Consider the following 57,671-nt stretch of genomic DNA (forward strand, 5'->3'; position numbering starts at 1 on the left):
TGTCTTTGCCCGGCCAGCCGCCTATATCACTCACTGAGGTACGCGCATCAGGCGCGCCAGGAGTGCATCATGAGTGTCAGGGATGGCTTCGTCGGCACCATCGGCAATACGCCGCTGATCCGGCTGGCGAGCCTGAGCGCGGAAACCGGCTGCGAGATCCTCGGCAAGGCCGAATTCCTCAATCCGGGCGGTTCGGTCAAGGACCGTGCCGCGCTCTATATCATCCGCGACGCCGAACACCGCGGCGTGCTAAGGCCGGGCGGCACCGTCATCGAAGGCACGGCGGGCAATACCGGCATTGGCCTGGCCCATATCTGCGCCGCGCGCGGCTACCGCTGCGTGGTCGTGATCCCCGATACCCAGTCGCCGGAGAAGATGGAGCGGCTGCGGCTGCTCGGCGCCGAGGTCCGGCCCGTGCCGGCCAAGCCCTATGCGGATCCCGACAACTACCAGAAGATTGCCGGACGCCTGGCCGCGCAGACCGAGAATGCCATCTGGGCCAACCAGTTCGACAATCTGGCCAACCGGCAGGCCCACTACGAAACCACCGGTCCGGAGATCTGGCAGGCCACCGCCGGCCACCTTCACGCCTTCGTCTGCGCCACCGGCACCGGTGGCACGCTGGCCGGCGTGGCGCGCTACCTGAAAGAGCGCAGCCCGCACGTGCGCACCGTACTGGCAGACCCCCACGGCAGTGGGCTCTACCACTTCGTCAAGCACCACCAGATCAAGGTCGAGGGCAATTCGATCACCGAAGGCATCGGCTCCAGCCGCGTCACGGCCAACCTTGAGGGCACGCCCATCGACGATGCAATACAGGTCGACGACCGGACCTGCGTCGAGATGGTCTACCGGCTGCTGCACGAGGAGGGTTTGTTCGTCGGCGGCTCGTCCGGCATCAACGTCGGGGCGGCCGTAGCGCTGGCGCGCGAGATGGGGCCCGGCCACACCATCGTGACGCTGCTGTGCGACCGCGGCGACCTGTACCTCGGCCGGCTGTTCAACGCCGACTGGCTGGCCGAGAAGGGGCTGGCGCCGCCCGAGCGCGGCCAGCCCGACGAAGAATGCTGACGTCCCGCCTTGGGGCGCGCCGGCGTTCGCAGGGGTGGTCAGGTGGCTTCAGGCGTCCTCGGGCGCCGTCTCACGCATGTCGTCCGGCCCGCGCGCCGCAGGCGCGGACAGCGTCGATGGCTGCGGCCCGCCTTCGCCTGCCTGGGCGTCCGCCGCCTTCAGCCGGCGCCACAAGGTGGTCGGACTGATGCCGAGCAGGTGGCAGGCCTGAGCGCGGTTGCCCCCACAGCTTGCCAACACCTGGCGGATATGCTCCGCCTGGCTCGCGCGCGACACGCCGGCCAGCGACTGCGGCGCGGCCGGCTCGTCGGCAGGCGATAAGGCAATCTGCGCCGGGCTTCCGACCATTCGCGCGGCAGGCGCGAATCCGGTAGCGCGCTGCCCGCCCGGCTGCCCATCCTGTGCGAACAGTTCGGGGGCCGCACCCTCCAGTTCGTGCAGCAGCTCGGCAGGCCCCATCCGGCGCCCGCCGACCAGCACGGCAATCCGCTCCGTCACGTTCTCCAGCTCGCGGATATTGCCCGGCCAGGCGTAGCTGGCCAGGCGCGCGCGCACGGGCGCCGGCAAGGCAAGCGGCTGGTCCACGCCCAGGCGCTCCTGCGCGCGCCGGTACAGCATTTCTGCCAGATCCGACAGGTCGCCGGCGCGCCCGCGCAGCGGCGGCATCTCGATGCGCAGGATGTTGAGGCGATAGTACAGGTCCTGCCGGAAGCCGCCTGCGCGGACCAGCGCCGCCAGGTCGCGGTGGGTGGCCGCGATGACACGCACATTGACGGGCACCGGCTCCAGTCCGCCGATCGGCAGCACCTGCTTTTCCTGGAGCACGCGCAGCAGGCGCGTCTGCAACGCGGGCGGCATATCGCCGACCTCGTCGAGGAAGAGCGTGCCGTTGTGGGCCGATTCGAACAGGCCGGCTTTGCCGCCACGCCTGGCGCCGGTGAAGGCGCCTTCCTCGTAGCCGAACAGTTCGCTCTCCAGCAGGGTCTCCGGAAAGGCTGCGCAATTGACCGCGACGAAGGGAAAGGCCCGGCGCGGGCTGGCATCGTGCATGCCTTGGGCCAGCACCTCCTTGCCGGTACCGCTCTCGCCGCCGATCAGCACGGTGGAGTCGACGCAAGCATAGCGGCGCGCCAGCTCACGCAGGTTCTGCATGACCGGCGAGGCGCCGGCCAGGTCATCCAGGCTGTAGCGCACACCGGCCGGCCGCGTGCGGTTGCGCGAGCGCAAGTTGCGGTCGACACGGTGGATCGCGTTCGCATCCTGGATGGTCAGCACCGCGCCGGCCACGCCGGCCTCGCCGGAAATCGGGATGCGATTGACCACCACCATCTTGTCGCCGAGCTTGTGGATCGCCTCCAGCTCCTTTTCTCCGCTGTGCATCACGCCGTCCAGCGACAGGCCCGGCGCCAGCAGTTGCAGCTTGCGGCCCACCGCGCTGGCCGCGGGCGTGCCGAGAAAACGCTCCATCGCCGGGTTGAAGGCCTGGACGCGACCCTCGACATCGACCGCAGCCACGCCCTCGTTCAGGTGCGCCAGGATGGTGTTGACGTAGTCGCGCCGCGCCGCCTCGATGCGGCGCAGCCGCGCGGCCTCGATGGCATCTTCCAGCGCCGCGCGCACCGACACCCCCGAATACAGGAACACGCCGACCAGCCCGTGCTTGTCGGCCAGGTCGGTGACCAGCCCGGGCCCGACCACCACCTTCACCCCCTCCTGGCGCAGCGCCTTGACGCGCGCCGTGGCGTCATCCTCGGTCAGGTAGGTGTAGGCCGGGATCGACAGCGAAAAAGCGCGCACGAACTCGTCCACCTCGGCATAGGTGGAAGCGTGCGTCACCAGCGCCACCTTCGGCGAGATGCGGCGGGCCGTGGCCAGCGCACTCATCACATCGAAGCCCGTCACCTTCACCAGCACGACGGGAACATCGACGTGCTGGCGCAGGTAGGCGCCGTTGGAGCCACCCGCCACCACCGCGTCGAGCCGGCCTTCACGGGCCTCCCGTGCGATGGCGCTGGCGGCGGCCTCGTAGCCCTTGCCCACGATGCGGAATTCGGCACGGCCGGCATAGGCGGGGATGAGGTCGGCGAAGGCGCGCGAGAGTCGGCTGATGCCGATGGCCCAGATGCGCGGGCGGGCGGTCGAGGGAGGAATACTGCTCATGGTGTGACGAAAGGCGTTACGAAGGGCGTGCCGAAGGGCTGCGACTTTCCCGCATTGTGCACCGCCCTCCCCGGCATTTCAATATTGAAATCCATATTTCCATCCTTGAAATGCAATGACGGGTATCGGCGGCTGCCGGATGCCCTGCCCGGTGCCCGCGCCAAGCCCGCCAGCCCAGTCCCGGCAAGGGCTGGCAGGCGACACCCCGGCACGGCGGGCAAGGCTGGCACAGGCCTTGCGCTACCGGGATGTTTTGTCCCACTAGGCTACAGTCCCATGACCTTCACCGCTTCCGAACTGGCCCGCTCCGCCGGCGCCCGCTTCCGCCAGGCCCTGGCGGACGAACAGCCGCTGCAGATCGTCGGCACCATCAACGCGAACCATGCGCTGCTGGCCAAGCGCGCAGGCTATCGCGCCATCTACCTGTCGGGCGGCGGCGTGGCCGCGGGTTCGCTGGGTTTGCCCGACCTCGGCATCTCCGGCCTGGACGACGTGCTGACCGACGTGCGCCGCATCACCGACGTGTGCGACACGCCGCTGCTGGTCGACGTGGACACCGGCTTCGGCTCGTCGGCCTTCAACGTGGCCCGCACCACCCGCTCGCTGATCAAGGCCGGCGCTGGCGCCATGCACATCGAAGACCAGGTCGGCGCCAAGCGCTGCGGCCACCGCCCGAACAAGGAAATCGTCAGCCAGGGCGAGATGGTCGACCGCATCAAGGCGGCGGTCGATGCCCGCACCGACCCGAACTTCGTCATCATGGCACGTACCGACGCGCTCGCCGTCGAGGGCCTGGACAAGGCCATCGAGCGCGCGGTCGCCTGCGTGGAAGCCGGCGCCGACGCCATCTTCCCCGAAGCCATGACTGAGCTCAGCATGTACCGCAAGTTCGTCGACGCGGTGAAGGTGCCGGTGCTGGCCAACCTGACCGAGTTCGGCGCCACGCCGCTGTTCACCACGGAAGACCTGCGCGGCGTCGGCATCGCCATGGCGCTCTACCCGCTGTCGGCCTTCCGTGCCATGAACAAGGCGGCCGAGAATGTGTTCCTGGCGATCCGCCGCGACGGCACCCAGAAGAACGTGGTCGATACCATGCAGACGCGCGCCGAACTGTATGAGAGCATCGGCTACCATGCCTTCGAGCAGAAGCTCGACGCGCTGTTCGCACAAGGCAAGTCCAAATAAGCTTTCCGCACCCTAATACCGCACCCCATTGCCGGGCCCGCGTGGCGGGCCCGATTCCCGCACCAGGAAAACAAGGAGACCCAATATGTCCGAAGCGCAACCGCAAGTCGCTCCGAAGCCCAAGAAATCCGTGGCCCTGTCCGGCGTGACCGCCGGCAACACCGCGCTGTGCACGGTCGGCCGCAGCGGCAACGACCTGCACTACCGCGGCTACGACATCCTCGACATCGCCGACGCCTGCGAATTCGAGGAGATCGCCCACCTGCTGGTGCACGGCAAGCTGCCCACCGTGGCCGAGCTGCGCGCCTACAAGGCCAAGCTCAAGGCCCTGCGCGGCCTGCCCGCCAACGTCAAGGCCGCCCTGGAGTGGGTGCCCGCCAGCGCCCACCCGATGGACGTGATGCGCACCGGCGTGTCGGTGCTGGGCACCGTGCTGCCCGAGAAGGATGACCACAACACCCCCGACGCGCGCGACATCGCCGACCGCCTGATGGCCTGCCTCGGCTCGATGCTGCTGTACTGGTACCACTACAGCCACAACGGACGGCGCATCGAGGTCGAGACCGACGACGAGTCCATCGGCGCGCACTTCCTGCACCTGCTGCACGGCGAGAAGCCGTCGGCGCTGTGGGAGCGTGCCATGCACACCTCGCTGATCCTGTACGCGGAGCACGAGTTCAACGCCTCGACCTTCGCCGGCCGCGTCATCGCCGGCACCGGCTCGGACATGTACTCGTCCATCTGCGGCGCCATCGGCGCGCTGCGCGGCCCCAAGCACGGCGGCGCCAACGAGGTGGCCTTCGAGATCCAGAAGCGCTACGACACCCCCGATGAGGCCCAGGCCGACATCACGCGCCGCGTCGAGAACAAGGAAGTGGTGATCGGCTTCGGCCACCCCGTGTACACCATCAGCGACCCGCGCAACAAGGTGATCAAGGAAGTGGCACGCAATCTGTCCAAGGACGCCGGCTCGATGAAGATGTTCGACATCGCCGAGCGCCTGGAAACGGTGATGGCGGACATCAAGAAGATGTTCCCCAACCTGGACTGGTTCAGCGCGGTCAGCTACCACATGATGGGCGTGCCCACTGCCATGTTCACCCCGCTGTTCGTCATCGCGCGCACCTCGGGCTGGGCCGCGCACATCATCGAGCAGCGCATCGACAACAAGATCATCCGCCCCAGCGCCAACTACACCGGGCCGGATAATCTGAAATTCGTGCCGATCGAGAAGCGCTGACCGGCCGCGGGGCCGGCCGGCACAAGCCCCGCCGGCCCCATTTTCCGGGCTTTGCACTCTATTCTCCCCACGCCATGAACACAGCAAACCGCAAACCTCTGCCGGGCACCAAGCTGGACTACTTCGACGCGCGCGCCGCGGTCGAGGCAATCCAGCCGGGTGCCTACGACAAACTGCCCTACACGTCGCGCGTGCTGGCCGAGAACCTCGTGCGCCGCTGCGACCCGGCCACGCTGACCGACTCGCTCAAGCAACTGATCGAGCGCAAGCGCGACCTTGACTTCCCCTGGTTCCCCGCCCGCGTGGTCTGCCATGACATCCTCGGCCAGACCGCGCTGGTCGACCTGGCCGGCCTGCGCGATGCCATCGCCGACCAGGGCGGCGACCCCGCCAAGGTCAACCCGGTAGTACCGGTGCAACTCATCGTCGACCACTCGCTGGCCGTCGAGTGCGGCGGCTTCGATCCCGATGCCTTCGCCAAGAACCGCGCCATCGAAGACCGGCGCAACGAAGACCGCTTCGACTTCATCAACTGGACCAAGCTGGCCTTCAAGAACGTCGACGTGATCCCGCCGGGCAACGGCATCATGCACCAGATCAATCTGGAGAAGATGTCGCCGGTGATCCAGGCGAACAACGGCGTGGCCTACCCCGACACCTGCGTCGGCACCGACAGCCATACGCCGCACGTCGACGCGCTGGGCGTGATCGCCATCGGCGTGGGCGGCCTGGAGGCCGAGAACGTCATGCTGGGCCGCGCCTCGTGGATGCGCCTGCCCGACATCGTCGGCGTCGAGTTGACCGGCCGCCGCCAGCCCGGCATCACCGCCACCGACGTCGTGCTGGCCCTGACCGAATTCCTGCGCAAGGAAAAGGTGGTCGGCGCCTACCTCGAATTCCGCGGCGAAGGCGCATCCAGCCTGACCCTGGGCGACCGCGCCACCATCTCCAACATGGCGCCCGAGTACGGTGCCACCGCGGCGATGTTCTTCATCGACGGCCAGACCCTCGACTACCTGCGCCTGACCGGCCGCGACGAGGAACAGGTCAAGCTGGTCGAGACCTATGCCAAGACCGCCGGCCTGTGGGCCGACACGCTGAAGCACGCCGAGTACGAGCGCGTGCTGACGTTCGACCTGTCGACCGTGGTGCGCAATATGGCCGGCCCGTCGAACCCGCACAAGCGCCTGCCGACCTCCGACCTGGCCGCACGCGGCATCGCCGGCAAGTGGGAGGAAGTCCCTGGCAAGATGCCCGATGGCGCTGTGATCATCGCCGCCATCACGAGACTGCACCAACACCAGCAACCCGCGCAACGTGATCGCCGCCGCCCTGCTGGCGCGCAACGCCAATGCGCGCGGCCTGGCGCGCAAGCCCTGGGTCAAGAGCTCGCTGGCGCCCGGCTCGAAGGCGGTGGAGCTCTATCTGGAAGAGGCCAATCTGCTGCCCGATCTGGAACAGCTCGGCTTCGGCATCGTCGCCTTCGCCTGCACCACCTGCAACGGCATGTCGGGCGCGCTGGATCCGAAGATCCAGCAGGAAATCATCGACCGCGACCTGTACGCCACCGCGGTGCTCTCGGGCAACCGCAACTTCGACGGCCGCATCCACCCCTACGCCAAGCAGGCCTTCCTGGCCTCGCCGCCGCTGGTGGTGGCCTACGCCATCGCCGGCACCATCCGCTTCGACATCGAGCAGGACGTGCTGGGCACGGACAAGGACGGCAAGCCGGTCTACCTGAAGGACATCTGGCCGAGCGACGAGGAAATCGACGCCATCGTGGCCAAGAGCGTGAAGCCCGAGCAGTTCCGCAAGGTCTACGACCCGATGTTCAGCTTCGCCGTCGACAACAGCGCGCAGACCAGCCCGCTGTACGACTGGCGTCCGCAGAGCACCTACATCCGCCGTCCGCCCTACTGGGAAGGCGCGCTGGCCGGCGAGCGCACGCTGCGCGGCCTGCGTCCGCTGGCGGTGCTGGGCGACAACATCACCACCGACCACCTGTCGCCGTCCAACGCCATCCTGCTGAACAGCGCGGCCGGCGAGTACCTCGCCAAGATGGGCCTGCCGGAGGAGGACTTCAACTCCTACGCGACCCACCGCGGCGACCACCTCACCGCGCAGCGCGCGACCTTCGCCAACCCGACCCTGATCAACGAGATGGCGGTGGTCGACGGCCAGGTGAAGAAGGGTTCGCTGGCGAGAGTCGAGCCGGAAGGCAAGGTGGTGCGCATGTGGGAAGCGATCGAGACCTATATGGACCGCAAGCAGCCGCTGATCATCATCGCCGGTGCGGACTACGGCCAGGGCTCCTCGCGCGACTGGGCCGCCAAGGGCGTGCGCCTGGCCGGCGTGGAAGCCATCGTGGCCGAAGGCTTCGAGCGCATCCACCGTACCAACCTGATCGGCATGGGCGTGCTGCCGCTGGAGTTCAAGCCGGGCGTGAACCGCCTGTCGCTTGGCATCGACGGCACCGAGGCCTACGACGTGATCGGCGAGCGCCAGCCGCGCGCGGACCTGACCCTGGTCATCCACCGCAAGAACGGCGAGCGCGTGGAAGTGCCGGTGACCTGCCGCCTGGACAGCGACGAAGAAGTCTCGATCTACGAAGCCGGCGGCGTGCTGCAGCGCTTCGCGCAGGACTTCCTCGAGTCGTCGAAGGCCGCGGCATAACAGCGCTTAAGGGCATCGCCGACGTAAAGGCGTAAGCTATCCGGGCGGTGCGGCAACGCACCGCCCGTTTTTCCAGGACATTCAATCCATGGCCCACGTACCCCAGATCAAGATTCCCGCCACCTACATCCGTGGCGGCACCAGCAAGGGCGTGTTCTTCCGCCTGCAGGACCTGCCCGAGGTAGCACGGGTGCCCGGCGCGGCGCGCGACAAGCTGCTGATGCGCGTGATCGGCAGCCCCGACCCCTACGGCAAGCAGATCGACGGCATGGGCGCCGCCACCTCGAGCACCAGCAAGACGGTGATCGTCTCCAAGAGCACCCGGCCCGATCATGACGTCGACTATCTGTTCGGCCAGGTCTCGATCGACCAGCCCTTCGTCGACTGGAGCGGCAACTGCGGCAACCTGTCGGCCGCGGTCGGCCCCTTCGCCATCAGCGCCGGCCTGGTCGACCCCGCCCGCGTCCCGCGCAACGGCGTGGCCACCGTGCGCATCTGGCAGGCCAATATCGGCAAGACCATCATCGGCCACGTGCCCATCACCGATGGCGCCGTGCAGGAAACCGGTGATTTCGAGCTGGACGGCGTGACCTTCCCCGCCGCCGAAGTGCAGCTCGAATTCATGGACCCGGCCGCCGAGGAAGAAGGCGCCGGCGGCGCCATGTTCCCCACCGGCAACCTGGTCGATGACCTCGAAGTGCCTGGCGTGGGCACGTTCAAGGCCACCATGATCAACGCCGGCATCCCGACCATCTTCGTCGATGCGGAGGCCATCGGCTACAAGGGCACGGAACTGCAGGACGACATCAACGGCGACGCCAAGGCGCTGGCGATGTTCGAGACCATCCGCGCCTACGGCGCGGTGCGCATGGGCCTGATCAAGGACATCAGCGAAGCGGCCAAGCGGCAGCACACGCCCAAGGTTGCCTTCGTCGCCAAGCCGGCCGACTACACCGCCTCCAGCGGCAAGCGCGTCGGCGCCGGCGATGTTGACCTGCTGGTGCGCGCGCTGTCGATGGGCAAGCTGCACCACGCCATGATGGGCACGGCGGCCGTCGCCATCGGCACCGCGGCGGCCATCCCCGGCACGCTGGTCAACCTGGCCGCCGGCGGCGGCGAACGCAACGCGGTGCGCTTCGGCCATCCGTCGGGCACGCTGCGCGTCGGCGCGGAAGCCAAGCAGGTCGACGGCGAGTGGACCGTCACCAAGGCCATCATGAGCCGCAGCGCGCGGGTGCTGATGGAAGGCTGGGTGCGCGTGCCGGGCGACGCCTTCTGAGCGGGCTTCGGCCAATCTGCCCTTCCCCCTCCTGCCGCACAGGCATGACAGCGCGGCCCGGCACAGACCGGGCCGCGCTGCTTTCCGGCCTCAGGCGCCGCCGGGCGCCTTGATGACGAAGCCGCGCTCGCGGTCGCCGTCGAAGCCGGCTGCCAGGTAGAGCCGATGCGCCGGCTCACGCTGGGCGCCCGACAGCAACATCACCTTGCAGCAGCCGGCAGCCCAGGCCAGCGCCAGCGCATGGCGCAGTATCGCCAACCCGACGCCCCGGCCGCGCCAGGCGGCAGCGGTCACCACGTGTTCGAGCAGGCCGATCGGCCGGCCACGCAAGGGCAGGCTGGGAATCACGGCCAGCATGCAGGTAGCGGCCAGCCGACACTCGCTCTCGGCCACCACCAGCCGGATCGACGCATCGCCCAGCACACGCGCCAGTGCCTGCGCCGCCGGCTCGCCATCGAAGGCCGGATCGTCCGGCCGCAGCTCGCGATAGAGCGCCAACAAGTCCTCGAGATCAGCCGGCCGCGCCAGCCGGAAATGCGTTTCCGTCATGGTCACTCCTCCTCGGAATTGGCAAGCAGTCTGCCGCCTCGGCTCATGTTGGGCGGCGCGGGACCGCATCGGCGATCCGGGAAAACCCGAGAGATGGCGGAATCGACGCAGTCGGTATGGCCCCCTATAGGTTCAGCCTCCGCCGATCTGCTGCCTGTAAGGCAAGCGCCGAAGATCCTGTGGAACTACTGATCGATCGTACGGATGCCCGATCAGCGCTGCGCCTGAGCGACGGGCAGGCACGGCGCCCGTCCGGCAGGAGGTGGGTGCGCTCAGCCTGCCTGCCTCCCGCCGCCGCATGCTCGAGTCCCGCCGGCCAGGCAGGACCTCCCCCCTCATTCCTGAAGACGATGCGTAGCCTGCTCGGTTCACAAAAAACTTGGCCGTTAATTGCGTTTATACCCGCGACGGATGGCAGCCGCTCGGGACATGGGAAGTTCGAAAAAAGGTGACAGTCCGGACAGGCTATGCTTGTGTTGAAGTACGGTCGCGTTATGCCTGCGCGCCAGCCTTAAGAGTCAAACTCTTCACAGCCTTTGCCGCATTTCGGCTCTGGGCCCGGGGCAAGCGCCCGGCCCCCGGCCGGACTTGATTCACCGACTAGCATCGAAGCGGTATGCGCCAGTCCCCTGCCGTTTCCGTACCGCTCCCATGGAGGAGGACTTGCCATGAGCGAAACAACTCAGCTCGCGGGACCGGATCTCACTCAGGGCGTCCCGTTATCCGAGCTCAGCGACGGCGCGATGCTCCTCGGTCATGCCGAGGGCGAGGCCGCGATCCTCGTGCGCCGTGGAAGCGCGCTCTACGCGATCGGCGCGATCTGCAGCCATTACGGTGCCTCGCTCGCCGAGGGGCTTATCGTCGACGAAAGCGTACGCTGCCCGTGGCATCACGCCTGTTTTGACCTGCGCACAGGTGAAGCCCTGCGCGCGCCAGCGCTCAACGATGTGCCGTGCTGGCGCGTCGAGCAGCGCGACGGGAAAGCCTATGTGTGCGAGAAGCGCACGATCCCGAAGCGGCAATCGACGCTGCTCCCGGCACAACCGGCTTCGATCATCATTGTCGGCGGCGGTGCGGCCGGCAACGCGGCGGCGGAAACGCTGCGCCGCGAAGGCTACTCCGGCCCGCTCACGCTGGTGAGCGCGGACGACGCCCTACCTTGCGATCGGCCGAACCTGTCCAAGGGTTACCTCGCGGGCACCGCACCGTACGAGTGGGTTCCGCTGCGCCCGATGGAGTTCTACGAGTCGCACGACATCGACCTGAGGCTGCGCACCCGTGTTGCGGCAATCGACACGGGCAGCCGCGAAGTCAGTCTCGGCGATGGCAGCCGCTTGGGCTACGACGCGCTCCTTCTGGCGACCGGAGCCGAGCCCGTGCGGCTACAGATTCCCGGCAGCGATCTTGCTCACGTTCACTACCTGCGCACACTCGCGGACTGCAATGCGATTATCGACAAGGTACGCGCGCCCTGCCGCGCCGTCGTGATCGGATCGAGTTTCATCGGCCTTGAAGTGGCCGCATCACTGCGCCAGCGTAACGTGGCAGTAGACGTGGTCGCGCGCGATTCGGTCCCCATGGAGCATACCCTTGGACCGGAGGTGGGTGGCTTCCTGCGTGCGCTGCACGAAGCGCACGGCGTCAACTTCCATTTCGGCACCGAAGCAAGCACGATCTCGGCCGCCGCCGTCACTCTGAAAAGCGGCGAAATCTTGCCAGCGGATTTGGTCATCGCAGGCATCGGCGTGCGGCCGACTGTGGCGCTCGCGCGCCAGGCCGGCATCGCCGGAGACGGTGGGATCGACGTGAACGAATACCTCGAAACCAGCGTGCCGGGCGTGTTCGCCGCAGGCGACATCGCACGCTGGCCCGATCCCTATACCGGCGAGCGACTGCGCGTCGAGCACTGGGTGGTCGCCGAGCGTCAGGGCCAAACTGCTGCGCGCAACATGCTGGGACGGCGCGAGCGCTTTGACGCCGTTCCCTTCTTCTGGACCGAGCAGTACGACTTCGGACTCACATACGTCGGCTATTCCGTACGCTGGGACAAGGTTGTGGTGAACGGCAAGTTGAGTCTCGACGAGCGCGATTGCACCATCACCTACAGCTGTGAGGGCAGAAAGGTCGCCGTTGCACTGATTCACCGCGACCTCCAGGGGCTGCGCGAAGAAGGCGAGTTTGAGAAGGAGACCCTGCGAAATGAGCGGCGAGGCGGTTGATTTCCCAGGACGCTCCCGCGGCTGGTGCTAGAACAACACGCTGCTCATCAGCGCCTTGCCGACCAGCACATCGACGCCGCCGTCAGGGTCCTGGGCGAACACGGATACGTCGGTGGCTACCTGCTTGCGTCCGCGCCGGACCACCTCCGCCACCGCCAGCAGCGCCGTGCCGCGGGCCGGCGCCAGGTACTGCACCGTCAGCGAACTGGTCGCCCCACCCTGGAGCGCTTGCGCATCGGCCCCGGAACCCGCCGCTGCCGCACCGGCGATGTCGATCAGGGTGGCGATCACGCCGCCATGCACGGTATCGCCGTGGGTCACGTTCTCCGCACGGAAAGGCAGCAGCAGTTCCACGCGGTCCACCGCCAGCCGGCGCAGTTGCACACCCAGCGCGCGCGCCACGGGCGAGCCCAGCAGCACCACTTCCACCATGCAGACGATGCGCGGATCGACGTGCGTGTCATTCTGCGCCGCACGGTGCGCGGCGGCTGAGGCAAGCGGTTCGACTTGATTCAGGGTCATGGAGGTCTCCCAGGCTGGCCGCAATGGACATGCGATCAGACTATGCCCTGCCCCGCGCCGGCTCAATTACGCGCCAGGTAGTCAAGTCTAAGCGGCCGCCCTCGGCGGCGCGGCGTCTTTGGCTTCCGCGCGAGATCGTTGCTGCCCGGCGCCCGCTGGCACGACCTCGCCTTTCCCGCGTCGCGCATGTTGCCGCGCAATCCCGGCGCATACCGGCCGCCCTCCCGCCCGGCCAAGGGCCGCTGTGCCGAGGGGCGCAGCCGGGGGGTCGTATAATGTGCGGCCGATCCACTCCGGTGCCCAGCCCTCCCACCGTCGTATGCCGTCCGATTCGCACGCCAACTCCCTGCTTTCCCCTGTCGCGCCGGCCGTGGCTGGCGACGAGCACTTGTTCGACAGGCCGGACAGCCCGTGCATCGGCATCTGCTCGACCCTGTTCGACGAGATTTGCCAGGGCTGCGGGCGCACGGCCGCCGAGGTCAGCAACTGGGTCTTCCTCAGCCACGAGGAAAAACAGGTGGTCTGGGAGCGCATCACGCGCGAGGGCACGGCGCGCCGCTTCCGCCGTGGCTGAGCCGCCCCCCTGCGGCACCGGCGGCAGTCAGCTGCCGACCAGCCGCCGTTCCATGTCTTCCACTTCCTGCCGCTCCAGGCGCCGCTGCGCGAGCTGGCGCCAGTTGTCGGCCAGCACCGGCAGCACTGCGATCTCAGCCAGGACGGCATAGTCCAGCCGGTCGACATAGAGCGCCTGCAACAGCCGGCGCAGGCTCCACGTGGGGTACGGACGGGCTTCCAGCATGAGCCGGTCGCCGGCCCGGCACTCGCCCGGCTCCAGCACGCGGTAATACCAGCCTGTGCGCAGGCTGTGCTGCACGGCGCGTGCCATGCCGGCGTGGCCAAAGCGATGGTTCAGCTTCCAGCACGGCTGGCGCGCCTGCGAGACCTCCAGCAGCGCGGTGCCCAGCCGGAACTGGTCGCCGATCATCACATCGGCTTCGGTCAGGCCGACGGTGCTCAGGTTCTCGCCGAAGGCGCCGGGGCGGGCGAGCACCTGGGCGGCCTGCGGCGACACGCCGGCCAATTCCTCGCGCCACGCGGCATAGTGGTCGAAGGCGTAGTGGTGGACAGCCTTCTCCGTGCCGCCATGATGCTTCGGATCGCCCTGCCCGTCTCCGCGCAAGCCCGTTTCGCCGATCCATACCGGCACGTCGACCGCGTGCTTGTCGATCCCGCTGGGCACGCCCTTGGGGCCGAATGGCCGCACCTGCCCGAGCAGCACTGCATCAACCCGCGTGCCCGCCGCGGCCATCATGGCGCCGCCGCTCACAGCCCTGCCTCCGGTGCGCCGGCACCTGCTAGCACCGCATCGCTGCTAGCGGCACCATATGCGCTCTCGGGATGCGGCAGAATGGGAACGATCGTGAAAGACATGTGCAAGCTCCTGGACGGTACCGGCGGATGACGCGCCGGGATGGCCCGCATAGTTGAGAAGGATTAGGGAGCGGTATTCTAGACCGCATGGCACCACTGGGACGCGGCTTCGTCCCAAGCCGCGCGAGGTCGCGCGGGATAACAACGACAACGGCACCGCCAGGGTGCCGGCGGGAGACACTGATGATCCAGCACCCCGTTGGCATGGCCGCGGCCATGGCATCGCACGAGCACCGGCTCGCCGAAAGCGTAAGCCGCCTGCTGCTGCCGCTCTACCGTTTCGCGCTGGACGAACCGGTCGGCGTGTTCGAACAGCGGGCCCTGGCGCTGCTGCGCGAGTTCGTGGATTTCGACAGTGCCTGGCTGGGCCGCTCGACCCTCACGCCGCTCGGCCCCCAACTGCACTGCAGCCAGACCCTCGATACCGCCCCCGACTTCCTTGCTGAATGGGAACGTCACAAGGCCTGCGACCCGCTGGTCGCGCTCGCGGCCGGGCGCTCCGGCCATGCCGTCGCCCTTTCCGTGCGCCGCGAGCCCCTCGCCCTGCCGATGCGTGCCCTGTGCGAGCGGCAGGGCATCGGCCACGTGCTGTGCAGCGCCCAGGTGGCGCTGCCCGCCCATCGCGCCACCCACCTGTCCCTCTACCGCACGCCGCGCCGCCGCGCCTATGCCGAACGGGATGTCCGGCTGATGGCCTGCGTGATCGGCCACCTGGACGCGGCCCTCGACCAGAACCGTGTGTGCCGCATGCGCGCGCTGCGCGAGACGGCGCCAGCAGTGCCCGGCCGGGACGGGACCGCGGCCGCGCTGAGCGATGCGGCCGGCATGCTGCTGCATGCCGACGCGGACTTCGGCGAACGGCTGCGGCAGGCGTGGCCGTCATGGCAAGGACAGGCCTTGCCCGAGGCGGTGCGGGTCCGCCTGCGGCAGGCGCCGCGCGGCCAGCTCGTCACCGCCCGCCTCAAGCTGAGCTGGGAGCCGGAAGGCAGCCTGCTGCTGCTGCGCACCGGCCCGCCCGCGGCTTCCGACCTGCTTGCCCCGCGCGAACTGGCCGCCGCGCGCCTGTTCGGCAGCGGGCTGTCGCACAAGGAAGTGGCCAGGCGCCTCGGCGTCGCGCCCACCACGGTACGCCATCAGCTGCGCCAGGCCTATGCCAAGCTGGGCGTGTCGGACAAGGGCGCGCTCGCCGCGCGCCTGCTGGACTGAGGCCTCCGCCGACAGGCGGGTGTCGCTGTTCACATTACGCTGCGCATGACGCTGCACAGCGCACACGAACAATCTGAGTCTTTGCGGCCACCCCGTCCAACGGACGTTGAACCCACGGTTCTTCTAAGCTTGAATTATCCGGGGCTCGGTTCACTCAACTTTGAACCTTGCGGCTTTGCGGTGCGGCCTACACGCCCACGTGTGGGCCGCTGGCACGAGGATGCGTGAGGGTCTCTGGTCGACCCGGAGCGGACACTCCTTATCAACTGCAGAAGGTCCCCTGATCGCACATAGGGCTGATCCGCTCGCGCGGCAGGGGACTCCGGCTATCAGCCTCCTCGACCAAGTCGCGATATCGATCATCGATTTGCCAGACACTCGAGCAGACGATCCAGCGCCTGCTGATACTGCGCCTCCAACTGTTGGACCTGCATCTGCTTGCCTTGAGCCGAGACAAGCGCCAAGCCGCTGCCGTGGGCATGGTCAACCAGAATATCGCGCCATAGCAGCGGCTCGTCCGTCAGCTCCGCCAGCAACGCCGTCAGACGATCGGTGATATGGCGGACGACGCCGGCAAAGGCTTCCGGCGTGGCGAAGATCGCCAACGTCAGTGGCGGATGCTTGCCAACTGCGTGGTGATAACGGGTCAGCAGCGCCCGAATTTCAGCCCCAGGATCCGATAGCACGTCGGCCCCCTCCAGCACTTCTGCATAGACGCGATCTGACAGCGCGCGCAGCAGCCCGTCATGGTCGCCCACATGGTGATAAAGGCTCATCGCGGTAACGCCCAGCCGCTTGGCCAGCGCGCGCATCGTCAAGCCTTGCCCGCCGCCTTCATCCAACAGCGCCAGCGCCGCGGTCAGGATATCGTCCCGCGACACGCCCGTGCCTTGCACCGGACGCCCGCGCGGGCGCGTCATGGCGCGAGCCGATAGGTGGACTGCACCAGGCCTGAAGCAAAGCTGCGACTGGATACCAACTTCAGATCAATGTCTTGCAGCAGGGGGCCGAAGAGCGGGCGTCCCGACCCGATCAATACGGGCACCGTGGTGATGACCATATCGGCGATCAGCCCATCGCGCAGAAAGGACTGCACGAGTTGCCCACCGTCGACGTAAACCCGGCGCACGCCTTGGCGCGACAATTCTTCCATTGCGGACTTGGGCGCAAGGTTTGAAAAGCGCAGCTTCCCTCGCAGCGCTTGAGGTACCGGCGTATCGGCCAACTGTCTGGACAGCACCAGGACCGGCTGCTCATAAGGCCAGGCGTCGAAGGTCTGAATCTTTTCATAGCAGCCGCGCCCCATCACGATCATGTCTTTGTCGGCGATGAAGGCGGCGTAGCCGTGGTCCTCGGCGGGCTCATCGCGCTGCAACAGCCAGCCGATGTCGCCGTCGGGCCGGGCGATGAAGCCATCCAGGCTGGTAGCGATGAAGACGTGTGCGGTGGTCATCCTGAATCCAATATATATACGCTGTATATTATTTTACAGGCAGCGCGGCAGATGGGCCAGCAGGGCCGGAGCAATTTTCTGCAAACTGAAGACCTCGGCGAGACAGTCGCGATCAGCTGACGTTCAAGTGCCTTTGCGAGATTCGTGACGAGCGTCCCATAGCGGCCGAACTGCGCCGGTCGACAGCCACACGAGCTGCAGCATTGCCGTTCTCCCTTTGACGGCGAGTAGCATCCACCGGATCGCTGGCGGATCAGGTTCAGAGATGAGCGAACAAAATTCAGAGTTAAGTGAATCTCGACAGCGGGCGCGGGGGCCAGGCGGCTCCCGCCATCCTCCAATTGAACGGTTTGCGCCGGCGCGCCCCGCTGCTCCAATGCATGCGGCGGCCGTCCAAGGCGGCGCCGCGGAGCCGATCCCGGCCCGCATCAAAATTGGAGGCGACACAGAATGCATGTCAGCGAATACGCATGCCACGACGCGACCGCGCTTGCGCAGCAGATCCGAGCCGGACACCTCTCCCCAAATGAAGTGCTGGAAGCCGCCCGCGCCGCGGCCCGGCAGCTCAATCCCACGCTCAACGCGCTGATCGACACCTTCCCCGCGCCGCTGGAACATGCGGCCGACGGTCCCTTCGCCGGCGTTCCCTTCCTGCTCAAGGACCTGGTGCTGCACGCGCGCGGCGTGCCCTGCGACAACGGTTCGCGGCTGACCGCAGGCCACGGCGCGCCGGCGGCCGACTCCGAGCTGATGGCGCGTTTCCGCCGCGCGGGCTTCGCCACTTTCGGCCGCACCACCACGCCCGAGTTCGGCTTCAACGCCAGCACCGAGTGCCTGCTGCACGGGCCCACGCGCAACCCCTGGCAGCCGGAGCACAGCCCCGGCGGTTCCAGCGGCGGTGCGGCGGCGGCCGTGGCCGCCGGCATCGTGCCGGTCGCGCACGCCAACGACGGCGGCGGTTCGATCCGCATCCCTGCGGCCGCCTGCGGGCTGGTCGGCCTCAAACCCTCGCGCGGGCGGACGCCCGCCGGGCCTGACTACGGCATGCCCCTGCTGGGCCTGGGCATCGAGTTCGCGCTGACGCGCACCGTGCGCGACTGCGCCGCCATCCTGGATGCGGTCGCCGGCCCGGATGCGGGCGCGCCCTTCCAGATCGCACCGCCGGCGCAGTCCTACACCAGCGCCATCGCGGCGCCGCTACGCCGCCTGCGCATCGCCGTCTCGACCCGTTTCCCGGGCGCCGCCGAAACGCATCCGGATTGCGTCGACGCCACGCTCCAAGCGGGGCGCACGCTGGAGGCGATGGGCCACCATGTCGAATTCGCCAGCCCCGAATACTGCGCGACCTCCTTCGCCCGCGCCAACCTGACCGCCTGGACCTCCTTCCTTGCCGCCGCCGCGCTCGGTGCCAGCCAGGCGATCGGGCGACCCTACGACGGCAAGGACGTGGAAGCCTGCACGCGCGCCTGCATCGCGCACGGGCTCTCCTTGAAGGCGCTCGACCTGGAGCTGGCCCTGGCCGACATGAATGCGGTGTCGCGGGCGGTCGGCCGCTTCTTCGAACGCTTCGACCTGCTGGTCACGCCGGTCACGCGCATGCCCACCGCCCCGCTCGGCTACCTGAACCAGGACGATGCCTCGCTCGATGCGCGCGGCTGGTGCGACAAGGTCTTCGACTACTGCCCCTTCACGCCGCTGTTCAATGTCACCGGTACGCCGGCGCTGTCGCTGCCGCTCGGCATGTCGGGCGATCTGCCGCTGGGCGTGCAGTTCGCTGCGCCGATGTGCGACGAGGCCACGCTGCTACAGGTGGCCGCCGCGCTGGAGGTAGCGATGCCGTGGCGCGACCGGCGCCCGCGCCTGCATGCGGGCACCGTGGACCTGCCCAGGGGCTAGCGGGACGGCGGCGGCCAGGCTAGCGGCGCCCCTCGGGCTTCAGGATCAGGGTGTCGAAGGCCTCGCTGCCGCGCTTGATCTGGCGCTGATCCAGCGAGATGTATTGCACCGCCACCCACTTGTCGGTCCAGTCGCGGTAGTGAGGCGACAGGACATTGCCGGACTGTCCGGTCGAGTGGATGAAGCGCGACGCCGGCAGGTCGGACAGGTCGTAGATGGCGCGCAGGCTCGCAGCATGCACGCTCTCGAACGGCGCGGCCTCGTCGCGCAGATTGTGCCGGCCGGCGTTGACGGTGTAGGTGTCGCCGCCTGTCGGCACCTTGATGTTGAACAGCCCCGCCAGGTACGGATCCTTGCCGAACGGCTTGTGCTCGGCACGCGCTGCGTGAGCCACGCCCCATTTCCAGCGCTCCGGCTTGTTGCCATAGCGCTGGTCGAGATCCGCCAGGGCCCGCTTCCAGGCCGTGGAGATGGCATCGTCGCAGGATTGCGTCTGCGTGCTGGCGACCGCTTCACACCAGAAGACACCGAGCCCTTGCGGGTCCCGCAGGATGTTCAGCATAGGCTGCTGCACATTGCGCTGCTCCCACAGGCGGCGGAACAGGGGCTCGCCCACTTTGTCCTCGAACAGCAGGCGCGATAGCTCCCGCAGCCAAGCCGTCACCACCAGCGGCTCGGCGCGGCCCGCCTGCATATCGCCGTCCCACTTGCGCAGCGCATCCAGCAGCGCACGCTCACGCGCCGGCCGCCAGGCATCGGTGGCGGCGCGCGACGCCAGCAGCAAGGGCAAGGCATCGCGCACCGCCAGCGAGACCTCGTCCTTCTGGATGGCCGCGAAGCTGTCCGGCGTGTGCCGCGCCGTGGCATCGAGCAGCGTGCGGATGCGCTGCGCCCGGTAGGGCACCGTCCACTCGCTGGTCAGGAAATAGGGATAGTCCTTGTCGACGATCTTCTGGTTCGCAGTGACGATCACGCCGTCGGGCGGGTTGTAGCTGCGCGGCAGTTTGTCGAAGGGAATGAAGCCGACCCAGTCATAGCGCGGATCCCATCCCGGCGCCGGCGCGAGGCCATGCAGGTCATTGTCCCGGCGCCGGATCGGCACCCTGCCCGGCGCCATGAAACCGATGTTGCCGTCCACGTCGGCATAGACGATGTTCTGCTGAGGCGAGTGGAAGTCGCGCAGCGCATTGACGAAGCTGCTCCAGTCACTGGCAGCGTTGAGCGCAAGCCCGGCCTGCAGCGTGCGGTCATCCGCGCGTAGCGCGGTCCATTGCAGGGCGACCACAAACTGCGCGCCGAGCGACGCAGCCGCGCTGGCGACCGGCTCGGCGACGTCCGAGATGACCGGCCCGTGCCGCGTGCTGCGCACCGTCAGGACGACATCGGGCGCCCCCTTGACGTGGATGGTCTCTACCCGCTTGTCGAAGTCCGCCCACCCGGACGGGGTCCGGTAGCGATCCGCATTGCCCGGCTGCACGTGCTCGATGTACAGGTCCTGCACATCGGGCGCGGTATTGGTGAAACCCCAGGCAATGCGCTGGTTGTGGCCCAGCACCACCGCCGGCACGCCCGGCAGGGTGGCCCCGCTCACCTCCATGCCCGGTGCGCGCAGATGCGCCAGGTACCACTGGGCCGGCGCCTGCAGCCCGAGATGGAGATCGTTGGCCAGCAGCGGCTTGCCCGAGCGCGTGTGGGCGCCGGACACCACCCAGTTGTTCGAGCCCATCCCTTCGACGAAGCCGGCCGGCGCGCGCGAAACGACTGCCGCCATCGCCGTCTGCAGGGGCGCCAGCTTGCGGTAGAGCGCGCCATAGTCGAGGGTGCGCAGCGGCGCATCGCCGGGATACGGCGCCAGCAGCTCGCTGATGCGCGAGACCGGCAGCGCCTGCGCCAAACCCATGCGCTGCACCTCCTGCGTCCAGTTGCCGCCCAGGTCCCAGGCCATCATGGTCAGCCAGCCGAGCGTGTCTGCCGGCTCCCAGTGCTCGGGCCGGGTGCGCAGGATCAGGAATTCGGGGGGCAGCGGCCCGCTGCGCCGGTCGATGCCGGCGTTGACGCCGTCGGCATAGGCCTGCAGTGCGGCGCGCGTCTGCGGGGAGCTTTGCGCCAGGATGGCCTCGGCGTTGCGCCGCACGCCGAGGGTGCGCAGAAAACGGTCGGTATCCAGCGCCGAAGGCCCCAGCACCTCGGCCAGGCGGCCGGCCACGATGCGCTTGCTCATCTGCATCTGCCAAAGCCGGTCCTGTGCATGCGCGTAGCCAAGCCCGAAGTAGGCATCGAGCGCGTTGGCCGCGTCGATGTGCGGCACGCCGTTGCGGTCGCGCACGATGGTCACGGTATCGCGCAGCCCCGGCACACGCAGCGTGCCGGCGATCTGCGGCTGCGAGGCCTGCCGGTACCAGACATAGGCGCAGACCGCGCCGACCAGCGCAAGCGCCACCACCGTCAGCATCAGCCAGCCAAGCCGTCTCAACCAGCGCATCGCCCCGCCTCCCCGGTCCGGCGCCTGCCGTGATGGCGCATTATCGCCCAGCGCACACCCCGTGCAAGGCCGGCGGCCGCCTGAGCATGAAACGAAAAATGCCCGGACAGGCCGGGCATTTTCATGCTTACGCGGTCAGAATCAGGCCGCGGGCTTCTTGAACTGCAGCGCCTTGTACTCGAGGAATTCCTCCAGTCCATACTTGCCGGCCTCGCGGCCGTTGCCCGACTGCTTGTAGCCGCCGAACGGCGCCGCCATATTGAACGGGCCGCCATTGATGTCGACCTGACCAGTGCGGATGCGGCGTGCCACGCGCACCGCGCGCGCCTCATCGCCCGACCACACGCCACCGCCCAGTCCGTAGACGCTGTCGTTGGCGATGCGCACCGCGTCTTCCTCGGTGTCATAGCAGATGATCGACAGCACCGGGCCGAAGATCTCCTCCTGCGCCACCGTGGCCTTCGGGTCGACGTTGCCCAGCACCGTCGGCTTGACGAAGAAACCCTTGTCCAGGCCGGCCGGTGCGTCCGGACCGCCGGTGACCAGCTCCGCGCCCTCGTTGACGCCGCGCCGGATGTAGCCCGTCACGCGCTCCTTCTGCGTGGCCGAGATCAGCGGGCCGAGCTTGCTGGTCTCCTGCAGCGGATCGCCGACGGTAAAGCCTTCGGCCACCTGCTTGGCGATGGCCTTGACCTCGTCGTAGCGCGCGCGCGGCACCAGCATGCGGGTGTGCGCCGAGCAGGTCTGGCCGGAGTTCAGGAAGCACGCGCTGATGCTGCCCTTGACCGCCGCAGCCAGGTCGGCATCGTCCAGGATGATCGAGGCAGACTTGCCGCCCAGCTCCAGGGCCACCCGCTTGACGGTCTGCGCGGCCAGCTCCGACACGCGCTTGCCGGCACGCGTGGAGCCGGTGAAGGACACCATATCGACATCGGGGTGGCTCGCCAGCACTTCGCCGACCACCGGGCCGTAGCCCGTGACCAGGTTGAAGACACCCGGCGGGAGGCCGGCGGCCTCGATCACCTCGGCGAGCACGAAGGCGTTCAGCGGCGCCACCTCGGACGGCTTGAGCACCACGGTGCAGCCGGCCGCCAGCGCCGGCGCCACCTTCAGCGTGATCTGGTTCAGCGGATAGTTCCACGGGGTGATGGCAGCCACCACGCCCACCGGCTCGCGTACCACCAGCGAATTGCCTACTTCTTCCTCGAAGTGGAAGCTTTCCAGCAGCTTGGCAGCCTGGCCCCAGTTGTAAACCGGGCCGCCGACCTGGATGGCACGCGCCATCTTGATCGGCATACCGACCTCGCCCGCGATCATCTGCGCCAGCTCCTCGCTGCGAGCCTTCAGGCCCTCGGCGATCTTGCGGATGTATTCGGCGCGAACGGCCGGCGGCGTTGCGGCCCAGCCATCGAAGGCCGCGCGGGCCGCCAGGATGGCTTCCTCGGAATCGCGCGCGCTGCCTTCAGGAATCTGCCCCATCACCTCTTCGGTGGTGGAGTGGATGACATCGATCTGACCCGCGCCGTGCGGGGCTACCCATTTGCCGTTGATGAAGAGTTTGTCTCGTTGTTGCATGGCCACAGTTATCAGATGAGTGAATCGGCGATCGCAATCTTTGTTACTTTTATGGTGCACCTCATTGTAGGCCGGAAAGCCGTTCGGTTTTCTCGGCCGAGGCGCAATAAAAGATAACATAACGCCACTCTTATGAAGTTTCTCGGCCGATAATCGAACGACAGTTCGGGAGCCACGCCCGTACGGGCCTGTGCGGCCGGAATCGCATCACCGGCACAATATTGGGGGGACACCAGCATGGGTGATCCGGTCTATTTCAAGACCGAAGCGGGGCATGACGAGATCCGCACTCGCGCTCGCAAGCTGGAGCATAAGCTGCGCGCCCTGCTACTGCTTGTGAACGGCGAGCGCCCGCGCAGCGCGCTGCTGGAGCAACTGGGGGCATTGGGGATCGACGACCACGCGATCACGGCGCTGCTGGAAAGCGGCCTGATTGCGCCGGCATCCGACACCAGCCCGGCGCCGGACGTGGCCACCGCTGAGGAAATCGCCGATACCGCCGGCACTGGGGCTGCCCACGGGAATACGTTCTTTACCGCCGATTCAACGGCCAAGGTGGAAATCCCGCCCGCCGGAGACACCGCCTCCCGGGCCGCGGACGCCTACCAGCAGCTCTATCACTTCTATACGGAAACGATCGGCCAGCAGCTCGGCCTGCGCGGGTACCTGCTGCAGGTCAAGGTGGAGAAGGCCGGGACCGCGCAGGAACTCGCCGCCTTGCGCGATCCCTTGCATGCCGCGCTGGAGAAAGCACGCGGCGCTCCGGCGGCGCTCGCCCTGGTAGCCGAGCTAGACCGGCTGCTGGCGGGCCGCGGAGAACCAGCTTCACGCAAGTAGCCTGTCTCTGAGCACCTGAAAGATCCTCTGGTCCAGACTAGATCAGCAGCGTCACGGTCTGGAACAAGGCGAGATCGTCCTTCCTCGCCGAGCGCGCATGCCGCCGGATCACCTGCAACAGGCATTCGATGAAACACAGCGCCGCGCTGCTCAGCGTGCCATTGCGGCGCGTGACGATGCCCAGTTGCCGCGGCTCGAACACCTCCTCCAGCGCCAGCGCACGCAGCCGCGACCCGAACGGTGGCACCCGGCTCAGCACGGTCGGGCACCATGTGCACATATCCGCCTGTTCGAGCATGGTCTGCAGCATCACCACAGACTGCGCGCGCACTACGCGGCTCTCGTCAATGTGCGCGCCATGCCGCGTGAACAGGTAGTCGATCAGGCCGGTCTGCCCGTCCGGCGCGAAGTTCAGCACCCAGTCCTGGTCCAGCAACTCGTGGATCGAACGCGCGTGCTGGCGCGGATGGCCTTCGCGCACCATCACCGCGGTCTCGTAGGACATCAGCGGCTCGCAGGCGAACTCCTGCCCCTCGGCCGACGGGTGGAGCTGGCCGATGGCGAAATCCATGTCGCCCGCGCGCAGCAGCGGCTGCGCCACCGCCATCAGGCTTTCGAACAGTTCGAGGCGTACCTCCGGCATCCGCTTGCGGAACGACAGCACCGCCTCGGCGAGGAAGCTCATCGTGATCCACGGCGTAATGCCGACGCTGAGGCGCCCTTCGGCACGCCCGCGCATCTGAGCGAGATCGTTGCGTGCATGGTCGAGCTGGTTGAGCACCAGCCGCGCATGCGTGAGGAGCGCCTTGCCATAGTCGGTGAAGCCGATGCCCTCCGGCGCGCGGATCAGCAGCGGCAGGCGCTCGCCCGCCTCCAGCTCGCGCAGCGCGCGCGTCACGGCCGCCTGCGAGATGCCGAGCACGCGCGCCGCGCCGCGGATGCTGCCGGCGTCGGCGCTCGCGACCAGCGCCTGTAGTTGATGGAGCTTCATCATGGAATAGGCAACATACCCGACAACCAATAGTTGTCATCATAACAAAACAGCGGCTTCTCCCTCGCGCCGCCACTACATACGATCCTGCCCACGATATGCCGCCGCGCATGCCGGCATGCCTGCCCGGGATGACGCGGCCGTTCCGGCCCGGTGGTCCGGAAGCATTCCAAGGAGGAGAGCCGGCGTGATAAGCGATTGCGTCTTACCCGAGGTGGCAGCCATGCGCGACGAATTGGTCGCGCTGCGCCACTGTATCCATGCACACCCGGAACTCGGCTACCGCGAGGAGGCGACCAGCGAGCTGGTGGCCGGGCGCCTGGCCGCCTGGGGCTACCAGGTCACGCGCGGCCTCGCCGGCACAGGCGTGGTCGGCACGCTCAAGCGCGGCGCGGGCCGCGCGCTCGGCCTGCGTGCGGACATGGACGCACTGCCGATCCACGAGCGCACCGGCCTGCCCTACGCCAGCCGCTGCGACGGCGTGATGCACGCCTGCGGCCACGACGGCCATACCGCGATGCTGCTCGGCGCCGCCCGCTGCCTGGCCGAGCGCGCCCGCTTCAGCGGCACCCTGCACCTGATCTTCCAGCCCGCGGAGGAAGGGCTCGGCGGCGCGCGCAAGATGATCGAGGACGGCCTGTTCGAACGCTTCCCCTGCGATGCGGTGTTCGCCATGCACAACGTGCCGGGCTATCCGGCCGGCAAGCTCGGCTTCTACAGCGGGCCCTTCATGGCCTCAGCCGACGAGGTGGTGATCCGCATCGTCGGCCGCGGCGGGCACGGCGCCGTGCCGCACAAGGCCGTCGACCCCATCGTGGTGTGCGCCGCGATCGTGATGGCGCTGCAAAGCATCGTGTCGCGCAATGTGGATCCGCAGGCGGCGGCCATCGTGACGGTCGGGGCGATCCATGCCGGCACGGCTTCCAATGTGATCCCGCCCAGCGCGGAGATGCGCCTCAGCGTGCGCGCGCTCGCGCCGGATGTGCGCGCCCTGCTGGAGCGGCGCATCCGCGAGACCGTGCACGGCCAGGCGGCCAGCTTCGGCGCCGATGCGGAAATCGACTACCAGCACTGCTATCCGGTGCTCGTCAATCACCCGGAGGAAACCCGCTTCGCGCGCCAGGTCGCGCACGAATGGGCGGGACCGGACGCCGTGCTCGACGATTTCGGTCCGCTCACCGCGAGCGAGGATTTCGCCTTCATGCTCGAGCGCTGCCCCGGCAGCTACCTGTCGATCGGCAACGGCGAGGGTGCGCACGGCTGCGCCTTGCACAACCCCGGATACGACTTCAACGACGCCTGCCTCGAGATCGGGGCGAGCTACTGGGTCACGCTGGCGGAGCGTTTCCTGGATTAAGCCGCGCGGCGCGCCCTGCCGCGCCGCGCTCGTGCCGGGCTGCATCGCGGCGGTCCGGCTTCCGGCCACCGCAGCCCGCGGCGCGCCGGATCCATATTCGAACCAACGAAGGAGACAATGATGAAACAGTGGATCGCGGCGCTTTGCCTGGCGCTGATGGCCGGCTCGGCCGCCACGCACGCGACGGACCTGGCCGGCAAGGAGATCCGCCTGGCCGTCGACCCGACCTACCCTCCGCTCGAATACAAGACGCCGGACGGCAAGCTGACGGGGTTCGCCGTCGACATCGCCGACGCGCTGTGCGCCCAGCTGCGCGCGCGCTGCGTCTGGGTCGAGACGAGCTTCGACGGCATGATTCCCGGACTGCTTGCGCGCAAGTTCGACGTCATCTCCTCGTCGATGACGATCACGCCGAAGCGGATGGAGCGGATCGCCTTCACCGACAAGATCTCGAACGCACCGGCCCGGCTGGTCGCGCGGCGTGGATCGCCCCTGGTGCCTAGCGCGGCCTCGCTCAAAGGCAAGCGCGTCGGCGTGGAGCAAGGCTCCAGCCAGGCGGACTACGCGATGGCGAACTGGCGGCCGGCGGGCGTGCAGATCGTGTCGTACCAGAACCAGGAGCTGGTGTACGCCGATCTGCTGTCCGGGCGGCTGGACGCGTCGTTCCAGGCATCGATCGCGGCCAGCGACGGCTTCCTGAAGAAGCCCGACGGCCGGGACTTCGCCTTCGCCGGCCCGCCGGTGGAGGATGCGAAGTACTTCGGCCAGGGCGACGGCCTCGGCCTGCGCAAGGAAGACACCGCGCTGCGCGACGCATTCAACCAGGCGCTCGCGGCCATCCTCGCCAACGGCACCTACGCGCGCATCAACCAGAAGTACTTCGACTTCGACATCTACGGCGCAAAGTAGGGCGCACCGCCCCTGCCCCATGCCTGCCCGGCCTGCCGCCTCCCTCGGCCAGGCGCTCACGCGGTCACGCGGCAGGCATGGCCGGCATCGCGCTTCATGGAGGAAGACACAGTCATGACGTTTGAAGGATTCGGCCCCGCACTTTGGGCCGGCACATGGGCGACGGCCAAGCTCGCAGTGCTGTCGCTCGCGCTGGCCTTCGTGCTGGGCCTCGCAGGCGCGGCCGCAAAGCTGTCCCGCCACCCGGCGCTGACCCATCTCGGGTCAGCCTATACGACGCTGATCCGCTCGGTGCCCGACCTGGTGCTGATGCTGCTCCTGTTCTTCAGCACCCAGATGCTGCTGAACCGCATCACCGACGCGCTCGGCATCGCACAGATCGACATCGACCCGTTCGCCGCGGGGGTGCTGGCGATCGGCTTCATCTACGGCGCCTACTTCACCGAGACCTTCCGCGGCGCCTGCCTGGGCGTGCCGCGCGGCCAGCTGGAAGCAGCCGCCGCATTCGGGATGTCGCGCTGGCAGGTATTCCGCCGGATCCTGTTTCCGCAGATGATGCGGCTGGCGCTGCCAGGGATCGGCAACAACTGGCAGGTCATCGTGAAGGCGACGGCGCTGGTATCCATCATCGGCCTGTCCGACGTGGTGAAGACCGCGCAGGACGCGGGCCGCGCGACACAGCGATTTTTCTTCTTCATGGTGGCCGCGGGCGCGATCTACCTCGCGATCACGACCGTTTCGCACGCGCTCCTCGCCTGGCTGGACAAGCGCTACGCGGCGGGAACCGGACGGCGCACGACATGATCGACATCCTTCGCCAGTACTGGCAGACCCTGCTCTTCTCCGACGGCTACCAGAGCACCGGGCTCGTCGTCACGCTGTGGCTGCTTGCCGCTTCGCTCCTGCTCGGCTTCCTGCTCGCGCTGCCGCTGGCGATCGCGCGCGCTTCGCCGAAGCGCTGGCTGTCGGGTCCCGTGTGGTTCTACACCTACGTGTTCCGGGGCACACCGCTCTACGTGCAATTGCTGCTCTGCTACAGCGGGCTCTACGGCCTGCAAGTCGTGCAGTCGCACGCCTTGCTCAGCGATTTCTTCCGCGATGCGGTGAACTGCACGCTGCTCGCCTTCGCGCTGAACGAATGCGCCTACACGACCGAGATCCTGGCCGGCGCCATCCGCGCAACCGCCCCCGGCGAGATCGAGGCCGGGCGCGCCTACGGCATGTCGGCCTTCACGCTGTACCGGCGCATCGTTCTGCCATCCGCCCTGCGCCGCGCCCTACCGATGTACAGCAACGAAGCGATCCTGATGCTGCATTCGACGTCGCTGGCCTTCACCGCCACCGTACCCGACCTGATGAAGGTTACGCGCGACATCAACTCGGCGACCTACGCCTCGTTCTCGGCATTCGGCATTGCGGCCTGCCTGTACGCAGCAGTGGCCTTCACGCTGGTGTGGATCTTCCGCAAGCTGGAAGCGCGCTGGCTGGCTTATCTGAAACCCGCGGCCCCCGGCCGCGCCCATTGAACGGTGGCGAACATGTCTGCTCCGAACATCTACAAACTGGCCGCCGACAACGTGCACAAGCGCTACGGCGAGCACGAGGTGCTCAAGGGCGTCTCCATGCACGCCAAGGCCGGCGATGTCATCAGCCTGATCGGCTCCAGCGGCTCCGGCAAGAGCACCTTCCTGCGCTGCATCAACTTTCTCGAGCATCCCAGCGAGGGCACCATCGCGGTCAACGGCGAAGCGATCCGCACGATGCGCGATCGCCAAGGAGCGTTGCGCGTCGCTAGCGAGAAGCAGCTGCGCGCCGTCCGCACCCGGCTGGCCATGGTGTTCCAGCATTTCAACCTGTGGTCGCATATGACAGTGCTGGAGAACGTGGTCGAGGCGCCCGCCAGCGTGCTCGGCGTGCGCCGGCACGAAGCACGCGAGCGCGCGCGCCACTACCTGGCCAAGGTGGGCCTGGATGGCAAGGTCGACGCCCGCTATCCGTCCCAGCTCTCGGGCGGCCAGCAGCAGCGCGTGGCGATCGCTCGCGCGCTGGCGATGGAACCCGACGTGCTGCTGTTCGACGAGCCGACCTCGGCCCTCGATCCGGAACTGGTCGGCGAGGTGCTGCGCGTGATGCGAGCACTGGCGGACGAGGGGCGCACGATGGTCGTCGTCACGCACGAGATGGGGTTCGCACGCGAGGTTTCGAACCACGTGCTGTTCCTGCACCAGGGCAGGGTCGAGGAAGCCGGGCACCCGCAGGAGGTGCTGGCACGGCCGCGCAGCGAGCGCCTGGCCCGCTTCCTGTCCGGGAGCCTGAAGTAGCGATACCGAAACGATCGGCCAGCAATTGGGCCTGCGCGGCTACCTGCTGCAGGTCTTGTTCACGTCATCTTGGAGGAACGACTGCGCCGCCAAGCCTGTGGGGTCTGCGATGCCCATCTCCGGAATGCACGAGTGAATGCGCTCTGCTCGGAGTACCCAAGCATCCACGCCACCTCTGCGAGCGAAAGCCGTGGATCCTTGAGATGCGCCTCGGCGATCCGGCGCCTCGTATCATCCCGTAGCTCTCGGAACGTCAATCCAAGCTTGTCGAGTCGCCGCTGCAAGGTCCGGGCTGTCATGTGCATGTCCGAGGCTACCCTTGGAAGACTCACCTCGCCCTGGCGGGCAAACCCGGCGACGGCTTGTCTGATGGCATGCTCCAGGTCGTCCATCTTTGGCATGGCAGGCAGCAGCACCTGAACCTGCTGTTCCATGATTCGCAGTAGCGTTTCATCAGGTTGGCGCAGTGGCAACCGCAGGTGCGCTGCAGGGAAGCGCAGACTGGTCGCCGGTTGCCCGAACTTCACCGGGCAACCGAAGTATGCAAGATAAGGTGAGATGTCCTGAGGCGCTGCATGGGTGAAACGCACCTCATCCAGCCTGGCATCGCCATCTGCCATGTTTCGCGCGAATTGCGTCATCGCCGCGAATGCGGTCTCGTCGACGAGTGGCCCCGTCGATTCCGGCGAACAGCGCCAAGTCAATACCACGGATTGCGCTTCGACCCTCAGATCCACGGGCGTCACGTTTGCCACCACGCGTTCGTATTGCTGCCAACGTCGCAACAGGGCCCCGATGTCGGGGCAAGCTCCCAGTGCGTATCCAAGCACGCCGAGATGCGCAGGCGCAATGCGTTGACCGAGGTGCAAGCTGAGGAGCGGATCGTTGCACGCCCGGGCGGCACGCTCCAGCAGCCGCCGCCAGTGAGCTAGCCCGTAGAGTCGCACTTCCTGGTAGCCGGGTCCGGATTCTCCCAGCACATGCAGGGCGTCCAGCCCCTGCTCCCGCAGATAATCGAACAGCAGGTTCACGTAGGTGCTGGAGTAGTAAGCGGAAGGCACGGACATCGGGCATCGCTCAACGTTGTCGCAAAGTGTCAAAAAAGTGTCGAGGACTGTCAATACCGCGCCTCAGCGTTCCGACCAAACTGTGGACGATCCAATAAACAAAATAGGAGTCTACGGTGCCGCCCGAATTGATGAATTGGCTACGTTCGATTTTTGGCCATGCGGTGGATTGGAAACAGGTTTTCCTGCTCAGCATGCTTCCTCTTTTCGTCATCGCATTCAACCTCGAGATCTTGATGAACCGGAGGCGCGGATCCGCATCGCCTCTCGACTGGAAAGAGGTGTTGGCTAACATCACGTTGGGCACCACATACCAGATCATGGAACCAGTGGCCTGGGCTCTCGTGACGGGTTCCATATATTCGTGGGCATACTCAGAGCGCTTGTTTGACTTCCCAGTAAACGGCTGGACCATTTTCCCGATCTTTCTGTTCGTCGAGTTCTGCTACTACTGGTTTCACCGCGCCAGCCATCGGATCCGCTGGTTCTGGACGGCGCACGTTGTGCATCACACCGGCGAGAGCATGAACTTCACGATCGCGGCTCGTCAATCGATGCTCAACGTCGTCGCCGGGACTTTCATCTTCTTCCTTCCTCCCGTGATCATCGGAGTACCGCCGGCCGTGGTCATGTTCATTCTGGCCGTGAACCTGTCCTATCAGTATTTCATTCATACCGAGCTGATACGCCGTTTTCCTGGCTGGATCGAGTACATCTTCAATACGCCATCCCATCACCGCGCCCATCACGGCCGAAACCCCCAGTACATCGACAAGAACTATGGGGGCATGTTGATCATTTTCGATCGCATGTTTGGCACGTTCGAAGAAGAACGGGAGAAGGTGCGATATGGCATCGTGCAACAGATCAAGTCCTACAATTTCCTGGTGCTGAATTTCCATGAATTCGTCGACATGTGGCGCGACGTGATGTCGCCGGGTTCCGTCTGGCAACGACTGCAACACCTATGGCGACCGCCAGAATGGGAGCGCCCTGGCCATGATCCCATTCATACGTGGACGGTAGACCGGGTCGAGCCCCATGGCGGCGAGCCAACGTCCGTTGCGTTGAGGAATGAGCACATGCATCGACTCTCTCAGATCTATTTGTCCATTTCCGCGCTAGCCTTTCTGCTGATTGGTTTGAACACCTTTCACGATCCCGTTGCCGCGATGGCAGGCCTCGATATGCAGCCGCACACGGTCAATGCCTTCAATGAGATCCGAGCCAACTATGGTGGCATGCACCTGGGTATCAGCCTGCTGCTGTCCCTTGGGTTGTTCTCGAAGGGCTGGCGCAAGCCTTCCATCTGGATCAATGTCGTGTTCACGGGCGGCCTGGTGCTTGGGCGGCTGGTCAGCATTTCCGCCGACGGTTCTCCAAATGATGTCGTGCGAACGCTGCTTGGCATCGAGGCGGCCACGGCACTGATCGGCCTGGGGCTGTTGTGGCTTCTCAAGAGGCATGGTGCCCCCTCTTCCAAGAGGTGAGAGCCCCCCCGTGATATGCCCCCCAACCGCGTAGCAAAGACATACCCGGTTGGGGGCCGTCGTCACCTTATGCGACGACGCACGATGTACCTCGAACCACGGTCAGGCGATACTGAAACCACCATCGACGGGCAACACCACGCCGGTGACATACTCTGCTGCCGGTGAACAAAGGAACCCCACCACCCGCGCAACGTCCAGCGGCTCGCCCATCCGGCCAAGTGGCAGCCGTGCCATGATCCCGGCCTTGCGCTCAGGATTCTCGAGCGCGCCAGATGCCAGCCGCGTCTTGATCCAGCCCGGAGCGACTGCATTCACGCGCACACCGTGTCCGGCGAGTGCCACCGCGTAGGAACGGGTCAGCCCCACAACACCGGCCTTGCTCGCAGCGTAACCCGGATTGAACTTCGAACCGAAATAACTCCACATCGAAGCAACGTTGACGACCGCGCCGCGGCGACGTGCGAGACGCTCGCGAGTCGCCTCGATGAGAATCTGCGACCCGCTCAGGTTCACATCGACCACGCGCTGGAAACCTTCCGGCGTGAACTCGCGGCCTTCGTGAAGAACGATGCCCGCGCAATTCACCAAGTAGTCGATTTCATCGAGATCGGCGAGAGAATGCGTGACCTCCTGCATCGACGTCACGTCTGCCTTACGAAATGAGATCGATCCTGGCAGATCCGCGTCCGCATCGATGCCCACGCAAACGACCCTGCAGGTCTGCGCCATCAGTTCCGCCACGGCACGACCAATTCCTGTTCCTCCTCCCGTCACCACAGCAACACCCTTCCGCACAGGCGAATCTACAACCATCTCACACCTCCACAAGTAGCCGCGGCACACACCTTCCGGTTGCTGCGCACGGTGGTTAGCAATTGCATATTCCCTTGTCCATCACCGCTGATCGCCGCTTCCTCGTTGAGCATCCTGGGTGCGGGCGAGTCGGAAACGGAGTAGTCGGGCCTGCGGACGTGTATGCGCAATATCCAATCTGCCGTGAAAGCGGATGATGAGCGGGTGCCTGAGCAGATGGGCTCCGTGTGACACGTCCGTATGCCTGCTACTTTTCATCCTGATCGAGCCTGTCGGAGAAACCTAGCTTGCCGGGATTGAGCAGGTTCTTCGGGTCCAAGGAGCGCTTGATCACCTCTAGGACAGGGAAGGCGCTGCCGAGCGACGCTTGCATGTAAGGCGCACGCAGCAATCCCACGCCGTGGTGATGGCTCAGTGTCGCGTTATGTTCGATGATCACGCGGTTCGCGGCATCCCAGGCCGCGCGATACCACTCCGCGCGCCTCTCCACCTCGACCTCGCCGCGCAGTGAGAAGTACAGGCAGGCGCCGTCCACATAGGCATGCGACTGGTGCGCGGAACCGGCAAGCGTGCCGGGTACCGCATTGATCGCCCTCACTACATCGTCGTAGATGGCAGCGAGGTCCTTCCACGGCCCGATCATCTCAAGTGTGTCGGCCACGAAACCAGGGTTGCGCTTGAACCCCTCCGAAGCCTTGCCTGTCAGGTAGCGTGTGTCGAGCCACTTCTCGAAGATCACGCCTTCGTCGAGCTGCTCACCGAGCCCCTCGCACACACGCTCACTGATGGCAAGCACCGCATCGACGATCTCACGCGGCCCCTCATCCGCCACGAGCAGGACGTTCGTCTCCGGCAGGCCGAACTGCAGGCCGCTTTCGAGTTCGTCGTAGAGCCGCAACGCCGCCGGGTTGGCACCTTCCTGCAGAATCTCGCGGCAAGCCTCCAGTCCCTTCGCAAATGAACTGAAGCCGTAGGCGATCGCCCGGCCGTACTCGGGCAGGCGGTGCAACTTCAGGCGCACGCGCACGATGACCCCGAGCGTGCCTTCCGAGCCGATAAATAGCTGCTGAAGATCAGGGCCGACTGCGGCGCGCGCATAGCCTCCCAGCGAGACAAGGCGCCCATCCGCGAGCACGACATCCATGCCGTGCACCATGTCCTCGATCTTGCCGTAGCGGGTGGAGAGTTGCCCCGCCCCGCGGCAGGCCACCCAGCCGCCCACGGTGCTGATCGCGTAGGACGAAGGCCAGTGGCCCATCGTCATGCCGAAGTCACGCTGGATCGTTTCCTCGAAGATGTCACCAAACATGCCCGCCTCGACTTCGACGATCTGGCTTTGGCGGTCGAACCCCAGCAACCGGTTCAGGCCGCAGACGTCCAGCACGATGCCCCCACGCAAGGGCAGCGCGGCGCCGGTGACGTTGCTGCGGCCGGCCGAGGGCGTCACCGGAATCGCCCAGGCGTGCGCAAGGCGCATCACCTCCTGCACCTGCTTTACCGTGGAGACACGCACGATCACCGCGTGCGGGGTGGCGGCCTTGCCGCCAGTCTCCGCGATCATCGAGCCCGCCCACCAGTCACGGGTGCCGTCAACCACGTCCCGGTCCGCCTCCAGGACGTCATCGGCAAGTTCCCACAGCGCATCGACCTGCTGCCGCGTGAGGCGCACGGGCGCGCGCTGCAGCCCGGCCTCGGCACCGGCCGGCCCGGCCGTGCCGGCCCATGCCGGCTGCGTGGGCGCGCCTACTGTGTAGTTGCCCCGGTTGTAACCACGCTTGATTGCTTCCTTGCTGATCATTCTGACTCTCCTCGCCGTGTCTTGTGATCGGCAATGGTAGCGTCATTCATATTAGGCAATCAAGCGCGATTAAGATTCCAGCAAGCCTCTGCACAAAAATCCATTTTTCCTAGGGAAATCCCCGATTAAAGGAAAATGATAGCGCTTGCATTTCATTTGGGTCCTGTCTAACATCCCCAGCAAACAGAGGGATCGTCTTGATCCCCAGAGGAGACACGATGACAAACACCACTTCCCTTCATTCCCGCCGCCGGGTTCTCGGCATGGCTGCCGCAGCCGCGGCATCCACCATCGTCCCTTTCGCTCGCGCGCAGGCGCCGAAAAAGGTGCGCATACTGAACGTCGAGTCACAGGTCGACTCATTGCGTGCGCTGAAGCAGGCCGGCGCCCGCTTCACCCAGGAAACCGGCATCGAGGTAGAGATCGACACGAACTCACTGGACGAGATGTGGCCGAAACTGCTGGCCTCGATCCGGGCCGGCAACCCCTACGACATCGCGCAGACTGGCTTCATCGCGCATGTATCGCTACTGCAGAAGCAGGGGGCGCTGATGCCGCTGACCAGCCTCACGGCAAAGCACAAGTGGGGGCGGAACATCCTCTTCCCGATCGCGGGCGAAGTGTGGTGGTACCCCTATGACTACAACTTTTCGATGCTCCACTACCGCAAGGACATCTATGCCGAGCGGGGCTGGAAGCCACCCATCTCGCAGCAGGATTTCCTGACGATCAGTCGTGCGATGACCGACGGCAAGGGCAAGTTCGGCAGCATCTTCCCGATCGGCAACGGCGGCGCGGCACAGTGGATCACCGCGCCGTTCTTCTGGGCGGAAGGGGTGCGCCTGTTCGACGACAGGTGGAACGTGGTCCTCGACAGCGCCGACATCAAGCCCCGCGCGATGCGCGTGCTGGACTTCCTCGCCGAGCTCTACCCGACCATGCCGCCCGGCGTCTCGCAGGCCGGCTATCTGGAGCCGCTGCAGGCCCTGATGAGCGGCAATGTCGGCCACACCGGCTTCTCCGGCGCGATCATCGAGGGCGCCATCCGCGACAAGAGCCGGCTGGCCGGCAAGTTCGGCTTGGCCGCCTACCCGAGCAGCGACGGCAAGTCCTCCGCAGTCAATCACGGCTACGACGGCTTCATGGTGATGAAGTCGCGCAATTCCGACAACGCCATGCGATTCATGGAGTGGTTCGCACAGAACGCCTATGTCGACTACATCCTGACCCGGCCGCTGCATTTCCAGCCGCCGCGGCTCGATGTCTATGACGACCCGCGCTACAAGAGCAGCCCGATGGTGCTCGCCGCTCCGGACGAAGTGGCCTTCATGCGCTCGCTGGCGGAGCGCGACAACGTGACCTTGCGCTCCGTCGACACCGAAGGGCCGGCCATTGATATGCGTGCCGGCAGGGCATTCGAGTCCTGGGCGCTGCCAAGGATGATGCAGGAGCGGCTGCTGCGCAACACGCCGTCGGCCCAATGCGTCGACATTGGCGCCAAGATCCTGCGCCAGGCTGTCGCCGCTTGATCCGGGAAACTGACCATGCTCACCATTTCCACACTAGACAAGCCAGCGCAGCGGTCCGTCCGGACCAGGCGGCGGTGGCTGCGTTCGCCAGCGGAAGCCATGCTCAACGGCATGGTTGGGGTTTCGGCCCTGATCACCGTACTGATCATTGTGGTGCCGCTCATCATGGGCGGAGCCCTGGCGCTCTACAAGGTGCAGTCATTCGCCTTCGGCGGCACGCCCAGCTTCGCCGGTTGGGAGAACTTTGCGCAGGTGCTGAAGGATCCTGACCTATACAACGCGGCGCTCAATGGCGCCTCGTTCGCCGTGTCGTCTGTCACGGTTCAGGTCGCCTTCGCCCTGGGCGTTGCGCTGCTTCTGAACCAGCAGTTCCGTGGCCGAACGGCGGTGCGTGCCGCCGTCGTGCTGCCGATGCTGATGCCAGCCATCGTCGCCGTCACGATCTTCCGCTGGATGACCGATGGCTCGATCGGAATCGTGACGATACTGATGCGCGCCGTCGGGCTGCCGTTGATTGCCTGGGGAGAGCAACCTGGCCCCGCCATGGCACAGGTGGTCTTCCTTGGCTTCTGGCTATGGACGCCGTTCATGGTCGTCTCGATCCTGGCCGCGCTGCAGAACATTCCGTTATCGCTCTACGAGGCGGCACGGGTGGATGGCGCAAACAGGCTGCGGCAGTTCATTCACATCACATTGCCCCAGTTGGCCGAGGTGCTTTCGATCATCGTGCTGCTACGCATGATCTGGGTATTCAACAACTTCGACGTCATCTGGCTTGCAACCAAGGGGGGACCGCTAGGTGCCACCGAAACCTTGCCACTGCTGTCGTACCGAAAGGCATTCCTTCAGTTCGACCTTGGTGGCGGGGCAGCCGTTGCCACCACCTCCTTCCTGCTATTGCTGCTCGTTGTGGTAGTTGCGATGAAAGTCCTGCCCATCGACCGGCAGAACGAGCGCTAGCACAAGCCCCCCATCTCATCCCCCTCACCTTCCTGCACCGTGACTGCACTCAGACTCGACAACCTGCGCAAGCGCTTCGGCGACGTGGAGATCGTCCGCGGCGCCACCCTCACGCTGGAAGACGCGGAACTCTGCGTTTTCCTCGGCCCATCGGGATGCGGCAAGACTACCACCCTGCGCATGATCGCCGGGCTGGAGACCGCCACCAGCGGGCGCATTCTCATTGGCGATCACGATGTCACCGACCTGGATCCGAAGGATCGTGATATCGCGATGGTCTTCCAGAACTATGCGCTGTATCCGCACAAGACCGTAGCCCAGAACCTGGCATTTGGGCTGCGCATGAGGAACGTCGCTGCCGACGAGATCACCCGGCGCGTCGACAATGCTTCGGACCTTCTCGGACTGAAGAACTTGCTGCAGCGCAAGCCCAGACAGCTGTCGGGCGGGCAGATGCAGCGCGTCGCGCTCGGCCGCGCCCTGGTGCGCGACGCCCGCCTGTTCCTGCTCGACGAGCCGCTTTCCAATCTCGACGCCAAGCTGCGGGTACAGATGCGCGAGGAAATCTGGAAGCTGCATCGGCGCATCGAGAAGCCGATGATCTATGTGACGCACGACCAGGTCGAAGCGATGACCCTGGCGCAGAAAGTCGTGGTCATGCACGAGGGGCGCATCGAGCAGGTCGGCACGCCGCTCGAGATCTTCGACCGTCCGCAGACCCTGTTTGTCGCGGGGTTCATCGGCTCTCCCGAGATGAACCTGCTGCGCGCCACGGCGGGCGAGTTGGAGCTGCAGATCGGCAATGCGGGCATCCGGCTGCCGGGTTCGATCGGGCTGGCAACTGGGGCGGCACTGCGGGTCGGTATTCGCCCGGAGCACATCCGCGTCTCCGACACGACCGGTGAAGGCGAATCCCGCCTGGACCTGCGGGTCGACGTCGTGGAGCAGTTGGGCAGCACGACGCTGATTGTCGGACAGTGCGCGGGCCAGCGACTTCAAGTACTCACCAAGAGAACCTCGGCATCCGCGGGCGAGCAGATCCCGCTGAGCGTGCAGGCCCACGATCTGCACCTGTTCGACGAGGCGACGGGTGGCCGGATCTCGCCGCCATGGGAGCACGCATGAAGACCGAAACTTCTCGCCGGCTCAGCCCGGCACGGCTGCTGATGTGGCTGGCCATTCTCGCGCTCGTTGCCTACTCGGTGTTTCCGGTGTACTGGGCGGTGCTGACCAGCCTGCGCAGCGACGACGTGATCGCGGAATCGATCTCGCTGTTGCCGAGCGATCTGACGCTGGATCAGTACCGCAAGCTCTTCGAGGTCTATGCCTTTGACCGGCAGTACGCGAACTCGGCCATCGTCGCAGCCGCGACCACGGTCATCACCCTGGTGCTGGCCTCCTTTGTCGCCTACGCCGTCGCGCGGCGGCGCTTCAGGGGGCGCAGGATGCTGGTGATCGGCATGCTGTTTTCCTACATGTTCCCTCCCCTGCTCACACTGATCCCACTCTATGTGCTAATGGTGCAGGCCGGCCTGGCCGACACGCGGCTGGCGCTGATCATTTCCCACCTGTCCGTGACAATGCCTTTGGGAATCTGGATGCTGTGGGGCTTCTTCTCAACGCTGCCCTTTGAGTTGGAGGAGGCTGCCATGATCGACGGCTGCTCTCGCCTGGGTGCGTTCGTGCGGGTCATCCTGCCCCTTGCCGTGCCTGGCCTCATCACGGTTGGGATCTTCACCTTCCTGATCTCCTGGAACGACTTCATACACGCTCTGGTGATGATCACCTCGGATAGCGTGAAGACGTTGCCACTCGGCGTCGCATCGCTACAGGGTTCGTTCGCCAGCGCATGGGGCCTGATGATGGCTTCCGCCGTGATGATCGTACTACCGCTGCTTGCGGCCTACGTTTTCCTCAACCGCTTCTTTATCCAAGGCCTTTCGGGGGGCGCGATGAAGGGTTGAATGGCAGCCCTTCCCGCCTCCCTGGCCTGTACCACCGCACGCCGCCACGGCGTGCGGTGTACTCCGCAACCCGCGGCTGCGCCGCGAACCGAACACTGGCATGGACAAACTGCAAATGCTCAAGAACGGCCTCGATCCGAGGATCCCGCTCACCCTCGACATGGTGGCGCCGCGCGATGCGGAGAGCGCGATTGAAATCGAACACGGTGTCGAAGTGGAGGTACGTCAATGAGCCTCCTGATGGGTATCGACCTCGGCGCCGGCAGTCTCAAGACGATGATCATCGACACGACGGGCCGGGTGCGCGGCAGCGCCTCGCTCGACGTCAAGACGTACTCCCCGAAGCCGCGCTGGAGCGAACAGAATCCCGCCGACTGGTGGTACGCCATCTGCAACACGGTGCCACGTGCGCTGGCGGAGGCCGGCGCCAAGGCGGATGAGATCGCGGCAGTCTCCTTCAGTGCCGGCGCACACACGCCCGTGCTCGAGGACGCGAGCGGCCGGGTTCTGAGACCGGCCATCCTCTGGAGCGACCAGCGCAGCGGCGCGGAAGCGGCCGAACTCGAACGCGAGCATGGGGCCCGCATCCTCGAACTCGGCCTGAACCGCGCCACACCGACCTGGACGCTGCCGCAGTTCAAGTGGCTCGCCAAGCACGAGCCGGACGTCGTCGCGGCGACGCGTCGGGTCTATGTCGCCAAGGACTGGCTGCGCTCTCGACTGACCGGGACGTGGGAGACCGACGAGACCGAGGCGGCCGGCACGCTGCTGTTCGACCCGCTGCATCACGGTTGGTCCGAGGAGCTGTGCGGCATGATCGGCTGGGACCGGGACACGTTGCCCCCCTTGGTCAGCCCGACTACGGTGGTGGGCACGGTGAGCGCACGGGCAGCGGCCGAGTGCGGTTTGGCGGCTGGCACGCCGGTGGTATGCGGCACGTCGGACACCTCTGCCGAGGTGTTCGGCGCAGGTTCGGTCGAGCCCGGTGATGGAACTGTCAAGCTCGCCACGGCCGGCACCGTCAGCATCGTCGGCCGCTCGCCGGCGGTGCACCTCACGCTGATCAATTACCCGTTCGCCATCCCGGATAGCTGGTACACGATCACAGGAACCAATAGCTGTGCATCCGCCCATCGCTGGCTGCGAGATCGATTCTTCATGGAGGACGGCCGGAGCGGCCGGGAGGCCTTCGATGACATGGAACGCATGGCAGCGAACGCGGGCGTGGGCGCCGACGGCCTGCTGTTTCACCCCTACTTGCAGGGAGAGCGCGCGCCCCACTGGGATCCGCTGCTGCGCGCGAGCTTCGTCGGCTTGACGTTCCGGCATGATCGCGGTCACCTGGTCCGCGCCCTCTACGAAGGCATCGCCTTTTCATTGCGTGAGGTGCAGGAACAGTTCACCGCACAAGGCATGACTTTCGAGTCGGCGCGAATCATTGGCGGCGGCGCTCGCAGCGCCACCTGGCGGCAGATCGTGGCCGACGTGTTGGGAGTACAGATCAGGCTGCCCGCCGTCACCGACGCATCGTTCGGCGCGGCGCTGCTCGCAGGCGTCGGGATCGGTGCCTTCGCAAGCGAAGTCGAGGCGGCACGCCGCTGTGCCCGCGTGGTCGAGGTGCTTTCACCCGACCCGGGTCGCCGCGCTATCTACGATGAGCTGTTCCAACTATACAAGCAGACGCAGGCCGCGCTCGCGCCCATCCATCACGGGCTGGCGAGGGTGGCCGAGGCGGCCGGGCCCACGAAACGCTGATGGAGAATACATCGATCCCGGTCTGATGGAAGGCGTGCACCCATCAGACCGGGATCCTTCCGATTCCAGGGGCGCATGCGAACGGCTTCGCTCCGCCAGGGCGGCCGTTGCCTGCGTCGTGGGCGACATCACTGACGGGGAGTAGCTCTGTTCGCCCTCCGCGCCAGCTGTGAAGTTAGAATACGTGGCCTTCCTTGCTCATTCGGGCTGCATCCTGAAGCCTGGATGGCGCCAGGTACTCGGAATCCTGGGAATACGGCCGAATGGGCGCGCTTGCGCGTGTCTGGCCCCGATACACGATTTCCAGCATCGAGTCATACTGTTATGACCCTTCACGGTTAAGCCATCATGACCAAGCCGCCTCCCCTGCCGGGCGCACGCCGCGCGCCCGGCAGGACGCACAGCCTCGAAGACGTAGCTCGCGTGGCGGGTGTGGCACCGATGACCGTATCGCGGGCTATCAACAAGCCCGAGACCGTTTCGCCGGCCACACGTGCGATCATTCAGGCCGCCATCGAGAAGACCGGCTACATCCCCAATCGGCTGGCTGGTGGCCTGGCCTCCAACCGGTCGCGCACGATTGGACTGATCCTGCCTCATATCGGGAATTCGTCGTTTGCCGAACGAGTGCAAGGCATGACCGAAGTGTTGGTCCCTGCCGGCTACAATCTCTTGCTCGCGCTTAGCGGCTACTCTCCTGAGGCCGAGCTGCGCCACGTCATCTCCTTTCTCGGCCAGCGGGTGGCGGGGCTTTCCTTGACGGGCGCGGTGCATGCGGAGCGGGTACACGCGCTGTTGAAGCAGGCCGGCATCCCCATCGTCGAGACGTCCACCGTCGACGCCTCGGCAATCGACATGTGCGTCGGATACTCGAACGAGAAGGCCGCCTATGCAATGGTCGAACACCTCGCCAAATGCGGCTATCGCCGCATCGGCCTCATCTCCACCCCGGCCGCCCACAACGACCGCTCGGCGGGACGCCAGTCCGGCTACAGTGCGGCGGTCCGCGCGCTGGGACTGGCCGATGACCCAAGCCTCATCACCGAGATCGATTCCAGTCTCGCCGGAGGGGCCCGAGCCTTCGTTCAGCTGATGTCCCAGTACCCGAATCTGGACGCGGTCATGTGTACGAACGACATTCTGGCCATTGGCTGCATGCTGGAGGCGCGGCGACGCTCCATCGCCGTTCCGGACGACATCGGTATCGCCGGGTTCGACGATATCGATCTTGCTCAGGAGTTCGTGCCAGGACTTACGACCGTCAAGATCCCGCGCTACGAAATCGGCGCCACCGCGGCGCGCCTGCTGCTGGAGCGCCTGGAAGACCCGAGCCGCCCGGCCCGAACTGTAGACCTTGGTTTCGAAATCGTGGCGCGTGGGTCAACGCGAAGTGCCACCGCTGCGGCCTACTGAGATCTGCGAAGTCGCCGGGTCGAGCCTCGCGGAATCAGGTCGAACCCCAGATCCAATACTGTCGCCTCGGGCGTCCGCCCGCCAATGCGGTCGAGAAGCAGTGACCCCGCTTCAGCGCCAACCTCGTACCGTCGCACGCGCACGGTGGTCAGGGCCGGAACGAACTCCTGGGCCAGGTCAATATCGCCGAAGCCAGCCACCCCGACGTCATCAGGTACCCGGATGTTACGACGCTCGGCCTCCAGGATGCAGCCGGCCGCCAGCATATCGTTGGTGCAGAAAATGGCCTCGACGTCCGGGGCGAGCGCGAGCACATTCCCGAACGCTTCGGTCCCGCCGGCCAAGCTGTTGGAGGCCTCGACGACCAGCGGCTGGGCATTGAGCGCCTCCATTGCACTCAGGTAGCCCTCCCGGCGTGATAGCTCGCGATCGTTGTCCATTGTGGACTGCGAGACCAAGGCGATGCGCCGGTAGCCACAACTGGCGAGAAACTCGACCATGGCGCGCGCAGCATCCCGATTCGAAAATCCGACTGTCATGTCGATGGCTTCGCGGCCGAGATCCGAAGTCTCGACCACCGGAATCCCGGCCTCCTTGAGCAGCTCACGCGTCTCGGGGGCGCGCGAGAAGCCGACCATCACCAGACCGGCAACACGTTGACCGAGGAAGGCTCTTACATGTTCCAGTTCTCGCGCGGAGGAATAGCCACTCAGGCCAAGCATCAGTTCGTAGTTTGCAGCGGCAAGCTTGTCAGCCAGGCCACGTACCAGCTCGGAGAATACCGAGCTCATGATGTGCGGAATGATCAGGCCGACCGAGCGGGCGCGGCTGGTCGCCAGGCTGCCGGCCAGCCGGTTCGGTACGTAGCCGGTGGCCTCGATAGCGGCCCATACCTGGGCCCGCGTCCGCTCGGACACCGTGGCCGGTGTGTTCAGCACGCGCGAGATCGTGCTCGTCGACACGCCGGCCACTTTCGCAACCTGCTCGATGCGCACGCTCCCCCCCGAGCGGCGGCGGCGCGGCTTTGCCGCGAGTATGTCTTGAGCCATTCCGGCATTCAAATGAGTTCTGCTGCCGGCATGATAGCCGATCTGCAGCACGGGAATTTCAGGCCGGGCGGCGATGACGACGAGCCTGCGTCAGGCCAGGTGGGGTTGTAGCCCGGCTCAATCTTCGATGTGCCCGACAGCTTCGTGCGCGCGCAGGATCGCTGAAGCGAGATCGGCTTCCGTGACCTTGCTCCCGAAATTGCCAATATAGGGGGACGTACGCACCGTTCGTTCGACGATACGCGGAACAACGTCCTCCAGGCGTTCGGTGCAACCCAGGTCTTGCAACGTACAGGGCAAACCGATGCGTCGATAAAAGCGAATCAGGTCCGCCACGTCCACGCCAGGCGAAGGTGCGGCGTGCAACTGCACGAGCAGGCCGACGGCGACCTGTTCGCCATGCAGGGCGGTCGCGAGAGAGGGCACCAGCGAGAAGCCGCGCAACAGCGAATGCGCAATGGAGAGGCCACCGCTCTCGAACCCCAGGCCGCTTCCCAACACGCACGCCTCGACCAGGCGCTCCAGCGCATCCGAACAGCGCTGGGCAGCCACATCGGCTAGCGCGGCCTCTGCATCGGCGCGGATGATCCAATAGCAGTTGCGCGCGATCGCCAGCGCAGTGCTGCCACCGCGGCCGCCGAAGAAATTGCGGCCGCGCGCAGCTACGGCCTCACTTGCCTCGAATCGCTTGGATATGGCGTCGCCGATTCCGGCCCGCAGGAAGCGTGCAGGGGCGCGTGCGATGATCTCGGTGTCCACCAGCACAACATCAGGGCTGGAGGACATCAGGCGCGTACCGACCAGAACGTGCTGCTCGTCATAGATGACGACAAGACGGCTGGTTGGCGCGTCGTTGGACGCGGCTGTGGGAACGACAACCATGGGACAATCCAGCGCGATACGCGCTCCCTTGGCTGTGTCGATTGTCTTGCCGCCGCCGATGCCAACGATCACGTCACAGCCCGCGCTTCGGCCTGCTTCCGCGGCAGCGGCGATCGCTGCCTCCGTACACTCTCCGGCGAAGGGCTCGATGCGGGCCGCAGCGCCAATACTGCCCAGGCCGGCCTGCAGATCGCCGTGCAGCGCACCCAGCAAGCCTTGGTCGACCAGGACCAGCGGTCGACGACCGAGCGTTTGCACGACATCGCCTAGCGCGGCGAGAAGCCCGGGACCCTGCAGGTAGCGCCCGGGCGCGCCGAAGGCCACGTGATCGTTAGCGGCCAGTGTCACATTGCTCATTGATGGGTCTCCAGTATGAGATCGGCTCCCTTTTCTCCGATCATGGTGGTAGCGGCATTGGTATTGCCTGACACCACCGTCGGCATGACCGAGGCGTCGATGACGCGCAGCTTGCGAAGGCCGTGGACCCGCAGAGCCGGATCGACCACCGCCATCCCTGCATCGGGGCCCATCGCACAAGTCCCCGATGCGTGGTATGTCGTCTTGCACGTGGCCAGCGCGTGGCGCGCAAGATCATCATCGGTAGCCAGTGACCCGCCGGGGCGGATGCGCTCCACCAGCAGCTCCGCGAGCGGGCGCGTATCCGCGAGCTGCAGCAGGATCTTCAAGCTGTCGACCATGACACGCATGTCCTCATCCGTACTCAGCACATTGGGCATGATGGCGGGAGCGGTTGCAGGCTCCGGGTCTTTGATGTGCACGCTGCCGCGGCTCGTTGGCCGGCAAGGACTGACCGTCATCAATACACCTGGGAACGCGTCTGGCGACATCTTCGGCTTGGCCGGGTCCGGATTGAAACTCATCGGTACGAAGTACAGCTGGGTGTCCGGCCTGCCGAGCTCCGGACGCGTACGCAGGAAGGCGCCCCCCTGGTTGATACTCAGGGAAAGTGGACCGCTGCGGGCGAATACGTACTGGATGCCGGCCACCACCTGCTTTGGGAAGGTATCCAACAGGTTGTTCACGGTCGGCACCGCCGCCTTCCAGGCCATACCGCACTGGGTGTGGTCTTGCAGGTTCGCGCCGACTTGGGGATTGTGGTGAACAACCGGCACCCCACGTTTGCGCAGTAGCTCACCGTCGCCGACGCCGGAGCGTTCCAGGATGGCCGGCGAGCCGATCGCGCCAGCACACAGCAGAATCTCCTTCGTCGCACGCAAACGGATGCGGCGGCCATCGCGCAGCAATTCAACCGCGTCGGCGGATCGGTCTTGGAAAGTGATGCGATCAACGAGTGTATTTGTCCAGACTTCCACATTGGCTCGCCCGCGCGCCCGCTCGAGGAAGGCCACAGCATTGCTGCTACGACGGCCATGACGGAATGCGAACTGATAGAGCCCGACTCCCTCCTGCGACTGTCCATTGAAGTCGTGATTGAGCGGGAAGCCGAGATTCACCCCCGCGTCGATCATTGCGCGGATCGTCGGATGGGCCTGACCATCGATGCTGGAGATCGACAAGGGTCCACCAGTGCCGTGCAGCGGCCCGGAACCGAGGTCGTTGTCCTCCGATCTTCGGAAATAGGGCAATACGGAAGCGAAATCCCAGCCCGAATTTCCTAGCGCCCCCCAGCCATCGAAATCCTCCCGCTGGCCACGGATGTAAACCATGGCGTTGATCGAACTTGAACCGCCAAGGATCTTCCCGCGCGGCCAGAAATCTGACCGACCGCCCAGACGCGGGTCGGGCTCCGTCTCGTAGCACCAGTTGAGGCTAGGGTCGTTGAACAGCTTCCCATACCCGAGCGGCATGCGTACAAAGAGCCGATCATGCTCCCCGCCGGCCTCCAGCACGATCACCTTCCAGCGGCCATTCGCACTCAAGCGATCGGCAAGCACGCAGCCGGCCGACCCCGCACCAATGATGATGAAATCGCAGTGGGCATCCAGAAGCTCGCCGTTTTCAGTTGCCATAGCGCAGATAGACCGAATGTTCGGTGGTGTAGAAGGCGCTTGCCGAACGCCCAACAGAGCCAGCACCTACGCCGGAGTCCTTGACACCGATGAAGGGCATATTGGGATCCGTAGCGGTCTGGTGGTTGATGTGCAGCATGCCTGCCTCGCACTCGTCCACGAAACGTTGAATCACGCGGTTGTCGTTCGAGAACAGCGAAGCGGCCAGCCCGTAGTCGACATCGTTTGCCATGGAGAGCGCTTCATCGACCGAATCAAACGCGAGCAGCGAGAGCACCGGACCAAAGATCTCCTCCCGTGCCGCACGCATCTGCGGCGAGACGCCCAGCAGGGTCGGCCGGACAAACAGACCATCGCCCGGGGAAGGATGCATGGCCCCGCCCGCAAGGAGCCTGGCTCCCGCATTGCACGCGGATTCGATCATCTCCTTGACCTTGCGATGCTGGGCCTCGTTCGCCACGGGTCCCATGCGCGTGGTTGCCGCCATGCCCGGGCCGACCTTCACGGCGCCCATGCGCGCGGCAAGCCCATCCTCGACCTTGGCCACCAGGTTGCGCTGTACCAGAACCCGGCTCACTGCCGTGCAGCGCTGGCCAGCATTGGCCAGGGCACCGGCCAGCACCTCGTCCAGGCAGCGATCCATGTCGTCGACATCAACGAGGACGACGGCGTTCTTGCCACCGAGTTCAAGCGAGACTTCGGCGAGATTTCTCGCCGCGGCTTCCGCGATCTTGCGTCCGGTAGGTACGGAACCGGTGAAGGTAATGCCCTTGACACGCCGATCCGAAACGAGCGCCTGCGCCGTCTCCGCATGCCCGAGCACGACATTAAGCAGGCCGGCAGGCAGGATGCCTTCCGCGGCCTCGGCAATCTTGCACGCCGTCGCGGGAGTGAACTCGGATGGCTTGAGGACGATGCCATTGCCATACACCAGCGCCGGAACGATCTTCCGCATGGGTGTCAGGAACGGATAGTTCCAGGGCGTGATCGCAGCGATCACGCCGCGCGGGCGCCGCAGTACCAGATTGCGCATGGCCGGTCGCCGCGATGGCATGACCTCGCCAATCGGGCGGGCACATTCGGCCGCCATATGGCGTGCCTCGAGCATCGACCATTCGATCTCACCCCGCGCCTCGGCGAGGGGCTTGCCCATCTCCAGCGTAATGGCCTCAGCGATCTCGGCAAGGCTGGATTCCAGCCGTGCCAGGAAGGCCTCGACGCGGACCTGGCGCTCCAGGCCCGGCACCCGCGCCCATTCCCGCTGAGCCGATTGTGCCGACGACACGGCGTCAGCCACGTCTACCGCGCCGGCGGAGCGGTAGACGCCAACCACCTCACCGGGGGCCGCTGGATTGATCGTCTGGAAGACGTGCGCCTGCGCCGCGCGCTGCGATCCAGCCACGATCGACGAGTATTCGTACTTGCCTGCCATGGCCAGCCTCCTCAGCGTTGCGTGGGTGCTTGCAGGTTGGCGAGAGCCTCGGGCATCCACGAGACCGCCTTGCGGTTGGCACGGAAGAAGCAGCGCCCATAACGTGCGAGCGCAGACTCGTCGATCTCAAAACCCAGGCCTGGTTCCGTAGGCGCCGCGAGCTTGCCGCGTTCGTGGAGCCACGGCTTCATGAGCACAGCATCGCGGGCTTCAGGCGTCCAGCCCGGCGGGTTCAGCGGATACTCGAACTCGACCTCGCCGGCAAAACCACTCGCCAGCATCACGTTCAGATTGACCGCGAAGCCAATGCCGTTGCTCCAGGTGTGCGTGGTGAACTTCGCACCGGCAGCGCGCGCCAGCCGAGCGATGGCCAACGTCTGCTCGATACCACCGGTCCACATCGCATCCGGCTGGTAGATGTGGTAGCACTTCTTTTCGATCATCGCGCGCAGCTCGACCAGCCCGCCGGTATGCAGTTCGCCGCCGGAGACGGGCACGCGCGAGTACGCGGTCAGCTCAGCCATCTGGTCGTGCCACTCCATGAACAGCGGCTCCTCCACCCATGCGAGCCCGGCCTCGGCCGCCGCGTCGCAGAATCGTTTTGCGCGCGCCAGGTCCCATTTGGGCCCGGGACCGGCGCCCGTGTACCAAAAGGCCTGATTGCAGTCCACCGCGAACTTCATCTTGCCTTCCAGGGCAGCGGCTGGCTCCTGGATATGCCGGATATCGACTGCCTCATCGAAGTCGTGGACGCGCATCTTCATCAAGCGGAAGCCTTCCTCGTAGCGAGCGTGCGCTTCCTCGATGCGCTCGGCCGGCTCCTTGACCTCGCCAGCCGATGCGTACAGCGTCAACGTCTGCGCCTTGCCTCCAAGCAGTTCGTAGACGGGCTTGCCGGCAAGCTTGCCGCGGATGTCCCAGAAGGCCGGCTCGATCCAGAAGTTGCGAAAGCCTCCGTACGCCGGAATTCGGAGCATCTCCATGAGGTGCTCCTGGTCGTGAATGTCTTTCCCGAGCAGCAGCGATGCCAGTGCATCGCCCATGCCGGCGCGCTCGCGCGACGTCGCCGAGAACGCACTGAAGCCTTCGACACCGTCATCGGTGCGCAGGCGCACCAGGTAGAAGTTGGTCGTCGAACGCGTCCCCTTGACCACCCACGATGGGGAAAAGGGAGCCGGCAACGGCGACTGCACGAGGTACAGCTCAATCGAATCAATCACAGACATGAGAAATCTCCTTCCAGGTTCTATTTGGTCGCCTGATGGCAACCGTTCCAACAGCGTTTTAAATCCCGAATTGAAGTCATTTGCGTGCGTTCATATTCCGCCTGTTCGAGAACGCTCGAAGCACGCGGCGCACTAGAGGCTGGACACCGTGTTCAGAGCGTCTTGCCGACCCAGATGTGCGGTTTCGCGCGGGACAGCAAGAGGCTCCACCCTGCTCAAAAGGAAGACGTAGTTAAAAATGCCAATCCCAACGAGCACGGCTGAAAACACCAAGGCCAGTCCGAATGACCCGGTCGCACTGACGATGGCGCCGGTAACGATCGGACCAAGGGCCCCACCCAAATTGGCCACGGTGTTCTGGACGCCCGCGACCGTCGAAGCCGTGTTGGCCGGTGCGACATCTGCGGGCAAGGCCCACAATTGGCAGGCAGCGATGCCGAGTCCGGTTTTCGTGATGCCGAGCAATACCACTGCCATGACCGCCGAGTCGGCGAGTGGCGCCAGACCGATGCTTGCTGCCAGCACAAGACCGACGACAAGCCCGAGCTTCCTTGTGGCGGTCAGAGACAAAATACGGGACTCGTATAAGCGATCGAGTATCCGCGCGGAAGCAAATTCAAATACCAACGCCACGGCCAGGGTCAGCGAGGTCATCCAACCCATTTCCGTGAAACTCATGCCGCGCTCTTTCACAAGATACGTGGGCATCCAGGTGATAAAGAAGTAGGCGTTATAGTTGATAATGAAATGGCCGATGCACATGGCCCAGATATTGCGATAGGCCAGCAGGCGATACCATTTCATCCCGGCATTGGCCGTTGATTCCGGTGATGGCAAGCCCCCTTGAATGTGCTGAAGCTCCGCGGCATTCACGCGCGGATGGTTCGCCGGCGAATCCCTGGCAACGATAGTCCAGGCCAGGAACCAGATGATCCCCAATCCTCCGGCTGCGACAAAAGTCATCTTCCAGCTGAACGAAACCAGAACCCAGGCGACCAGCGGAATCGCCATGGTGCCGCCGACTTTCAGTCCACAGTCGAAGATCGCCGCGACGGTACCCCGCTCATTCTGAGGGAACCACCGGGACATCACGCCCGCGTTGCTCGGGTAAGTCCCTGCCTCGCCTATTCCCAGGGCGACCCGGAGTGCGATCAATGACTTGAATCCCGTCGCAAACCCGGTCATCGCCGTGGCCAGTGACCACGACAGCACCGAGATACCCAGCAGCTTTTTCGGCCCCAGGCGGTCCGCGATAATCCCGGACGGCAATTGAAGAAAGGCGTAGGAGAAGAAGAATGCAGACATGATGAAGCCCATCTGCACCGAACTCAGATCGAATTCTTTTTGCAACTGCGGCGCCACCACTGACAAGACCGCACGGTCGAGATAGTTGATGGCGATAGCTATCCCCATCAGCGCTGCAACCTGCCAGCGTATATTGGATCGCCTGCCTGACGGAAGGGGGTATTGCATCCACGGTCTCCTATTATTCAAGGCGTTAGGTTTTCGCCTTTGTTGTCTTGATTCATTCGGCCGTTGCGCTATCTGCATTCAATGTCGGCGGATGCTGGTAATACCAGACCCAAGGCGCCCACCACTAACAGCGGCAAACTGCCTTATCCCGCCTCGTGGATAACTGCAACGCTGCCCCTCCCGCGACCAGCACCGTACGAATGCACCTTGTGCCCGGCGCATTGAGACGCTCACACCATCGCCCGTGCGCAGACACGGAAGAAATGGGAAGTCATCGTCCACACCTCCGACCACCGATGGCGATGGCGATGGCAAGCGCGCCCAGGGTGCGGTAACGATGACGCCAAGTAGAAATCCGCTGTCCTGCAGTATTGATACAGCCACAACTCGATGATAGCGTTTGCATTTTAGCGTAAATTATGACCAAAAGAACATCAAACGATGATTCGCTAGCCGCCGGTTATCCCCCTATTTTCTGCCAAACCCTGGAAGCTAACTTGGCTCATCTCATGGCACGGATGAATGGTAGCGTACGTCATTTTTTAGCGCAAACTAGGGGTTACCATTACGCAGCATTGGTTCCAGATGCCTCGTCGCAAAGCAGAGCGGGACGTCAATCGCAAACGAAGCAAGCGACACGCTGAACGCATCCCCGCCCCGGTCTGTCCCGCGCCGCTGTCCCGCAGCCGGCGCGGGAACTGGGCAAGGCGCTGCGGGCCGCGCCGCCTCGGCGCAGTGCCGCCTACTGGTCGAGGTCGACGAACACCTTGTTGGATCCGGCCTTGTACAGGCGCTTGCGCTGCCGCGGATAATCGCAGACATCGTATTCGCCGCGGTCGCCGGCGACGAGGTAGACCAGCGGCTCGGCGCCGGCATTGCGCATCGCATGGGCCGCCCCATTGCGCGGGAACCCCATGAAATCCCCGGGATTGACCGTATAGGCCTTGCCGTCGATGACCGCCTCCCCGCTGCCGGAGAGAATGTAGACACACTCCTCGGCATGGAGATGCCGGTGGTACTCGGTCGACTCCCGGCCCGGCATCAAGGTCATCAGGTGGAAGCCGAACTGCGTCAGGCCGGCCATGTCTCCCAGCGACTTCTTCAGGCGCACGGCGTTCGCGTTCAGGGGATGAACCGAACAGTCCGGTTCCATCGCGCCGATCTCAGCGGCGGTCAACAGTTCGCGGGGCTGGTGCATGGTCTATCTCGTCCGGATCGGGCACGCCGAGGGGGTGGCGGGCATGCCCGCGATTGTAGCCAAGCCATGAAAGAAAGGCCGCTTGAGGCGACCCTTTTCCTTGTTGCGGCGATCCGTCCGACCGGCGGCGGATGCTCCCGCTCCGGCCTCAGCCGTTGATGCCCTGCGACTCCAGGTACTCGCATCTGCAAGTCAGCGACTTGTCTCGCAAGTTGGACTGATTCAGCGGTTATACGGCGCGAGGCAGCCTGACCCTGCAAGGGGGATAGTTTATGCAACCCCAAAACGGTCCGGCCTTGCCTTCCCGCTCAACCATCTTGACTCCACAGGCGGCGCATGTAGGCGTTCGGTAGTCGCCCTTAAACGCCTGCGCCAGCAGCGTCGCTTGCTTGTACTGGTCCAGTGCGCGAATCCTGTCGACAATGGCCGCCCCGTCAAGCAATTGAATGCCGGCCCGCTCCGCCGATTCCTGCACAGGTCGTCCGACATAGCCAGACAGTGACCAGAAGACGCCCCTACGTACCTTGCATTCATACATAACGCCGGCCAGCGCCCGCACCTGCTCCACCTTCACAGGCTTGCCCCAAGCTTTGCACTGGACGACAGCCACAGGGACATCTAGCCCCGCCTTGTACAGAGTGGCGTCAATCCCGCCGTCCGGGCCGTGAGGGACAGTCGCCACCCTAAATCCCATCGCCTCGTAATACCCCACGCAGAGCAGTTCGAACCGCTTCCACTCTAAGAGCTTGAGCGCGTCCAGCGTCCAGCTATTGATCTCAGGCTTCCCGATTTCCGTTGCCTTCGGTGCCGGTCTACTGACTACCTTTGATTCGATAGGCATACCGGCTTGTCTCGGAACATCCGATGGGCTTGGACTCGGTTGCGACTTGGACCGGCTGACGCCGGGCCGTTGTGTCCGTGGCTTGGGTTGTTGCTGCTTGTCACCCCCTCCCCGCTGTCGTCGCTCACGGATGTATGACAGCACGGCAAGGAAGCCGAACATCGCCGTTGGAACCCATGCCATCGACCGACTCATCATGGCAATTCCAGTCAGAAATGAATTCGATGCGAATGCAGCGGGCAACAGACCACGGAACACTATGTAGGCTCCCACCGCCAGGGCAGCCGATACCCACCACGGCGCGTCCAGCAACGCTTCGCTTAGCGACGGCTCCTTTTTCCTTCGACCCATTATCCCCATCCTTTCTGGTCCGCGACGCTCCCGCGAACCGTAGCTCGCGCCACCTGCAAATCTATCCGACAAGGTCGCGCACTGCATTGCTTGAACCCAACACCCCACCTCTAGCGGGTTGCCGCTAGAGCAATGTACCAGCTTGATACCATCACCTGCCTTGCAATTGGTCAATAGAGACTAACAGATGAAGATTCTTCTTGAAGACGCATTCATTGACCTCGACCGCGCAGAGAATCACGCCAAGGCCCTAAAAAATGAGAGCTTGGGCATCCATGATTATGAGGAACACTTCGATCAGTTCATTCGGTACGTCAACAGCGCCTGGGAGAAAGCGGTCTATGAGCTTCATCACCAATTTGAAGACGAATTCCAAAATGATGCCCACCTTATGGCGTCAAGGAGGGACAGAAGAAAAGACCCGCTCATCCGCTACATCAAAGTCGCTCGTGACCAACTGTCTCATAGGCAAGGGGTACTGTGGCACTCGGGGCATGGACCGAAGCCAGATGGCGCTGGAGTGACAATTCAGCGGGGAGCAAGCTACATAGTTCGCGACCGAACCCGCTATGCGGCAGCGGTCTTGCCGACCCTCTCCCTGAATTTCACTGATGCTGTTACGGCTCTGGTTCCCATAAAGGAGCGGATCGGCAGTAAGGACAACCGGACAACGTATGCAATAGTGCCCGTACCTATGTCTCACAATGGCCTTCAACTTGAGAGGAACGACCCAACCACTTGCGCGATTCAAGCCCTACATTACTATGGGCAGATGCTCTCTTGCTGGCTCGACCACTATCGCAGTCAATGAGTGCCGGTACCGGCGGCCAATTCTGTTCGGCAATCGGTTGCTTCTGAAGTTGTATGTATTCAGGGAAAACGGAGAAAACCGCTCTACTACGCGGATTTCCCGGTAGCGGAACAAAAAAAGGCTGCCCGAAGGCAGCTCCGATCAATTATGAATGAGGTGGTCGGAACTGGCAATCAGCCGTTGATGCCCTGCGACTCCAGGTACTCGTCATACGTACCCAGGTAGTCGGTCAGCGTGCCATCGATGCGCACTTCGATGACGCGCATGGTCAGGCCGCTAAGGAATTCGTGGTCGTGCACGATGAACCCCATCTCAGATATCCCGAGCGCCAGTACCTTCCCCTTCATAAAAATCATCTCACTCCATAAAAAATCCTACTCCATCCCGAGCCCAGCAAAACCTATTTATTATTGACACCAAAGTGCTTGAAATTCTCCGCGGAAAGCCTAGTGATGCGCACCAACTTTCGACTCAAAAGATCCTTCCTTATAGCCACCACAAACTCACCGAGCGCTATCTCACTATCAGCGCCGCTTGACTTGTCGTGTACACTACCAAGAAAAACATAACCTCTTTTTATTACCTCATCCGGGCAATATAACCACGCGGTGTTAAGCTGATTCAGAAACTCCAGTGCCTCAGCGCATCAGAATTTTCTACCCCCTGGTAGAATCCTCGCAACGAACGCAATAATTCCTTGTAGTTTGCCTCTTTTCTCTGATACTGATCTGCAAGGCGCTTACGCCACTCGTTGACGAACCATGCCACGACGGCCCCCGATAGAGGAACGGCAAATCTCCAAAAATCAATGGAAGACAGGATTGCAACAACAGCCGAGCTCACGATCTATTTTCCATCAGCGCTTACGTTGAAATCGAATGACGGGAAATTATGCGCCGCAGAACTCATATTTCGCAAGCTTCCGCCACCGTTAATGGTGCGCGAAGATTTTTCCAATCAGAGAGTCTACGGCACCTGAAAACTCCGCACCATTCCCAGGAAAAATCATCATCCCTCATAAAACTTATGGCAGCGCTACTCCACCTCTACGAGAAACACTATTGAGAAAAGATCAAACGTTCCACAATCGTCCCTCATAGAATTGTCTCGCTATCCGCCTCTCACGGAGAGCAGTCACTTTAGCACGCGCTCGAACGGTGACTGTCGTGCAAGCAGGCTTGCAAACGCCCGTAGGCAGTCCTGGTGTATTCCCCCCTTCCTTGTTGCTGCTCGGCCAATCTTGGAAAGAAATGTCGCACCCAAGATATCGTGGAACGCTGCATGCCCGGTATGTGCCCATCCGGGATCCCACGCGCCCTCGCTATGCTCCATGGAGACGAAGACACATGACATCCGGACCAACACCAACAGTCCAAAATTTGTCCAAAATGGGACAGCCTGGGTACAAATTGGGCACATCAGGATTGGGGGAACTCCCGATCACCTGAAGGCTCGGCAACAAAAAAGGCCGCGCAATGGCGGCCCTTTATTGACAGACTAAACAGAGATCAGCCGTCGATCCCCTGCGACTCCAGGTACTCGTCATACGTACCCAGGTAGTCGGTCAGCGTGCCGTCGGTGCGTACTTCGATGACGCGCGTGGCCAGGCCGGAGACGAACTCGCGGTCGTGGGAGACGAAGATCAGCGTGCCCTGGTACTTGTCCAGCGCAATCTGCATCGACTCGATCGATTCCATGTCCATGTGGTTGGTCGGCTCGTCCAGCGCCAGCACATTGTGGCGGCCCAGCATCAGCTTGCCCCAGATCATGCGTCCCTTCTCGCCACCGGACAGGACCTTGACGTTCTTCTTGATGTCGTCGGCCGAGAACAACAGTCGGCCAAGCGTGCCGCGCAGCGAGGTTTCGTCATCGCCGGCCTGGGTCCACTGGCTCATCCAGTCCATCACGTCGCGGTCAGCGGGGAATTCCTCGTAGGTGTCCTGCGGCATGTAGCCCACGTTGGCGTTCTCGGCCCACTTGATCGCGCCGCGGTCAACCTCGACGCCGCGCTGCACGCCGGTCTGAACGGCGCCGTTCAGCAGGCTGCGCAGCAGCGTGGTCTTGCCTGCGCCGTTCTCGCCGATGATGGCCACGCGCTCGCCGGCCTGGATCGCCATCGACAGGTTGTTGATGATCTTGCGGTCGTAAGTCTTGGTGACGCCTTCCGCCTCTACGGCCAGGTTGTGCAGCTTCTTCTCGAACTCGAAGCGGATGTACGGGTTCTGGCGCGACGACGGCTTGATGTCCTCGACCTTGATCTTCTCGATCTGCTTGGCACGCGAGGTCGCCTGGCGGGCCTTGGATTTGTTGGCCGAGAAGCGGCGCACGAAGTCCTGCAGTTCGCTGATGCGCTCCTTGGCACGCGCGTTGGCGGCCATCTGGCGCTCGCGGGCCTGCATCGACGCTTCCATGTAGTCGTCGTAGTTGCCCGGGTAGACCTTGAGCGTGCCGTAGTCCATGTCGGCCATGTGGGTGCAGACCGAATTCAGGAAGTGGCGATCGTGGGAGATGATGATCATGGTGGAGTTGCGCTCATTGAGCACGGTCTCCAGCCAGCGGATCGTGTTGATGTCCAGGTTGTTGGTCGGTTCGTCGAGCAGCAGCACGTCCGGGTTCGAGAACAGCGCCTGCGCCAGCAGCACGCGCAGCTTCCAGCCCGGCGCGACCCCGCTCATCGAGCCCTGGTGCTGCTCGGTCGGGATGCCCACGCCCAGCAGCAGCTCGCCCGCGCGCGCCTCGGCGGTGTAGCCGTCGTACTCGGCGTACTTGGACTCCAGCTCGGCGGCCTTCATATAGTCTTCGTCAGTCGCTTCCGGATTGGCGTAGATGGCATCGCGCTCCTGCGCGGCCGCCCACATCTCGGTGTGGCCCATCATCACCACGTCCAGCACGCGCATGTCTTCATAGGCGAACTGGTCCTGGCGCAGCTTGCCCAGGCGGATGCCGGGCTCGAGCATGACATTGCCCGAGCTGGGCTCGAGATCGCTGCCCAGGATCTTCATGAAGGTGGACTTGCCGCAACCGTTCGCGCCGATCAGGCCGTATCGGTTGCCTTCGCCGAACTTGACCGAGATATTCTCGAACAATGGCTTGGGGCCGAACTGCATGGTGATGTTTGCGGTAGAAAGCACGTCTGGAACCTTGTAGGGAGAGATGGCGCGCGGCGCCTGGTTTGCCTTGCCGGTCCGGCTGGCTGCCGCATGGCACGCGCTGCCGGTGGCCGCATCTGCCGGATGGGCCGGTTTAGCAACCTGGCCCGGCGGATGCCGGCATTTCGGAGATCAACTGATAATTCTACCATTGACGGGCGGCCTGCGCAGATGCGAGGCGCCCGTCACGGGCATAGCCTCAGGCGCGCGGCGCCAGTGTCGGATAGGCGGACAGCGACAACGAGAAACCGTCGGCAGTTGCATCCAGGCTTGCCTGGCCGCCCACGGGCAAGGTGAGCTTGCGCGCGCAGTGTCCGAAGGGCAGCCCCGTCAGCACGGGCAGCGCCAGCCGCTCGCGCAGATAGGACACCACGGAGGCCATGTCATAGCCGTTGTCGTAGTCGGTCACGCGGTAGTTGGAAAAGTCGCCCAGCAGGATGGCGCGCTGGGTACCCAGCACGCCGGCCTGCATCAGCTGCACCAGCATGCGTTCGACGCGGTACGGCGGCTCGTTCACATCCTCCAGGAACAGGATGCCCCCCTCGACCACCGGCATATAGGGCGTGCCCAGCAAGCTGCACAGCATGGCCAGGTTGCCGCCCCACAGCATGCCGGACAAAGTGTCCGTGAACGGCTGCCCACCCTGTTGCGGCGACGGCACCTCGATTCGGTACGCGGGGTTGCGCAACACGCCTTCGAAGTGCTCCCACATGAAGGTGTCGACCTTCTCCACACCGAAGTCGGCCAGCAGCATCGGGCCGGCAAAGGTGACACCCCCGGTGCGGGCGAGGTAGCCCAACTGGAAGGCGGTGAAATCGCTGTGGCCGACAATGGGCGTGCCGCTCGCGTTCGCCTGCCCGGCAATACGTTCAAAGTCCACGCGGTCGAGCAGGCGCGCGATGCCGTAGCCACCGCGCACCGCCAGGGTCAGCTCGCCGGCGGCACCGGTGCCGATGGCATGCAGGTCGGCAAGCCGCTCATCGTCGGTGCCGCCGAAGCGCAGGTAGCGCCGCGCCAGAATGTCCGGGTTGCCTACGTGGTAGCCGTGGGCCTTGAGCCAGGCACAGCCGCGCGCAGCGATGGCCACGTCATGCGGATATCCCGAGGATGCGATCAGCCG

47 protein-coding genes and 1 pseudogene (1 of these 48 cut by a window edge) are annotated in these 57,671 nt (G+C 64.9%); 24 read left to right on the top strand and 24 right to left on the bottom strand.

The window, feature by feature from the left end; all coding sequences use genetic code 11:
• Positions 1 to 69: 69 nt before the first annotated feature.
• Positions 70 to 1,071 carry a cysteine synthase A gene (locus tag AC1Z3O_RS09855; protein ID WP_483515544.1) on the top strand — a complete coding sequence of 334 codons (1,002 nt, stop codon included), beginning with the start codon at positions 70 to 72 and terminating at the stop codon, positions 1,069 to 1,071.
• A 48-nt stretch (positions 1,072 to 1,119) separates the two neighbouring features.
• Here AC1Z3O_RS09855 and prpR read toward each other — a convergent pair whose 3' ends face one another.
• Positions 1,120 to 3,231: a propionate catabolism operon regulatory protein PrpR gene (prpR, locus tag AC1Z3O_RS09860; protein WP_483515545.1), complete on the bottom strand. Its 2,112-nt coding sequence runs from the start codon at positions 3,229 to 3,231 to the stop codon at positions 1,120 to 1,122.
• 276 nt (positions 3,232 to 3,507) lie between these two features.
• Between prpR and prpB the strand changes: the two genes are divergently transcribed.
• The 4 genes and pseudogenes from prpB (at position 3,508) to prpF (ending at position 9,608) form a co-directional block, all read left to right on the top strand.
• Positions 3,508 to 4,416: a methylisocitrate lyase gene (gene prpB, locus AC1Z3O_RS09865; protein ID WP_483515546.1), complete on the top strand. Its 909-nt coding sequence runs from the start codon at positions 3,508 to 3,510 to the stop codon at positions 4,414 to 4,416.
• 85 nt (positions 4,417 to 4,501) lie between these two features.
• Positions 4,502 to 5,656 (top strand): bifunctional 2-methylcitrate synthase/citrate synthase, encoded by a 1,155-nt coding sequence (gene prpC / locus AC1Z3O_RS09870; protein ID WP_483515547.1) that lies wholly within the window; start codon positions 4,502 to 4,504, stop codon positions 5,654 to 5,656.
• A 74-nt stretch (positions 5,657 to 5,730) separates the two neighbouring features.
• A pseudogene (gene acnD / locus AC1Z3O_RS09875) lies at positions 5,731 to 8,329 on the top strand (Fe/S-dependent 2-methylisocitrate dehydratase AcnD).
• 88 nt (positions 8,330 to 8,417) lie between these two features.
• Positions 8,418 to 9,608 carry a 2-methylaconitate cis-trans isomerase PrpF gene (gene prpF / locus AC1Z3O_RS09880; protein WP_483515548.1) on the top strand — a complete coding sequence of 397 codons (1,191 nt, stop codon included), beginning with the start codon at positions 8,418 to 8,420 and terminating at the stop codon, positions 9,606 to 9,608.
• Positions 9,609 to 9,698: 90 nt separating this feature from the next.
• Here the strand turns inward: prpF and AC1Z3O_RS09885 are convergent, their stop codons facing one another.
• The gene (locus AC1Z3O_RS09885; protein WP_483515549.1) at positions 9,699 to 10,157 is read right to left on the bottom strand and encodes an N-acetyltransferase family protein; all 459 of its coding nucleotides are present in this window, start codon (positions 10,155 to 10,157) and stop codon (positions 9,699 to 9,701) included.
• Between the two features lie 668 nt (positions 10,158 to 10,825).
• Between AC1Z3O_RS09885 and AC1Z3O_RS09890 the strand changes: the two genes are divergently transcribed.
• On the top strand, positions 10,826 to 12,376 hold the full coding sequence (locus AC1Z3O_RS09890; RefSeq protein WP_483515550.1) for an FAD-dependent oxidoreductase: 1,551 nt from the start codon (positions 10,826 to 10,828) through the stop codon (positions 12,374 to 12,376).
• Between the two features lie 27 nt (positions 12,377 to 12,403).
• Here AC1Z3O_RS09890 and AC1Z3O_RS09895 read toward each other — a convergent pair whose 3' ends face one another.
• On the bottom strand, positions 12,404 to 12,808 hold the full coding sequence (locus tag AC1Z3O_RS09895; RefSeq protein WP_483517566.1) for a PaaI family thioesterase: 405 nt from the start codon (positions 12,806 to 12,808) through the stop codon (positions 12,404 to 12,406).
• Positions 12,809 to 13,217: 409 nt separating this feature from the next.
• On the opposite strand from AC1Z3O_RS09895, the gene AC1Z3O_RS09900 reads away from it, so the two are divergent.
• On the top strand, positions 13,218 to 13,472 hold the full coding sequence (locus tag AC1Z3O_RS09900) for a DUF1289 domain-containing protein (RefSeq protein ID WP_483515551.1): 255 nt from the start codon (positions 13,218 to 13,220) through the stop codon (positions 13,470 to 13,472).
• A gap of 27 nt (positions 13,473 to 13,499) precedes the next feature.
• Here the strand turns inward: AC1Z3O_RS09900 and AC1Z3O_RS09905 are convergent, their stop codons facing one another.
• A complete protein-coding gene (locus tag AC1Z3O_RS09905; RefSeq protein WP_483517567.1) occupies positions 13,500 to 14,210 on the bottom strand; it encodes an MOSC domain-containing protein in 711 nt (236 codons plus the stop codon).
• A gap of 302 nt (positions 14,211 to 14,512) precedes the next feature.
• On the opposite strand from AC1Z3O_RS09905, the gene AC1Z3O_RS09910 reads away from it, so the two are divergent.
• Complete coding sequence (locus AC1Z3O_RS09910; protein ID WP_483515552.1) at positions 14,513 to 15,535, top strand: response regulator transcription factor; 1,023 nt, start codon at positions 14,513 to 14,515, stop codon at positions 15,533 to 15,535.
• Positions 15,536 to 15,894: 359 nt separating this feature from the next.
• Here the strand turns inward: AC1Z3O_RS09910 and AC1Z3O_RS09915 are convergent, their stop codons facing one another.
• Both AC1Z3O_RS09915 and AC1Z3O_RS09920 read right to left on the bottom strand, forming a co-directional pair.
• Entirely contained in the window at positions 15,895 to 16,455 is a 561-nt protein-coding gene (locus tag AC1Z3O_RS09915; RefSeq protein WP_483515553.1) for a TetR/AcrR family transcriptional regulator, read from the bottom strand.
• Complete coding sequence (locus tag AC1Z3O_RS09920; RefSeq protein WP_483515554.1) at positions 16,452 to 16,988, bottom strand: dihydrofolate reductase family protein; 537 nt, start codon at positions 16,986 to 16,988, stop codon at positions 16,452 to 16,454. Before AC1Z3O_RS09920 ends, AC1Z3O_RS09915 begins: the two co-directional genes overlap by 4 nt.
• A 450-nt stretch (positions 16,989 to 17,438) precedes the next feature.
• On the opposite strand from AC1Z3O_RS09920, the gene AC1Z3O_RS09925 reads away from it, so the two are divergent.
• Complete coding sequence (locus AC1Z3O_RS09925) at positions 17,439 to 18,884, top strand: amidase (protein ID WP_483515555.1); 1,446 nt, start codon at positions 17,439 to 17,441, stop codon at positions 18,882 to 18,884.
• Between the two features lie 19 nt (positions 18,885 to 18,903).
• Here AC1Z3O_RS09925 and AC1Z3O_RS09930 read toward each other — a convergent pair whose 3' ends face one another.
• Entirely contained in the window at positions 18,904 to 21,366 is a 2,463-nt protein-coding gene (locus AC1Z3O_RS09930) for a penicillin acylase family protein (protein WP_483515556.1), read from the bottom strand.
• A gap of 141 nt (positions 21,367 to 21,507) precedes the next feature.
• Positions 21,508 to 22,941 carry an aldehyde dehydrogenase family protein gene (locus AC1Z3O_RS09935; protein ID WP_483515557.1) on the bottom strand — a complete coding sequence of 478 codons (1,434 nt, stop codon included), beginning with the start codon at positions 22,939 to 22,941 and terminating at the stop codon, positions 21,508 to 21,510.
• Between the two features lie 237 nt (positions 22,942 to 23,178).
• Between AC1Z3O_RS09935 and AC1Z3O_RS09940 the strand changes: the two genes are divergently transcribed.
• The gene (locus AC1Z3O_RS09940; protein ID WP_483515558.1) at positions 23,179 to 23,778 is read left to right on the top strand and encodes a hypothetical protein; all 600 of its coding nucleotides are present in this window, start codon (positions 23,179 to 23,181) and stop codon (positions 23,776 to 23,778) included.
• Between the two features lie 37 nt (positions 23,779 to 23,815).
• On the opposite strand, the gene AC1Z3O_RS09945 is transcribed toward AC1Z3O_RS09940, so the two are convergent.
• The gene (locus AC1Z3O_RS09945; protein WP_483517568.1) at positions 23,816 to 24,769 is read right to left on the bottom strand and encodes a LysR substrate-binding domain-containing protein; all 954 of its coding nucleotides are present in this window, start codon (positions 24,767 to 24,769) and stop codon (positions 23,816 to 23,818) included.
• A 223-nt stretch (positions 24,770 to 24,992) separates the two neighbouring features.
• Here AC1Z3O_RS09945 and AC1Z3O_RS09950 point away from each other — a divergent pair, with 223 nt between their 5' ends.
• From AC1Z3O_RS09950 to AC1Z3O_RS09970, 5 genes are all read left to right on the top strand, one after another.
• The gene (locus AC1Z3O_RS09950; protein WP_483515559.1) at positions 24,993 to 26,126 is read left to right on the top strand and encodes a M20 aminoacylase family protein; all 1,134 of its coding nucleotides are present in this window, start codon (positions 24,993 to 24,995) and stop codon (positions 26,124 to 26,126) included.
• Between the two features lie 120 nt (positions 26,127 to 26,246).
• The gene (locus tag AC1Z3O_RS09955) at positions 26,247 to 27,035 is read left to right on the top strand and encodes an ABC transporter substrate-binding protein (protein ID WP_483515560.1); all 789 of its coding nucleotides are present in this window, start codon (positions 26,247 to 26,249) and stop codon (positions 27,033 to 27,035) included.
• A gap of 114 nt (positions 27,036 to 27,149) precedes the next feature.
• Complete coding sequence (locus AC1Z3O_RS09960) at positions 27,150 to 27,839, top strand: ABC transporter permease (protein ID WP_483515561.1); 690 nt, start codon at positions 27,150 to 27,152, stop codon at positions 27,837 to 27,839.
• Positions 27,836 to 28,561, top strand: a complete 726-nt coding sequence (gene hisM / locus AC1Z3O_RS09965) for a histidine ABC transporter permease HisM (RefSeq protein ID WP_483515562.1) — start codon at positions 27,836 to 27,838, stop codon at positions 28,559 to 28,561. The genes AC1Z3O_RS09960 and hisM overlap by 4 nt, the downstream gene beginning before the upstream one ends.
• Before the next feature lie 12 nt (positions 28,562 to 28,573).
• The gene (locus AC1Z3O_RS09970; protein ID WP_483515563.1) at positions 28,574 to 29,356 is read left to right on the top strand and encodes an ABC transporter ATP-binding protein; all 783 of its coding nucleotides are present in this window, start codon (positions 28,574 to 28,576) and stop codon (positions 29,354 to 29,356) included.
• Between the two features lie 59 nt (positions 29,357 to 29,415).
• Here AC1Z3O_RS09970 and AC1Z3O_RS09975 read toward each other — a convergent pair whose 3' ends face one another.
• Positions 29,416 to 30,477 carry an AraC family transcriptional regulator gene (locus AC1Z3O_RS09975; protein WP_483515564.1) on the bottom strand — a complete coding sequence of 354 codons (1,062 nt, stop codon included), beginning with the start codon at positions 30,475 to 30,477 and terminating at the stop codon, positions 29,416 to 29,418.
• Between the two features lie 62 nt (positions 30,478 to 30,539).
• Between AC1Z3O_RS09975 and AC1Z3O_RS09980 the strand changes: the two genes are divergently transcribed.
• Complete coding sequence (locus AC1Z3O_RS09980; RefSeq protein WP_483515565.1) at positions 30,540 to 31,913, top strand: sterol desaturase family protein; 1,374 nt, start codon at positions 30,540 to 30,542, stop codon at positions 31,911 to 31,913.
• 102 nt (positions 31,914 to 32,015) lie between these two features.
• Here AC1Z3O_RS09980 and AC1Z3O_RS09985 read toward each other — a convergent pair whose 3' ends face one another.
• Positions 32,016 to 32,729, bottom strand: coding sequence for an SDR family NAD(P)-dependent oxidoreductase (locus tag AC1Z3O_RS09985; protein WP_483515566.1), 714 nt, complete (start codon positions 32,727 to 32,729; stop codon positions 32,016 to 32,018).
• A gap of 247 nt (positions 32,730 to 32,976) precedes the next feature.
• Positions 32,977 to 34,527, bottom strand: a complete 1,551-nt coding sequence (locus AC1Z3O_RS09990) for an FAD-binding oxidoreductase (RefSeq protein WP_483515567.1) — start codon at positions 34,525 to 34,527, stop codon at positions 32,977 to 32,979.
• Positions 34,528 to 34,745: 218 nt separating this feature from the next.
• On the opposite strand from AC1Z3O_RS09990, the gene AC1Z3O_RS09995 reads away from it, so the two are divergent.
• The 7 genes from AC1Z3O_RS09995 to AC1Z3O_RS10025 all read left to right on the top strand — a co-directional run bounded on the left by AC1Z3O_RS09995 (position 34,746) and on the right by AC1Z3O_RS10025 (position 42,148).
• Positions 34,746 to 36,056, top strand: a complete 1,311-nt coding sequence (locus tag AC1Z3O_RS09995; RefSeq protein WP_483515568.1) for an ABC transporter substrate-binding protein — start codon at positions 34,746 to 34,748, stop codon at positions 36,054 to 36,056.
• A gap of 15 nt (positions 36,057 to 36,071) precedes the next feature.
• The gene (locus tag AC1Z3O_RS10000; protein WP_483515569.1) at positions 36,072 to 37,016 is read left to right on the top strand and encodes a carbohydrate ABC transporter permease; all 945 of its coding nucleotides are present in this window, start codon (positions 36,072 to 36,074) and stop codon (positions 37,014 to 37,016) included.
• A 39-nt stretch (positions 37,017 to 37,055) separates the two neighbouring features.
• On the top strand, positions 37,056 to 38,141 hold the full coding sequence (locus tag AC1Z3O_RS10005) for an ABC transporter ATP-binding protein (protein ID WP_483515570.1): 1,086 nt from the start codon (positions 37,056 to 37,058) through the stop codon (positions 38,139 to 38,141).
• Complete coding sequence (locus AC1Z3O_RS10010; RefSeq protein WP_483515571.1) at positions 38,138 to 38,980, top strand: carbohydrate ABC transporter permease; 843 nt, start codon at positions 38,138 to 38,140, stop codon at positions 38,978 to 38,980. The genes AC1Z3O_RS10005 and AC1Z3O_RS10010 overlap by 4 nt, the downstream gene beginning before the upstream one ends.
• A 100-nt stretch (positions 38,981 to 39,080) precedes the next feature.
• Positions 39,081 to 39,212, top strand: a complete 132-nt coding sequence (locus tag AC1Z3O_RS10015) for a hypothetical protein (RefSeq protein ID WP_483515572.1) — start codon at positions 39,081 to 39,083, stop codon at positions 39,210 to 39,212.
• Positions 39,209 to 40,735 carry a xylulokinase gene (gene xylB, locus AC1Z3O_RS10020; protein ID WP_483515573.1) on the top strand — a complete coding sequence of 509 codons (1,527 nt, stop codon included), beginning with the start codon at positions 39,209 to 39,211 and terminating at the stop codon, positions 40,733 to 40,735. The genes AC1Z3O_RS10015 and xylB overlap by 4 nt, the downstream gene beginning before the upstream one ends.
• A 348-nt stretch (positions 40,736 to 41,083) precedes the next feature.
• On the top strand, positions 41,084 to 42,148 hold the full coding sequence (locus AC1Z3O_RS10025) for a LacI family DNA-binding transcriptional regulator (RefSeq protein WP_483515574.1): 1,065 nt from the start codon (positions 41,084 to 41,086) through the stop codon (positions 42,146 to 42,148).
• Here the strand turns inward: AC1Z3O_RS10025 and AC1Z3O_RS10030 are convergent.
• The 8 genes from AC1Z3O_RS10030 to AC1Z3O_RS10065 all read right to left on the bottom strand — a co-directional run bounded on the left by AC1Z3O_RS10030 (position 42,142) and on the right by AC1Z3O_RS10065 (position 52,240).
• The gene (locus tag AC1Z3O_RS10030) at positions 42,142 to 43,248 is read right to left on the bottom strand and encodes a LacI family DNA-binding transcriptional regulator (protein WP_483515575.1); all 1,107 of its coding nucleotides are present in this window, start codon (positions 43,246 to 43,248) and stop codon (positions 42,142 to 42,144) included. The genes AC1Z3O_RS10025 and AC1Z3O_RS10030 overlap by 7 nt on opposite strands.
• Before the next feature lie 66 nt (positions 43,249 to 43,314).
• Positions 43,315 to 44,436, bottom strand: a complete 1,122-nt coding sequence (locus tag AC1Z3O_RS10035) for a glycerol dehydrogenase (RefSeq protein WP_483515576.1) — start codon at positions 44,434 to 44,436, stop codon at positions 43,315 to 43,317.
• A complete protein-coding gene (locus AC1Z3O_RS10040) occupies positions 44,433 to 46,070 on the bottom strand; it encodes a GMC family oxidoreductase (protein ID WP_483515577.1) in 1,638 nt (545 codons plus the stop codon). Before AC1Z3O_RS10040 ends, AC1Z3O_RS10035 begins: the two co-directional genes overlap by 4 nt.
• Complete coding sequence (locus AC1Z3O_RS10045; RefSeq protein WP_483515578.1) at positions 46,060 to 47,502, bottom strand: aldehyde dehydrogenase family protein; 1,443 nt, start codon at positions 47,500 to 47,502, stop codon at positions 46,060 to 46,062. Before AC1Z3O_RS10045 ends, AC1Z3O_RS10040 begins: the two co-directional genes overlap by 11 nt.
• Positions 47,503 to 47,513: 11 nt before the next feature.
• Positions 47,514 to 48,779, bottom strand: a complete 1,266-nt coding sequence (locus AC1Z3O_RS10050; RefSeq protein ID WP_483515579.1) for a mandelate racemase/muconate lactonizing enzyme family protein — start codon at positions 48,777 to 48,779, stop codon at positions 47,514 to 47,516.
• 81 nt (positions 48,780 to 48,860) lie between these two features.
• Positions 48,861 to 50,201, bottom strand: a complete 1,341-nt coding sequence (locus tag AC1Z3O_RS10055; RefSeq protein ID WP_483515580.1) for an MFS transporter — start codon at positions 50,199 to 50,201, stop codon at positions 48,861 to 48,863.
• Positions 50,202 to 50,943: 742 nt separating this feature from the next.
• Entirely contained in the window at positions 50,944 to 51,399 is a 456-nt protein-coding gene (locus AC1Z3O_RS10060) for a cupin domain-containing protein (protein WP_483515581.1), read from the bottom strand.
• A 229-nt stretch (positions 51,400 to 51,628) separates the two neighbouring features.
• Positions 51,629 to 52,240 carry a restriction endonuclease gene (locus AC1Z3O_RS10065; RefSeq protein ID WP_483515582.1) on the bottom strand — a complete coding sequence of 204 codons (612 nt, stop codon included), beginning with the start codon at positions 52,238 to 52,240 and terminating at the stop codon, positions 51,629 to 51,631.
• Between the two features lie 538 nt (positions 52,241 to 52,778).
• On the opposite strand from AC1Z3O_RS10065, the gene AC1Z3O_RS10070 reads away from it, so the two are divergent.
• Complete coding sequence (locus AC1Z3O_RS10070; RefSeq protein WP_483515583.1) at positions 52,779 to 53,402, top strand: hypothetical protein; 624 nt, start codon at positions 52,779 to 52,781, stop codon at positions 53,400 to 53,402.
• A 173-nt stretch (positions 53,403 to 53,575) separates the two neighbouring features.
• Here AC1Z3O_RS10070 and AC1Z3O_RS10075 read toward each other — a convergent pair whose 3' ends face one another.
• The 4 genes from AC1Z3O_RS10075 to ldcA form a co-directional block, all read right to left on the bottom strand.
• Positions 53,576 to 53,749 (bottom strand): hypothetical protein, encoded by a 174-nt coding sequence (locus AC1Z3O_RS10075; RefSeq protein ID WP_483517671.1) that lies wholly within the window; start codon positions 53,747 to 53,749, stop codon positions 53,576 to 53,578.
• A gap of 274 nt (positions 53,750 to 54,023) precedes the next feature.
• A complete protein-coding gene (locus tag AC1Z3O_RS10080) occupies positions 54,024 to 54,245 on the bottom strand; it encodes a hypothetical protein (RefSeq protein ID WP_483515584.1) in 222 nt (73 codons plus the stop codon).
• 665 nt (positions 54,246 to 54,910) lie between these two features.
• Complete coding sequence (locus tag AC1Z3O_RS10085; RefSeq protein ID WP_483515585.1) at positions 54,911 to 56,533, bottom strand: ABC-F family ATPase; 1,623 nt, start codon at positions 56,531 to 56,533, stop codon at positions 54,911 to 54,913.
• Positions 56,534 to 56,750: 217 nt separating this feature from the next.
• Positions 56,751 to 57,671: the 3' portion of a muramoyltetrapeptide carboxypeptidase gene (ldcA, locus tag AC1Z3O_RS10090; protein ID WP_483515586.1), read on the bottom strand. 36 nt of this gene lie beyond the right edge of the window; only the last 921 of its 957 coding nucleotides appear in the window; its start codon lies off the right edge, out of view — the gene reads right to left on this strand; the stop codon is at positions 56,751 to 56,753.

The sequence above is a fragment of the Cupriavidus sp. 09_S30 genome, assembly GCF_056930435.1.

Bases quoted from the DNA above. Each gene is read 5' to 3' on its own strand.
- AC1Z3O_RS09910 (WP_483515552.1), top strand. From the start codon at position 14,513: ATGATCCAGCACCCCGTTGGCATGGCCGCGGCCATGGCATCGCACGAG.
- AC1Z3O_RS09945 (WP_483517568.1), bottom strand. From the start codon at position 24,769: ATGAAGCTCCATCAACTACAGGCGCTGGTCGCGAGCGCCGACGCCGGC.
- hisM (WP_483515562.1), top strand. From the start codon at position 27,836: ATGATCGACATCCTTCGCCAGTACTGGCAGACCCTGCTCTTCTCCGAC.
- AC1Z3O_RS09970 (WP_483515563.1), top strand. From the start codon at position 28,574: ATGTCTGCTCCGAACATCTACAAACTGGCCGCCGACAACGTGCACAAG.
- AC1Z3O_RS10070 (WP_483515583.1), top strand. From the start codon at position 52,779: ATGAAGATTCTTCTTGAAGACGCATTCATTGACCTCGACCGCGCAGAG.
- AC1Z3O_RS09985 (WP_483515566.1), bottom strand. From the start codon at position 32,729: ATGGTTGTAGATTCGCCTGTGCGGAAGGGTGTTGCTGTGGTGACGGGA.
- AC1Z3O_RS09990 (WP_483515567.1), bottom strand. From the start codon at position 34,527: ATGATCAGCAAGGAAGCAATCAAGCGTGGTTACAACCGGGGCAACTAC.
- AC1Z3O_RS09960 (WP_483515561.1), top strand. From the start codon at position 27,150: ATGACGTTTGAAGGATTCGGCCCCGCACTTTGGGCCGGCACATGGGCG.
- AC1Z3O_RS10065 (WP_483515582.1), bottom strand. From the start codon at position 52,240: ATGCCTATCGAATCAAAGGTAGTCAGTAGACCGGCACCGAAGGCAACG.
- AC1Z3O_RS09895 (WP_483517566.1), bottom strand. From the start codon at position 12,808: ATGGTGGAAGTGGTGCTGCTGGGCTCGCCCGTGGCGCGCGCGCTGGGT.
- AC1Z3O_RS09920 (WP_483515554.1), bottom strand. From the start codon at position 16,988: ATGACCACCGCACACGTCTTCATCGCTACCAGCCTGGATGGCTTCATC.
- prpR (WP_483515545.1), bottom strand. From the start codon at position 3,231: ATGAGCAGTATTCCTCCCTCGACCGCCCGCCCGCGCATCTGGGCCATC.
- AC1Z3O_RS10000 (WP_483515569.1), top strand. From the start codon at position 36,072: ATGCTCACCATTTCCACACTAGACAAGCCAGCGCAGCGGTCCGTCCGG.
- AC1Z3O_RS09955 (WP_483515560.1), top strand. From the start codon at position 26,247: ATGAAACAGTGGATCGCGGCGCTTTGCCTGGCGCTGATGGCCGGCTCG.
- prpC (WP_483515547.1), top strand. From the start codon at position 4,502: ATGTCCGAAGCGCAACCGCAAGTCGCTCCGAAGCCCAAGAAATCCGTG.
- xylB (WP_483515573.1), top strand. From the start codon at position 39,209: ATGAGCCTCCTGATGGGTATCGACCTCGGCGCCGGCAGTCTCAAGACG.
- AC1Z3O_RS09885 (WP_483515549.1), bottom strand. From the start codon at position 10,157: ATGACGGAAACGCATTTCCGGCTGGCGCGGCCGGCTGATCTCGAGGAC.
- AC1Z3O_RS10075 (WP_483517671.1), bottom strand. From the start codon at position 53,749: ATGAAGGGGAAGGTACTGGCGCTCGGGATATCTGAGATGGGGTTCATC.
- AC1Z3O_RS09950 (WP_483515559.1), top strand. From the start codon at position 24,993: ATGCGCGACGAATTGGTCGCGCTGCGCCACTGTATCCATGCACACCCG.
- AC1Z3O_RS10025 (WP_483515574.1), top strand. From the start codon at position 41,084: ATGACCAAGCCGCCTCCCCTGCCGGGCGCACGCCGCGCGCCCGGCAGG.
- AC1Z3O_RS09855 (WP_483515544.1), top strand. From the start codon at position 70: ATGAGTGTCAGGGATGGCTTCGTCGGCACCATCGGCAATACGCCGCTG.
- AC1Z3O_RS10010 (WP_483515571.1), top strand. From the start codon at position 38,138: ATGAAGACCGAAACTTCTCGCCGGCTCAGCCCGGCACGGCTGCTGATG.
- AC1Z3O_RS09925 (WP_483515555.1), top strand. From the start codon at position 17,439: ATGCATGTCAGCGAATACGCATGCCACGACGCGACCGCGCTTGCGCAG.
- AC1Z3O_RS10060 (WP_483515581.1), bottom strand. From the start codon at position 51,399: ATGCACCAGCCCCGCGAACTGTTGACCGCCGCTGAGATCGGCGCGATG.
- AC1Z3O_RS10035 (WP_483515576.1), bottom strand. From the start codon at position 44,436: ATGAGCAATGTGACACTGGCCGCTAACGATCACGTGGCCTTCGGCGCG.
- AC1Z3O_RS09930 (WP_483515556.1), bottom strand. From the start codon at position 21,366: ATGCGCTGGTTGAGACGGCTTGGCTGGCTGATGCTGACGGTGGTGGCG.
- AC1Z3O_RS09890 (WP_483515550.1), top strand. From the start codon at position 10,826: ATGAGCGAAACAACTCAGCTCGCGGGACCGGATCTCACTCAGGGCGTC.
- AC1Z3O_RS09915 (WP_483515553.1), bottom strand. From the start codon at position 16,455: ATGACGCGCCCGCGCGGGCGTCCGGTGCAAGGCACGGGCGTGTCGCGG.
- AC1Z3O_RS09940 (WP_483515558.1), top strand. From the start codon at position 23,179: ATGGGTGATCCGGTCTATTTCAAGACCGAAGCGGGGCATGACGAGATC.
- AC1Z3O_RS10040 (WP_483515577.1), bottom strand. From the start codon at position 46,070: ATGGCAACTGAAAACGGCGAGCTTCTGGATGCCCACTGCGATTTCATC.
- AC1Z3O_RS09995 (WP_483515568.1), top strand. From the start codon at position 34,746: ATGACAAACACCACTTCCCTTCATTCCCGCCGCCGGGTTCTCGGCATG.
- prpB (WP_483515546.1), top strand. From the start codon at position 3,508: ATGACCTTCACCGCTTCCGAACTGGCCCGCTCCGCCGGCGCCCGCTTC.
- AC1Z3O_RS09935 (WP_483515557.1), bottom strand. From the start codon at position 22,941: ATGCAACAACGAGACAAACTCTTCATCAACGGCAAATGGGTAGCCCCG.
- AC1Z3O_RS10055 (WP_483515580.1), bottom strand. From the start codon at position 50,201: ATGCAATACCCCCTTCCGTCAGGCAGGCGATCCAATATACGCTGGCAG.
- AC1Z3O_RS09905 (WP_483517567.1), bottom strand. From the start codon at position 14,210: ATGATGGCCGCGGCGGGCACGCGGGTTGATGCAGTGCTGCTCGGGCAG.
- AC1Z3O_RS09900 (WP_483515551.1), top strand. From the start codon at position 13,218: ATGCCGTCCGATTCGCACGCCAACTCCCTGCTTTCCCCTGTCGCGCCG.
- prpF (WP_483515548.1), top strand. From the start codon at position 8,418: ATGGCCCACGTACCCCAGATCAAGATTCCCGCCACCTACATCCGTGGC.
- AC1Z3O_RS10045 (WP_483515578.1), bottom strand. From the start codon at position 47,502: ATGGCAGGCAAGTACGAATACTCGTCGATCGTGGCTGGATCGCAGCGC.
- AC1Z3O_RS10015 (WP_483515572.1), top strand. From the start codon at position 39,081: ATGGACAAACTGCAAATGCTCAAGAACGGCCTCGATCCGAGGATCCCG.